The sequence below is a fragment of the Exiguobacterium sp. s36 genome (assembly GCF_018618345.1).
Lineage (GTDB): Bacteria > Bacillota > Bacilli > Exiguobacteriales > Exiguobacteriaceae > Exiguobacterium > Exiguobacterium chiriqhucha.
In genome coordinates this window covers 56,669-113,861 of sequence record NZ_JACSLW010000007.1, presented here as the reverse complement: position 1 = coordinate 113,861, position 57,193 = coordinate 56,669, and the positions used below count along the sequence as shown (strand labels likewise).

The following is a 57,193-nucleotide window of genomic DNA, read 5'->3' as shown; positions in this document are numbered from 1 at the left end:
CAAGGTAAAGGGATTGGGAAACGGGCACTACAATCAATCGAGGAGCTTCATCCGACTGTTCGAATTTGGGAGTTGGAGACATCCACAGCCCAACCTAACAACGTGGCATTTTATCGAGCAGCTGGTTACCAGTCCGTCTTCGAATCAGATCAGGAAGTTTGTTTCGTCAAACGAGTGAAGCAACGGACAGATCACATGATATTGCGCTATGAAGAGCTTTCCATTACAGGTGCTCAAGCGTATGGGATGGATGCGAGTCGTGTCTCCATCACGAATAGTAACGTCTCAGAGCTTCAGGCGCACAACTGTAATTTCACGAAGAGCCAATTTCGGAATATCAACTTCAGAGAGACGGAGTTTGATGATTTGAATCTATCTGGTTCTCAGTATCGTTTCGTCACCATGTACGAATCAGGGAGGCCGACGACGTTCTTCCATACAAACCTGACGAATACATTTTTTGAAAACTGTCGGCTCGATGGTGTCCAAATCAAGGACTCATCGATTGACGGCTTAACGATTGACGGGGTACACGTCAAAGACCTGTTAGAATATTATCGAAAAGAAACTGGAGGAATAAAACGTTATGAGTGATCTCTACCAAACCCAACACGACTTACAACAACAGATGGCAGAACGGGACCGACTCGCCCGTAAATTAAAAACACTCGACAAGCAAATTGCCGAACATGAAGCTGTGCGAAAGCAACTTCTCAATTCGTTTACGAAGGAACAGCGCGATGTCTATGACTTAGATTCATTCTCGCTCGTCAACGCATGGCGTAAGCTAAGGGGAACATTCAACGAACAAAAAACGATTGAATTAGAAGAGGCGGCCCGGGCCGAATTGAAGTTACGGGAACATGAGGCGATGGTGGATGAGTTAGCGCTTGAGCGTCGTGACTTATATGAAACATTTGAGACGTATCGTGGAATCGACGCGAAATGGGAGACCTTCCTAAAAGAGAAGGAAACTCATTTGAAGCAAGATTTTACTGTTAGGGAAGAATTATATCGACTCACGGATCAACAGGTAAAAATGAATGAGGTGCTTGTTGAATATAAAGAAGCCATCGTCGCTGGAAATTCAGCACGGACGGCCATCTCGAGAACACTTAAACATCTCGACAGTGCGAAAGGTTGGTCGACGTATGATACGTTCTTTGGAGGCGGCTTGATTGCGACAGCGATGAAACATGATGCCATCGATGCTTCGGAACGGAAGATGCATGAACTTCAAGCTGCGCTCGAGCGCTTCTCGCGGGAGTTGGCTGACGTGAAAGGAGTCGTCAGTGGCTTACAAATCGAACGCGGTTCGCTCATTCAATTCGCTGACTACTTCCTCGATGACATCTTTTCCGAGTGGACGATGCATGGACGAATCAATGATTCGCTAGACAAGGTAAAAGGACTCGATCGTGAAATCGCTCAACTGATTGAGAAAATGACGAGAGAAGTAGAACGTCTAGAACAACAACTCGAAGAAATAGAAACGAAACGAAAACAGCTCATCCTCACACGATGAGCTGTTTGGTTATTCTGGTCGTTTCAACCAATGGCGTAAACCTTTACCCGCGTGCGGTCCGTCGGCGTATCGAGGGATAACGTGCAGGTGGGCGTGAGGGACGGTCTGGTTTGACGCCGTTCCGACGTTCCAGCCAAGTGTATACCCATCAGGACCATACGTCTTCTCGAGGAAGGACTTTGCTTCGTGGAGTAACTCGTATGTATCGCGCCATTCCGAAGGCGTGAGATCGAACGTCGTCGCCCGATGTTGTTTTGGGACGATAACGCCAGAGCCGACGAGCAAGTCCTGCTCACGGTCGTGCATCAAGAAGTAGCATGTCTCATTCTCGGCGACGATCGTCTGAGACGGGTCAAGTTGAGGATGACAAAATGGACAAGTTGACATCGGGTTGGTACACTTCCTTTCTATATGAAGTGTACCAAAAGGGGGAGCATTATGAATGAATTGATTGATATGATGGTTGCCCAGGCCGAACGAGAGCAGCGCACGATTATCGCCATCTCGGGACACGGGGGTGCCGGGAAGACGATATTCGCAGACGCCCTACGCGAGCGCCTCGGAGACGTAAACTACATCAATACCGACCCATATATCACGGACTCAATGTTACGGAAGAGCGCTATGCTCGATTACACGGTCGACGGGCAGGAGCATCATTATAAGATGACGGCTTGTCATCCGTCCGCGCACCATCTACCTTCTCTAGAGCGTGACGTTCGCATGGTTCGTGAAGGCATCGGTTTTTTCACGATTGACGTTCCATACCTTGAACGCACTTGGATTGACCCGACAAAACGGATCACCATCATCGAAGGCATGAGCGTCGCGTTCCTCGCCGCCGATTCGTGGGATGTTTCGGCTTATCTATATACCGACAGTGATACTGAGTTTGCACGACGTTCCGTTAGAGATATCCAGCAACGGGGAATGGATCTCGCATATTTACAGGCTTCGCACGAAGAGCGTCGACTCCAATACGAGCTGTTCATGCATCCGCAGCGTGAAAAGTTCCAAACAATCGTCTCGACGAGTAACAATGTTTGGACAATTGAAAACCACCGCTTATGAAGAACGGTGGCTGCGTAACGTTTCTTGAATACCGAGTCCAAGTCGATCCTGTTCTCGTTCGAGTTGGTCCCACGTGAGCGAGCGATGGCGCATCGTGACGTCATTGGCGATTGACTCGAGTGTACGTTGCTTCTCGATATTGTCGAGCCAGTAATAGACGTCGACCCCGTCCTCGTCGACCCGCCAGAACGATTTGACGACTTCGAACTCGTCGGCCCAGTCACCGACCGGTTTGAATCCATACTTCTCGACGAAAGGATACGGTCGTTCTTCTCCGATCGGGTCGATGACGTTACGGACGAACATGAGCTCGAGCCCGGCATGTTCGGTCGCCTGTAACAAGCGTTTCAAGGCAGGGAGCGGTTCGACTTCGACTTTTTCGATGACATCGAACCAGACCCGTTTGCCGTCGGTGTCCCAGACGGTCGCTTCGACGCTGTATGGTGCTCCGGCTGTTGATGGGGCATACATCGTCAAATCGAACGTGAACGGGATGTGCTCTTCAGCACCCGGTTCAAGCTCGGCGGATAGGACGATTGGGACTTCTTGCAAGTCGGCCTCCCGATTAAACTCGTTGCCTTCGAGCGTGATATCTTTGAACGTCGTCAAAAAATTAAGCGTCAACTCTTGCAGGCGCACGACATGCGAAGTGGTGTTCAACACCCGCAGCGTTCCATGAACGGTCTCGTTCGGAATGAACGGGACAGTGTGAAAATAGACGGATGCGTCCAGTTCGGAAAAGAACCATTTTTTAAAGCGATTACCCCATTTCGACATGACGGTCGCGCTCCTTTTCTCTTATAGATTGCACTCTTTTAAATGTTCCCGATTCCAATTCTGAAAAAACATGAAGAAAAAGGTTGCATTATATAACTACTTCACTTATTATAGAGGATGTCGAAACAATTCAAACCATCGCGGGGTGGAGCAGTCTGGTAGCTCGTCGGGCTCATAACCCGAAGGTCGTCGGTTCAAATCCGGCCCCCGCAACCAATTTTTATTTAATTTCATATGTCGTCGCGGGGTGGAGCAGTCTGGTAGCTCGTCGGGCTCATAACCCGAAGGTCGTTGGTTCAAATCCAGCCCCCGCAACCAATTTTTTAAATGAGATAGCGAAACGATGACGTTTCGTGTTTTTTTTTGCGTAAAATTGAGTGTACAATGAGTACGTATCGCTAGAACCGACTAAAGGAGAAACATCATGTATACATTGATTACCCATTCTGCGGCTGAGACGCAGGCGGTGGCAGAGAAGTTGGCCACACTTGTCAAAGCCGGGACGGTCATAACGTTGAACGGCGACCTCGGTGCCGGTAAGACGACGTTCACCCAGGGCTTTGGTAAAGGCCTCGGTGTCACGCGCAACGTCAACAGCCCGACGTTTACCATCATGAAACAATACCAAGGGCGCTTGCCGCTCTACCATATGGACGTCTATCGTCTCGAAGACACGGGGGACGATATCGGCCTCGAAGAATACATCAACGGCGATGGTGTCGCCATCGTCGAATGGTCGAACTTGATCGAGTCATCGCTTCCGAAGGAACGGCTCGCCATCACAATCGAGCGAATCGGGGACGAGGAACGTCAACTGACGTTCGCGCCCGTCGGCGACGTCTATGATGCGCTGGTGAAGGAGGTGCTCGCATGAAGCAACTGATGATTGATACGGCGACGACACGTCTATCTGTCGCCCTCAGTGAACACGGACAGATTCAAGCCGAGGCGACGGTCATGGTCTCGAAAAACCATGCCGTCACGCTCATGCCGATGATTGAACAACTGATGAATGCGGTCAAATGGACACCGACCGAGCTCGAACGTATCGTCGTGACGACAGGTCCGGGATCTTATACGGGTATCCGCATCGGTGTCACGACCGCGAAGACGCTCGCCTACACGCTTCAAATCCCGCTCGTCGGGGTCTCGGCGCTCCATCTCATGGCGGCGGCCCCGAATACGGAGCTCCCGGTCGTCGCGCTCATCGATGCCCGTCGTGGCAATGCGTATATCGGTCACTATCAACAGAACGAGGCCGTGACACCCGACCGTCACGCCTCGGTCGCAGCTTGGCTTGAAGCCAACATCACAGGACCGTTTGTCGTTGTCGGTGATGTCGAACCGTTCCGTGAGGTACTCGCGTCTTACGACTATACCGAAGCACCGGCCGCGCATAGCTATGGCCGGGCAAGCGATCTCGTCGCGTTAGGTGACGTCACGGACGATGTCCACGCGTTTGAGCCTGAGTATCTGCGTCTCGCTGAAGCGGAAGCAAAATGGCTCGAGGGACAAAACAATGGCTGATATTAAAGTTCGGCGCATGAATTGGCTCGACGTCGAGGAAGTGACCAAAGTCGAAGAAGCGTCCTTCGCCATCCCATGGACGAAAGAAGCGTTCATGAACGAGATGCTCAAGAATGAGCAGGCCGTCTATTTTGTCGCCGTCCATGAACGTCGCGTCGTCGGGTTCGTCGGCGTCTGGCAAATCGTGGACGAAGGGCATATCACGAACATCGCCGTCTTACCGGAATATCGCGGACAAGGCATCGGCAATCTGCTGTTGACGCAACTCGTTGAATTCGCTCGCTCGAAGTCATTGGCGGCGCTCACGCTCGAAGTGCGCGTCTCGAATATCGGCGCCCAAAAGCTGTATGAACAGTTCGGTTTCGAAAATGCCGGACGTCGGAAACGATACTATCAAGACAATAATGAAGACGCCTATATTTATTGGGCGAAGTTAGGAAGTGAAACAGATGGACACATCGCTCATCCTCGCGATTGAATCGAGCTGTGATGAGACGTCCGTTGCGCTCGTGCGTGACGGCAAGACGCTCTTATCGAACGTCGTCTCGTCGCAGATTGAAAGCCATAAACGGTTCGGTGGGGTCGTGCCCGAGGTCGCCTCGCGTCACCACGTCGAACGAATCACGTACGTCATCGATGACGCCCTCAGTGAAGCCGGCGTGACGATGCAAGACGTCGACGCCGTCGCGGTCACGCAAGGACCAGGTCTCGTCGGGGCGCTGCTCGTCGGAATCAGTGCGGCCAAGGCGCTCGCTTTCGCCCATAGTAAACCGCTCATCGGTGTGCACCACATCGCCGGACATATTTACGCGAACGAACTCGTCGAGGAGATGGAGTTCCCACTCGTCTGTCTCGTCGTCTCGGGCGGACACACGGAGCTCGTCTATATGCCCGAGCACGGTGTGTTCGAAGTCATCGGTGAGACGCGTGACGATGCGGCCGGAGAAGCGTACGACAAAGTCGCTCGGACGCTCAGTCTGCCTTACCCGGGTGGTCCTGCCATCGACCGTCTCGCGGCCGATGGGGAAGACACGTATAAGTTCCCACGGGTTCGGCTCGAGGCAGGAAGTTTTGACTTCAGCTTCAGCGGGCTCAAGTCGTCAGTCATCAACGCCGTCCATAACGCCGAACAGCGTGGGGAGACGGTCATCCCTGAAAACTTGGCGGCCAGTTTCCAAGCGAGCGTCGTCGAAGTGCTCGTCGAAAAAGCGATTCGTGCCGTAAAAGAAAAAGGAGCGAAACAATTGCTCGTCGCAGGTGGCGTCGCAGCTAACCGTGGACTCCGTACTGCGCTTCAAGAAGCGACGGACCGCGAAGGCATCCGCCTCGTCATCCCACCACTTGATCTATGCGGAGATAATGCCGGTATGATCGGGGTGGCGGCACATCACGCGTATGTGCGCGGAAAGCGCGATACACTGGCGATGAATGCGGTTCCTGGGTTATCCTTAGAAGAGAGCATGACAGTCTAGGGGGAAATAGAGACATGACGAAACGCATCATCATTGGAGGTCTGGTCGTACTGCTCGTCGTCGCGACGTTTTTGCAAGTACGGGAGATTATCCGCGCCTATAATATCGCCTATCAAGAAGAAATCGTGCCGGAAGCGACACGCGTCCGTTCACTCACAGGAGCAGAATCGCTCGAAGGCATCGGCCGGGTCACGGGTGAGAACACGCTCGTCGAGACGTTGTACGGCTATAAGAGCCTAGACGATCAAAATATCGAGAGCGTCATCGTCGTCGACCGCAACCTCGGCGTTCAGCCGAAAGCGAGCGACGCGTATTACGAGATTGCGCCGGGACGAGAAGCGACCGAAGAAGAAGCGGCGAAGTTCGAGGATATCGTCAACGAGTTTGACGAAGAGCAATTGTTCGCGCAAGTGATCTCGACGCATGAGGCGAAGTATGTGACGAACCGTGAGGAGACACTCACGTTCTATAAAGTGTTCGTCCGTGACGTCGATACGAACGAGTACGTGTTCTTTATCACGGAAGACGGTCTCAAACTCGACTTCCATACACGCGGGTTCCAACCGCTACGTTACTTCTAACTATTAAAAGGGAAGCCGGTCTCCATGATGGAGATCGGCTTCCCTTTTTTATACGTCCGGATGATGTTTGTTCTGTTTGTACCACATATTCACCCAACTCACGATGAAGACGAGCAGGGCGAGCACCCACATGAGGAGCGTCGACTGATAGAAGTGTCCCCACACCGAGCCTGGGGTGTAAAAGCTGTGCACGGTCACATCGACCGGCCAGACGACGAGGCGGATGAACAGCGTGCTCATGAGCAGGCCGCTCAACAAGCTGATCACAATCCCGCTCCACGTCTGGATGATGAAGCCGATGACGACCGGCAAGAAATAAAACAGGAACGACGGGACGACCGTCGGCTCCCCGCGAATCAGTTCGGATACGAATTCCGTCCCCGTCGGCACGATATAGGCGAGACCGCTCAGGAAGGCGTGCATCCATTCGATTCGCATCGCACGGAATCGCATCATGAATGGAGCTCCTCCCATTCTGCGTACAGTGCCGTGATCGATTCTTTCGTCGCGTCGGACTCGGTCGACAGTTCCTGTGCCCGGGCGAAGTCGTTGAAGACGTCCGGTTCACACAACAGCTGCTCGATTTCCTCGAGACGCGCCTCGTGTTGTTCGATCGTGAGCTCGATTTCCTCGATCCGTTGTTTCATCCGGCGTTCCTCGCGTTGTTGTTCCTTGTCGGCGCGCTGTTTCTTGACGATGACTTGTTTCGTCTCTTCGCGGGCGAGTCGGGCCAGGTCTTCGAGTTCTTCTTTCTTCTCGACGTAATATGAATAATCGCCGAGATACTCGTCGATGCCGTTCGGCGTGATCTCTAAGACGCGCGTCGCGAGCCGGTCGATGAAGTAGCGGTCGTGCGACACGAACAGAATTGTGCCCGGATAGTCGACGAGGGCGTTCTCGAGAATCATCTTCGAATCGAGGTCCAAGTGGTTCGTCGGCTCATCCAAGATGAGCAAGTTCGGTTGCTCGAGCTTTAGTTTCGCGAGCGTCAAGCGGGCCCGTTCCCCACCCGACAATTCATGGACACGTTTCATGACGTCGTCACCGCTGAACAGGAACTGTCCAAGCAGGCTCCGGACTTCTTGTTCGCGCATGAGCGGCCAGTCGTTCCAAATCTCGTCGATGACACGGTTGGCGTCCGACAAGTTTTGTTGTTCCTGGTCGTAGTAGCCGATTTCGACGCCGGTGCCGTAGCGGATGTCACCGGTAAGGGGCGGCTGTTGTTTCGTCAACACTTTCAGGAGCGTCGATTTGCCGACTCCGTTCGGGCCAACGAGGGCGACCGATTCGCCGCGCTGCAATTGGAAGCGGAGCTGTTGGGCGATCGGTTCTTCATAGCCGATGGCAAGATCGCTCGCACTCAATACGTCGTTCCCGCTTTGACGTTTGATTGAGAACGAGAGGACGGCACTGCGCTCATCACCGTCCGGCGCTTCCATCCGGTCGACTTTCTCGAGACGTTTGCGGACGCTCTGGGCCCGCTTCGTCGTCGTCGCCCGGGCGATGTTACGCTGGATGAAGTCCTGCATCTTGGCGATCTCTTCTTGTTGCGACTCGAACTGCTTCTTCTCTTGCTCGTAAATGGCAGCCTTCTGTTCAAGGTACTTCGTGTAGTTGCCGACGAAGCGACGGCTGCGGTGGCGGGACAGCTCATAGACGACCGATACGACGCGGTCGAGGAAGTAGCGGTCGTGGGAGACGATGAGGACGGCGCCTTTATAGCCGCTCAAATACTTCTCGAGCCAGCCGAGTGTCTCGATGTCCAAGTGGTTCGTCGGCTCATCCAAGATGAGCAGGTCTGGACTTTGGAGCAGCATCTTCGCGAGAGCGAGACGTGTCCGCTGTCCGCCGGAGAGCGTATCGATGCGGCGTTCGAAGTCGTCCGGATAGAACCGCATCCCGTGAAGGACAGAGCGGATCGTCGCCTCATATTGATAGCCGCCACGGTCTTTGAACGTATGCTGTTCTTCATCGTAAGACGACAAGAGGCGCTCATAGGCGGCCGGGTCGTTCAAGATGCGCTCAGAACCCATGTCTTGCTCCATGCGGCGCAGCGTCTTTTCTTGTTCAATTAAATCGGTGAAGACAGTCAACATTTCGTTCCACATCGTCTCGTTCGACTCTAACCCTGAGTCTTGGGCGAGATAGCCGATGGTGACATCTTTAGGCTTCATGATGTCGCCCGAGTCATAGTTGTATTCCCCGGCGATGACTTTGAGCAGTGTCGACTTGCCGGCACCGTTACGGCCGACGAGCGCGACGCGTTCGCCTTCTTGAATTTCGAGTTTGACGTTCTCTAAAATCGGCTCGACGCCGAATGATTTCGATAAGTTATTGACTTGCAGTAGGATCAAGTGAAAAAACCCCTTTCTCTCTATTTAGTATACTTTATTTCTTCCCCTTTTCAGGTATATTCATTGAGTGGTCATGTGAATTCGTTTACAATCAAGGTGTATGAAATTAGATTCGTTTGAAACGCGTCGTAAAAAGGAGGCTCTTTCCGTTGAGTCAAAACGAACCAAAGATTCCGCAAGCGACAGCCAAACGGTTGCCACTATACTATCGGTTTATCCAAAGCCTACATTCATCAGGAAAACAGCGTGTCTCTTCTGCTGAACTGAGCGAGGCGGTCAAGGTCGATTCGGCCACAATCCGTCGCGATTTCTCGTACTTCGGTGCGCTCGGTAAAAAGGGATATGGCTATAACGTACAGTATCTGTTAGACTTTTTCCGTAAGACACTGAATCAGGACGAGATTACGAACGTCGCCTTAGTCGGGGTTGGTCATCTTGGGACAGCTTTCGTCAACTATAACTTCCTTAAAAACAATAACACACATATCGTCGTCGGGTTCGACGCAGACGAGACAAAAGTCGGCACGACGATGTCCGGTGTCCCGATTCATCACGTGGATGAGATGGAACAGATCATGAAACAAAACAAGATTGACGTCGCCATCTTAACGGTGCCGTCTACCTATGCGCAGCCTGTCGCGGATGACTTGGTCCGCTTCGGCATCAAAGGCATCTTGAACTTCACTCCGGCCAGGCTTACTGTGCCGGACACGGTCCGCGTCCATCATATCGACTTGTCGATCGAACTCCAGTCGCTCATTTACTTTATGCAACACTATCCATCTGCTGAGGGGGTCCATCAATAATGGAATTACTATCATCGTTGCTCGTCGTCGGTATTCCTGGGGGAGCGAGTATCTTCATTATCGCCATCGTCGCGCTTATCATCTTCGGGCCGAAGAAATTGCCTGAATTCGGACGCGCCGCCGGACAAACGCTCCGTGAGTTCAAAAATGCCACAAACGGCATGATGAACGAACATGACGAGAAAGATAAGAAAGAACTTGAGAAGAAAGAGCAGTAATCATGAATCATCAACCTGATCAAGAGCGGGCGCTGTCCGACCACTTGACAGAGCTGCGGAGACGACTGATGCTGTCGGCATTTGTCGTCTTTGCCTTCTTTCTGATCGCTTTGCCGAGTGTCAAATACGTGCTCGCCTATCTGCAGGCGGACCTTGTCGAACGAGGGCTCGAGCTGAACGCCTTTGGGGTCGCGGACCCGCTCATGATTTACTTGAACTTGGCGCTCGTCATCGGGCTCGTCGCGTCCGGTCCGTTTCTACTGTATCAACTGTGGGCGTTCGTCGCACCTGGTCTGCATCCGAACGAGCGGAAAGCGACGCTCGCCTATATCCCGATCATCTTCATCTTGTTCCTGATCGGTCTTGCGTTCGCCTACTATTGGTTGTTCCCGCTCGTCCTCGATATCTCGACGGACCTCGGGCAAGACCTCGGTCTGACGCAAATCATCGGGGCGTCGAACTACTTCACGTTCTTGCTGCAACTGACCATTCCATTCGGACTGTTATTCCAGTTGCCGGTCGTGACGATGTTCTTGACGCGCATCGGTGTCGTGACACCGTACTTCCTGTCATCGATTCGGAAATATGCGTACTTCGCCTTGTTCGTCGTCGCAGCCTTCATCACGCCGCCGGATTTGACGTCGCACCTCATGGTGTCACTGCCGCTCTTCTTCTTGTATGAGATCAGTTTATCGATTTCACGCATCACGTACCGGGGTGTGCTCCGACGTGAGAAAGAGGCGATGGTGAAAGAACAGATGGATTTGATGAAACAAATGAATGAGAAGTAGACACCATGTCATGCGACGTGGTGTTTTTTATAATTTTAGGGCTATTCAATTTTGAAAAAACAACTTAAAATTAGGAGGGTTAAATCAAAAATGGATTATTTTTGAAAGTTGTGCATTCATAAACAGAAATGAGGAGACTGATGAATAAGTGGTTATGGAGCATGCTTGTGGTGCTCGTCATGATGGTAGCACCAGGAGTAGAAGTCCGAGCAGAGGACTATGTCAAGCCGGTAACTATTCCGACAGGGGAAGTCGTAGGAAACAGTGAATATGTGTGGCGTTCAGGGGATCCTGAGAAGCTTGTTCACATTCAGACCGGTGAAGAATATACGTTACCGATTCGTGTGTCTGTTCTTCATAACATTCACGCAATCGGAGACGGTCGATTCATTTTGGAGGGTTGGCAAGAATGGATGGTCTGGAATCCTCAAACCGGTTCAAAGACGGTCTTTCCAATTGAGGCAGGGAGCGGACTTCATGCGGTCGTAGATATTAATCTGGCAGCAGAAACGGTATTGTGGACTGATGACAAAAAATATGTCACCACGTCAATCTCAGGGGACATCCTCGGCTCAATCCCGGTGGCAAGTATGTATGAAGCATACGGACTGCTCGACGATGGGAACGTCCTCGCATTCGTGGACGGTCAAGTGACGAAACGGACGCCGTCGGGTGAGGTGTTGGAGACGCTTAGTACATATTCAGGGCGAGTGAGTGGTGCTTCTTTCATCGAGGAAGCGAACCAGTGGGTCGTTGCGAATGATGACTCTGATACTCTTCTCATTTTTGATATGACGACGAAACAATGGATTGAAAAGGAAGCACCGAGCGCGCGATACCTCATATGGAAAGATGGCGTCTATTACTTCACGATTCGGAAGATGTATACGACGTTTTATGTCAGTTATAACGTCGCTACGAACGAGTGGCGAGAGTCACCGATTGATGACGTCTTCGTTCAAAGACGTGGATCGTGGTATGTCTTTTCTGAGAACCGATCAGCAGGCTATACACCCGAATCATTTTGGAAAGCGCCATGGCAACTGCAAGTAAACGTGCCGAAAACGACGACACGTTATGAGGTAGGTCGTACCTACGATGTGAATGGGACGGTCACACTCGTTGACGGGACAGTGTTACCTGTTCAAGAGGATGCGTTGACTGTGAGTTTAGATCGTCAAGAAGAACCCTTCCTATGGGAGCAAGGTAAACTGACGCTGCAGGCGAATGAGTCGTATAACACGATTTTTAAGTGGAACGACTTAGAACGTCGCTTAGATTTATGGGCATCAAACTACGTGCCGCTCACGCTTGACCCGCCAACGGGTGTCTTGGGCCCGATCAGCGGGAAGACGGCTCCAAATACCCTTGTTTTTGTGAGCGTGACGAAAAGTGGTTATCAATATTCTGACCCGATAGATTCATTAGTGAACTATCAATCGAAGACGGTTCAATCAGATGAAACGGGACGCTTCATATGGCAACCGACGCGCTGGTTCGCACCGGGCTCGCGCGTGAACGTAAGAATTGGGAGTGCGTCAAGTGTATATGCCGATCCGATTGAACGCGTGACGGTAAAAGAGAGTGGAGATACTTCTCAGAACGGCATCACCCTCGTAACCAACTCGGTAAAATCCGGCGTGACGTTACAGACAACACCACATGCTGCTGTCGAAATCGTTGCTCGGAGCGAATGGGGTTATGAGACTTGGAGTGAACAAGCGGATGAGAATGGAATCCTTAACATAAAATCGTTTTCTCATATATGGTTTGGCGTCGGAACAAAAATTTACTACAAACTAAAGGAGTCTCCCGCCTCGCAGTTCCGTCTAGCAGAAGTGAAGACGACGTATGACCCACCTGTCTTCACATGGACTCGGACGCCGTTGATGTATGACAAATCCATCAAAGTCACATCGAGTATCGATCAGGCCTATCGCATTTATCGAAACGGAGTACATGTTGCGACAACCCGCGCGATGCCGTACACGTTCGACTCCCCACTGAAAGAAGGGGAGGTCATCCTCGTCACACGCTCGAGCGGCGAGGCGACGTATGAACTCACGAAGACGGTCCGTGCGTTCACGCCGACGCTCAGTGTGACGGACACGCTGATAACGAAGACGCAAGCGACACTCTCAATCAAAAAAACGAGTACGGCGACAGTGCGCTTCTATGTAAATGACAAACTCGTCTCGGCCAAACGCCTATCGACGACACGTTACACGGTTCCCGCCAAACCGGGGGATCGCGTTCGCGTCAAAGCATCGGTCGGTTCGAAGTCACGTGAGGTCTCACTGACCTTGCCGAAAACGTCGTTGTCGACGCTCTCGATTAACGATGAGAAGTCACTCTGGGTCGGGTACGTGATTCCGAATAGCACGGTCACATTGAAAAAAGGCTCAACGGTACTCGCTACAGCGAAAGCGAGCAGTACCGGACGTGTGACGCTCCGCTTTAGCCGTCAACCGGTCAATACGACGCTCTCGTTGACGAGCCAAAACGGGACGTTCCGACATGTGCAGTCGGTGAAGGTGACGACTGGACCGACACCTACGCTCGTGACGACGATTCCATCAAGTGCATCGAAGACATTGAAGGCGACATCGAACGTCGCGTACGGCACATTGACGCTCACGCGAGGATCGACTCTCCTCGCGAAGAAGACGGTGACCGCCACGTCGACAACGCTCAGCTTTACCCCACAAAAGAAAGGAACAAAATTGACGCTCCGTCTCGTGACGCCGAAAGGCCGTAGCGTGACGAAGACAATCTATGTTCGATAAGAAGAAAGCCATTCGCTGAAGCGGTGGCTTTTTCTTTTAGATGAGGAACAACGATAGGACGTGACACAAGGAAATCGTTCCGGCTGCGGAGCGGTTTTTTGTTGTCACATCAGCCGTTCAAACTTTAGACATAATTACGTGAAAAAGTGAGCAAAGGGATTGTCAAACCTTCTTGTGAAATAGTACACTAAGTTCAGAAAGTAAATGTGATATTTATCACAAACGCTAACTTGCCTAACACTCAAAGGAGAGACAACCATATGAAAATCGCAGTCATCGGATGTACACACGCAGGAACAGCAGCAGTCAAAGGATTACTCGCCAAGCACGACAATCTCGACATCACGGTGTATGAGCGGAACGACAACGTCAGCTTCCTCTCATGTGGGATCGCCCTCCACGTCGGCGGTGTCGTCAAACGTGCGGAAGAGCTCTTTTACGCGTCACCGACCGAGCTCGAAGAACTCGGCGCGACGATGCGCATGAAGCACGACGTGTTGAACATCGATACGGAAGCGAAGACGGTCCATGCGAAAAACCTCGACACGGGAGAAGACGTCTATGACACGTTCGACCGTTTGATCGTCACGACTGGTTCATGGCCGATCGTCCCGACGCTTCCTGGCATCGAGATGACTGGGATTGAGCTCTGCAAAAACTATGGCCACGCCCAACGCATCATCGAGCGGGCAAAAGACGCGACGAACATCGCCGTCATCGGTGCCGGCTATATCGGTGTCGAGCTCGTCGAGGCGTTCGAAGTGTACGGCAAACACGTCACGTTCATCGATAGTGCCGACCGCATCTTGAACAAGTATCTCGACAAGTCGTTCACAGACCAACTCGAGGCAGACATGACGTCACGCGGCATCGACCTCGAACTCGGCCAAACGGTCGAAGCGTTCCGTGGGACAGATGGAAACGTCACGCACGTCGTGACCGATAAAGGTGAGTTCGAGGCCGACCTCGTCATCCTCTGTGTCGGCTTCCGCCCAAACACGGGACTCCTTCAAGGCCAAGTCGACATGCTCGGCAACGGCGCCATTATCGTCGACGAATATATGCGCACGAGCAACCCGGACGTCTTCGCGGCTGGTGACAGCTGTGCTGTCTATTACAACCCGGCGCGCACACATGCCTACATCCCGCTCGCGACGAACGCCGTCCGCATGGGAACGCTCGTCGCTGAGAACTTGATCGCACCGCGTGTCCGTTATCAAGGGACGCAAGGAACGTCAGGTCTTCGCCTGTATGATTGGAACATCGCCTCATCAGGTCTCACGGAAGAAGCAGCTGGACTGTTCGGCCTCGACGTTGAGAGTGTTGTGATTGAAGACGCGTACCGTCCGGAGTTCATGCCGACGGCTGAACCGGTTCAGTTCAAACTCGTCTATGAAGTCGGCACGCATCGCGTCGTCGGTGGACAAGTCCTCTCAAAAGCGGACATGACGCAAGCGGTCAACACGTTGTCGCTCGCGATCCAAAACGAGATGACGGTCGAAGAGCTCGCCTATGTCGACTTCTTCTTCCAACCGCACTACAACAAGCCATGGCACTTCATCAACAGTGGGGCGCTCGCGGCGATGAAAGATAAAGTCAACGCATAAAAAAACTCGGGAGCCGCGGCTTCCGAGTTTTTTATAGATAGCGTGGGGCGTCCTTCATCGAGTTGGCGAGAATCATATAGATGAGGACGTTCCCCGGCACAATCAAGAAGAGCAGACGTACACCGAGGGGCGACAAGTCGAAGTATTCAGCGATGCCGCCGCAGACACCAAAGAGAGAGCGGTTCGTGGCGGATTTACGAAGCGGACGTTTCATAAGCGTGGCTCCTATCTCAACTATGATATGAAAATTTTACCATATAAATTGGTGGCAAGCGTACAATGCACACAGGTTTTTCTTCGTCTGAAGCCGGGGAAGGGGTAAGAGAAAGGCTACGGCACGCAGACGAAGAACTGTGAAGGGGAGTCGGACTATATGAAGATTGGTATTTTAGGAGCAGGGAAAGTCGGACGGACGCTCGGGCGCAAGTTCGAGGACGTCGGCTATGAAGTGTTGTATGGGACACGTTCAGAACGGGAAGGGACGATGTCGCTCCAAGAAGTGGCGTCAAATGCGCAAATCCTCTTATTGACGACACCGTTCGCGGCGGCCGTCGATTTGATTCAATCGCTCCGGGACTTGGACGATAAGATCGTCATCGACGTGACGAATCCAATCGCCAAAGAGTTTGACGCGATTGAGCGACCGGAAGGGAAATCGGGGGCCGAGCATCTGCAGGAACTTGCGCCGCACGTTCGCATCGTCAAGGCGTTCAACCAGACCGGCGTCGAGAACTTGGAGAACCCGAACATGTCGATGATGTTCATCGCCGGAGACGAGCAAGAGTCGGTCCGAGCCGTTCAAGACCTTGCCTCGAAAATTGGTTTCGACGCCCATACGCTGCGTCACTTGAAACTGGCGCGAGAACTCGAGTCGCTCGCTTGGTTATGGATTCATTACGCGACGAAAGAACGGAAGCACCGGAACTTTGCGTTCTACTTGAAAGAGAATAGCTTCTAACAGAAAAGACGGTCACGCGTTGGCGTGACCGTCTGGTCGTTAAAAGGCAGCTTGACGCTCAGAGCGTGTTTTCAACGACTCAATCGTCTCGCGCTCGATTGCTTCGACTTCGCGTTGTTGCCAGCCTGGCATGAGGAACGCGTCGACGAGCGCCCAAATGCCTGTGATGATAGCACCGAAACCAATCGTCAAAACGACCATCAAGAGCATGGCGATGCCCGTCCCTGTTTTCTTGAAATAGAAGCGGTGTGCGCCTAACGCGCCGAGGAAGAACCAAAGCAAGTACGCGACGACGAGACTGCGTTTCTTTTTCTCGACTTCGCTGTTGACGAGGAGCATTTCCTCTGTCGATAAATCGGTACGTGAATAATTCATGATGTGATGTGCCTTCTTTCCAAAAATTGATATAATGAATGCAGTCTTTATTGTACCGGGAAACGGATGAATTCCCATGATTTTCTATTATTTATTTTTGGAAGCGAGGAACAACCGAATGGGTTTTGCGATTGTGACGTTCATCGTCGCGTTTATTCACGTGATCGCCGGAGCGGTCGTCTTACATAAGTATCCGCAATATAAATCGATCGCCATCAGTGTGATCGTGCTCGGTTTCGTATATGGTCTATTGACGGTGGGGTTCATCGTCCTATGAACAAGTTCTTGAAACCTCGAGTGAGCTATACAAATGAAGATGCATTGAAACTCGGGATGTTCATTATGCTCGGGCTCACCATCATGGATGTCTTAGGTGGTAACGTGCCAGATATGACTTTGGCGCTGGCTGCGACTCTGTTTTATGCGTGGCGCCGTGACATCGCGGCGACACTTGGTGAGGAAGCATCTCGTGCTATCGGACGTGAATCAAGTGAACTGACATTACGAGGTGTCGTCGTCGCCTTGATGATTGGACTCTTCGTCTCGTTCTTCATGGATACGTTGACCTACTCGCTTGAAGCCCTCATGTATTACGGATTGGCGTTTGTGTTCGGATTAAAAGGGATGGGACTCTGGTTCTTTATGCCGGAAACAACGGTCGAGACCGAACTGAATTAATATGAAGAACGATGTGGCACACGCCGCATCGTTTTTTCTTATGGTTGATGTCGGACGAAAACGTGAATAGGACAAAGAGTGCTGTTATTGTCTGCATTGGATCGGAAGGAGTTTTGTTATGTGTACAGCAATCACGTACGCTCCGCACGCCCACTACTTCGGCAGAAACTTAGACCTGAACGTGTCCTATCACGAACAAGTGACGATCACGCCCCGACACTATCCATTCAACTTCAGGCGGATGGGCGAGAACGCGAACCATTACGCGATGATCGGAATGGCGACCGTCGTGGAAGACTACCCGCTCTATTACGAGGCGACGAATGAAAAAGGGCTTAGCATGGCCGGGCTGAACTTCCCAGGGAATGCCGTATTCAAGCCGGAAGTCGACGGAAGAGACAACATCTCTCCGTTCGAATTCATTCCGTGGATCCTCGGACAATGCGCGACGATTGAGGAAGTGAAAGAGCGACTGGCGACGATTCATCTGATCAATCTCAACTTCAGTGACGCGCTCCCGCTTCACCCGCTGCACTGGATCATCGCCGACAGTGATACCTCGATTGTCGTCGAGCCGATGGCGGACGGGTTGCGTGTGTACGACAATCCAGTCGGCGTCTTGACGAACAATCCGTCGTTCGAGTATCAGCTGTTCAATCTGAATGATTATCGGCACGTCTCGACGAAACTGCCGGCCAATACGTTCGCGCCGACATTGAATCTCGATGCCTATTGTCTCGGTTTAGGCGGACAAGGCTTGCCGGGTGACTTATCGTCGACGTCGCGTTTCGTCCGGGCAACGTTCGCTACCTTCAACTCGGTCTGCGAACCGACCGAGGCGTCCGCGGTCGGGCAATTTTTCAAACTGTTGGATACGGTAATGCAAACGCGTGGCCTGAACGAGGCTGGGGACGGGACGTACGAGTATACGATCTATTCCTCATGTTGTAACGTCGACGACGGCATCTATTATTACCGGACGTATGACAATAATCAAATCACGGCTGTGTCGCTGTTCCATGAACCGTTAGACAGCGAGCAATTGATCACGTATCGCCTACAACACCAACAACAAATTCATTATGAGAATTGAGAACAGCCCTCTTCGCGCGAAGGGGGCTGTGTGTTACAATGTGTCGTTATAGAGCGGGGCCTCATCGTTCGTGCTGATGACTTTCAGGTGACGCTCGTCTTTTACATAGACGCTCTTATAAGCGACGCGTTCACCTTCATAAAATAAGATGACGCGGTTGCCGTCGTTGTCCGTCTCGACTTTCGGTTCATACTGCGCAATTTCAATCGTCTCTTCGAGCACGCCATACTCTTCGTATGTAGACAAGTCGTCTTCGTTTGAGCAGGCGACGAGAAACAGGGAGGCGAACATTGCGAGAAGTGCTTTCTTCATCGTATCTCTCCTTATTTGATAGTTTACCTATCAAATATAACGTAGATTGATATCTTTTTCAAAAGAGAGCCAGGATGAGTCAGAGAGGGTGGTCATGCACCGATGACTAACACGACACGTCCTTCTTCTAACGCAAGTGATTTGATATTTCCGACTTTCACTTTTTGGAGCGGTCCGATCGCACTCAAGTCGAGCGTCAGCGTTCGGGCATCGTAAGCGATATAAGGGGAGTGGTTTAAAAACTTGTCGTTGAAGATTTCTTTATCCGTAGGCTCGACCTTCACGACAGTGAACACAATTTTCCGCCCGTGAGTCTCTTTTGGCACCAATGTCAGTTTCATCCGAACATCTTTCGAGAAGAAAGCGACCCCGACTTTCTTTGTCCCTGCTAAAATCAATTGTCCGTTGGTGATCTCGACGGTCACATCAGACAGCTCGGGGATTTTTGGACTTATGAACGATTGAAGTTTGGACGCCTCGAGTGGGACTGTGACCGCTACGTTATTCATCATCTTCTTAAACATACCTCCAGCTCCCTTTACCATTTTTATACTACTACAAATTAATTATACCTTTATTTTACAATCTTGAACCCTTTGTTTTAGAGAAAGTGATCCATAAGAAAAGACCAAGCTGCGCGCTTGGTCTTTTCTTTATGCCGATTTATCGGTCTTTTCTTTTTTCGCTTTTCGAGCGAGCGTCAAAATCTGATACACCTTGAAGAAGTCATACGCGGCTACGGCGATGATGAAGTACGTCCAGAAGCTGAAGCCGTACTCTTGTACCGAGTAGTAGGCGAGGACGGTGAACAGAATCCCGAATGAGAGACTGAACAAAAACATAACTTTTAAGTGTCGCGGCATCAATGCCACCTCATTTCTACATTAAGAATAATACGACCATGACGAGCGCGTTGTTAAACGCGTGAATCGCGATCGGTACGATCAAGCGACGCGTCTTGGCGTAAGCGACCGTGAAGGCGAAGCTCATCGCCACGTAAACGAGAATCTTGTTGTCACCGTGGATGAGCGCGAACAAGAGCGAGCTGACCGCAAACGCGATCCAGAACCCGAAACGGGCGCTCAAGTTACCGAACAAGATATGACGGAACAGAATCTCTTCCATGATTGGTCCGAGCAAGACGACCGAGAGCGTCATGACCGGGACGAGCCGGACGATATCCGCGATTTGCTCGGTGTTCTGTGACCCCATGACGTCACCTGAGATCGCTGTCTCAATCAAGTTGGCGACGATGACGAGCCCGTACTGCATGAGGATCCCGAGCCCGATCCATTTGACCGTATCGTTCAAGTTCGACTGGATGCCTTGCTGCTTATATAGCTTCAAGTCGGGCCACAGCAAGAAAATCGAGATGACGATCGTCAAACTGAACCCGATAGCGAACCAAAGTCCAGTTGCCGTCGGCGTGATCCATTCCGGACGCACTCCGCTAATCAATACCGGAAAGAATTGAACAAACGCATACAGCAAAATCGGGATGATATGCCGGAGCCGAATGTTAGGCGCCATCGAAAAACGGGTATTTATCGATTGGTTTGAGTTTAGTGTAGCCAATTGAACACGTCCTTATTCCTAAGAGTCAACGTTCCTTTTAACCATTGTAACAAATAAGGTCTCTTGACCGCGAGTGGGAGCATTTTTTCGATGTTCCCGCTTGCATTTTCAGGCGTCTCATACTACACTAATCAATGTTAGCACTCCTTTTTGACGAGTGCTAAAACTTACGATTCAACGATACATCATTCATATTCGGAGGAGGTTTTTTCTATGTTAAAACCACTAGGCGATCGCGTCATCATCGAAGTCGTGGAGAAAGAAGAAAAGACGATCGGAGGCATCGTGCTTCCTGACACGGCGAAAGAAAAGCCGCAACAAGGACGCGTCCTTGCAGTCGGTACAGGCCGCGTCACGGACCAAGGTGAGCGAATCGCGCTCGACGTCAAAGAAAATGATTTGGTCATCTACTCGAAGTACGCGGGTACCGAAGTGAAGCATGAAGGCAAAGAATACTTAATCGTTCGAGAGAGCGACATTCTCGCAATCGTAGGCTAAGACTCACCATTTTTCAAAAACTTTTTTAGGGGGAAATGAACAATGGCAAAAGAAATCAAATTCTCAGAAGACGCACGTCACGCGATGCTTCGCGGTGTCGACGCACTCGCTGACGCGGTAAAAGTCACAATCGGACCGAAAGGACGCAACGTCGTCCTCGAGAAGAAGTTCGGCTCACCGCTCATCACGAATGACGGCGTGACAATCGCGAAAGAAATCGAACTCGAAGACCACTTCGAAAACATGGGCGCGAAGCTCGTTGCTGAAGTCGCGTCGAAGACGAACGAAGTCGCAGGGGACGGTACGACAACGGCGACAGTCCTCGCTCAAGCGATGATTCGTGAAGGTCTCAAAAACGTGACAGCCGGCGCGAACCCGATGATTCTCCGTAAAGGAATCGACAAAGCGGTTCGTCGTTCACTCGAAGAGCTCAAGCTCATCTCGAAACCGATCGAGTCGAAAGAAGCAATCGCCCAAGTCGCGGCCATCTCGGCAGCGGACGAAGAAGTCGGCGAGTTGATCGCTGAAGCGATGGAACGCGTCGGTAACGACGGCGTCATCACAATCGAAGAGTCACGCGGTTTCACGACAGAACTCGACGTCGTCGAAGGCATGCAGTTCGACCGTGGTTACTTGTCACCATACATGATCTCAGATTCAGACAAGATGGAAGCGGTGCTCGACAACCCGTTCATCTTGATCACAGATAAGAAAATCTCGAACATCCAAGAAATCATCCCAGTGCTCGAGCAAGTCGTGCAACAAGGGAAACCAATTTTGATTGTCGCAGAAGACATCGAAGGCGATGCGCTCGCGACACTCGTCTTGAACAAGCTCCGTGGTACGTTCAACGCGGTCGCGGTCAAGGCACCAGGGTTCGGCGATCGTCGTAAAGCGATGCTCGAAGACCTCGCGACGCTCACAGGCGGCCAAGTCATAACCGAAGACCTTGGCCTCGAGCTCAAGTCGGCAACGCTTCAACAGCTCGGACGTGCATCGAAAGTCGTCGTCACGAAAGACACGACAACGATCGTCGAAGGTGCTGGAGACGAAGCAACGATCAAAGCACGCGTTCAAACGATTCGCAACCAAATCGAAGAGACATCATCTGACTTCGATCGTGAGAAACTCCAAGAGCGTCTCGCGAAACTCGCAGGCGGCGTAGCCGTCGTCAAAGTCGGCGCAGCGACAGAGACAGAGCTCAAAGAACGTAAGCTCCGCATCGAAGACGCGCTCAACGCGACACGCGCAGCCGTCGAAGAAGGTATCGTCGCCGGTGGTGGTACGGCGTTCATCAACGTCATCCCAGCCGTTCGTGCGTTGCTTGCAGAAGTGACAGCGGATGAAGCGACAGGTGTGAAACTCGTCCTTCGTGCCCTCGAAGCACCGGTCCGTCAAATCGCGGAAAACGCGGGTGAAGAAGGTTCGGTCATCGTCGAGAAGCTCAAGAACGAATCAGTCGGCATCGGCTACAACGCCGCAACTGGCGAGTATGTCGACATGATTGCACACGGTATCGTCGATCCGGCGAAAGTGACGCGCTCAGCGCTTCAAAACGCAGCATCCGTCTCAGCTATGTTCCTCACAACGGAAGCGGTCATCGCAGACAAGCCAGAACCAGCAGGCGCTGGCGGCGGCATGCCTGACATGGGCGGCATGGGTGGAATGGGCGGCATGATGTGATTCATACGCTCTAACGAAAACCATTCATCAGCGAAAGCTGATGGGTGGTTTTTTTGGTGTTTTTAGTGATGATTAACGATTAGAAAAGTCAGTTAAGAATTCTTCTTCACTATCAATTGTATGCTTTAAGTAATCTTCATGTTATATAATGGAATTAATAAAATGAAAAAGTAATATAATGTATTTTATAATTCTATGTTGATAAGGGGGAATTGATTTTGCAAGAAGCGTTATATGAAGGAAAAAACATAACTCTATCCGTTTTATTAGATGGGAAGAAAGAAATTCGGGAACTGAAAAAAAGTTCGGATAAAGGAGCATTTAGCTGCCCATATTGTAATGAAACACTGATTTTAAAGTCTGGAAATAATCGAATACAACACTTCTCTCATCGGCATTCCGAGTCATGTGAACTCTCCATTGAAAGCGAAAGATATCATAAACAGGTTGAAAGGGAGTCAAAGCAGCATTCGGTTATAAAAAACTTTATTTACGATGAATTGAAAATGCAACAGAAATTGAAGAAAGAACTCGAAGTTGAATATGGGTACTTGGCAAAAGGGGCAGAAAAGTGGAGTTTTTATCCTGACATTATCGTAAAAAATATAGATAAAGAAATAGCGATTACGGTGCTTACAAACGTTACACAAAACCGCGATGAAAAATTGACAAATCAAATTATTAAGCGAAATACATACTTTAAAGAAAAACGACTTATACCGATTTGGTTCATTGAAAATACAGAACAGTCACTTGATTTAAATCGTCATGTGATCCATCTTTGGGAAGCTGAGTTAAGTCTTGCGATGGAGACTCCTGAAGATTTAATGTGGGAGAAATTGTTGAATGAAATGACAGTTGATCAATCCTTATTTGAACTATTTGATTACCATCATCAAAATACGCCAGGTTCTTATAAGGTTCGAAGCCTTTACTATATTCAATCTAAAGAAGATAGTATTCAAGTCTCTGTGCAACGCTTTATTGAAGATGAAAAGACAAGTCCATTCCGAGCATTCATTTTAAATAAAGGGTACGAAATTAGCCTTTCTACTGCGCTGTTAACTACCCAAACTTTACAGCTAAGCGATCCGAAAATCGAAATACAGCTAAGAGATTCCTTTTTACAAGAATTGCAGCAGAAGGAAAAAGAACACATAGCGAAACAAAAAGAAATCGAAGACGCACGTAGAACTGAATTATTAAACAAGGGTCACGATTCATCAAAACGTCAAGAAAGCTCGAAGGATTTGCTAACAAAAAGCTATTTTCGAACTGAAATTTTAGAATATATCAAAACCTGCAGTGCAAGATTGATTAATTCTGACGATGTAACAGGATATTTAGTGTTTAATGGAGCTTCAAATGAGCGTTACAATACAGGCCGTTACAAAATTTACACAGACGTTTGTGCTTGTCTCGATCAATTAGCCGAAGAAGGTGTAGTGGAACTTTTCGAAAAGGGTGGGCAACGGGATAGAACGTATGCTGTAAAAAATATATAAAAGCATAAAACACTCGGGTCGTTTAATTTAACAATACTTTAAAGTACGTCCATGGGATTCGGATGACCTGATTAAGGCATTGCTCCAAGTAAATGATGAATTAGACGAAGACATGCAGGCTTCCTTGCCTCTGAAACGAGCGTGGGTCACTGTCTCAGCGGAATGATGTACTAAAAGGAGAAACAGAATTTGAGACGAAGAATATCTATAATTATGATAGCAACTGTGTTCTTGTTAAGTGGTTGCGATGGAGTTGATAAATTTGGAGCCAATGCGGATTACGTTGCTGAAGAATCAGAGCGTGGGATGGAAGGACGAGCGGCAGCATCGGAGTATGAGGAAGAGCAATATCAAGTATATTTAGCGATTGTCGAAGAATTGGAGGATCTTCGAGAGAGAAACGAAGAGTTGGAAGAAGAAATTTTTAACTTAACAGAGTATAGAGATAGTCGTGAAGACGCATATGAATACTTCTGTGAGTATGGGTACGATGAGATTAGTGAATCGACGTACAACGAGTTATGTAATTAAAAAAATCACTCTTAAAGTCTCTGCTTTTGTCTAGCAGAGACTTTTTTGACCCTGTATAAAATCTTACTCACTTTATAAGCTTCAATTATATAAAATTAGTCCGTAATCTCAAAATCCTTACACAAATCTTTCCAAATAAGATTGTACCCTTAACCAGCTATCGTTAGAATAAGAATAGAGTAAGAAAAAAATAATGTTGGAGTGAGCTTATGAAACTTAGGCTATTTTATCGCACCCAGCGAGATGTCGCCAAAGCTCTGAATGGACTGATTGATTCATATTGGAATTGTGACATTGATGAAGATTATTTGCTTCAAGGTGTTCATAACCTCTATGAACACAACGGAGACAAAATGATTAAAAATCGTCAATTCACAACGGTTTTAATACAACAGAGTGGAAAGCGAAGATTAGCTATCGTCAAAAGAATTCTAACTGATCACATTGATTAAATGGTTTTGGGAAGGAAAGGATATATGAATCATTCACTTGAGTATTCATCTAGCTTAAATGGAGCATCATTTTTACTTTTTGAATTAAAAAAAGCAGCCGAACTACAAGAACAAGGTTTAAGTGAGAACGAAATACGTTTAAAAGTCATGAATGACAACTATTTTCAGTTTGAAAATAAAGGACGTATTAATCGCACACTACCTACCATCATGCGCAGATTAAAAGTGCTTGATGAGACACTACGTCATTTTCTTTTGCATGGTTCTTTGGAAGATGCGAAGGTCGTCAATTTATACTCGGTTATGAAGACAGATCGTCTCTTTTACGAATTTATGAGTGAAGTAGTAGGAGATAAATTTTCCTCAAACAATCCTTCAATTGAAAAGAGAGACTTGAATTTATTTTTTGCTACGAAGGCGGAAAGTAGTACTGTAGTTGCAGGATGGAGTGTAATCAATGCTCAAAAATTAAAGCGAGCAATGATGCAAGTATTATTTGAGAGTGGATTGTTAAAAACAAGACAAGGTACAGAATTGAATCCGCTTTGGGTAGAGCCGAGTCTGAAATCACACCTCATCGCAATCGGAGACAAAGAATATTTACGAGCAATAGGAGAAAGTATATGAAATCAATTGATGCAAGACTAGGAGAAATTATTCCGAAGATGAAGGAATCAAAATTCATTGAAGGAAGAGGCTTAGGAAATGAAATTAGTTTTTACGTTTTTGATTACGAGCCTGAATATGAATTAAAAGTACGTGATTACGTAAGAGTGATAAAAAAAACATTTAACTACGACGGGACAGATCGTCAAATACTCGAGTTTGATTTATATGACATGTTAATCGATATCACGAAAGAGAAAAAAATCTTCGACCGAATATTTGAGATGGAAGAAAAACAAGGTCCAGATGCCTTGTTCAAAGCGATGATAACATTTGCGAAGCCTGATATTTTCTTAAACAAAGTTAAAGAACGATTAGAAACTGAATCTATGAACAATCCGGTCATTTTTCTAACGGGTATTGGAAAAGTCTATCCATTTGTTCGCTCCCATACTATTTTAAATAACTTACAAGAAGTTTTAGATAAAACGCCTGTCATTATGTTTTTCCCTGGTACGTATGATGGCCAGTCATTACGTCTGTTTGGGAAATTTAAAGATGATAACTACTATCGAGCTTTTCGATTAGTCGACTAAATCAATAAAGGAGTAATGATATATGCAACTCAAGCAGATGTTTTTAAAAGATATTGAACGCGATATTCGTGGAGTCATTAAAGTCGCACAAACGAATGATTCAGATGTTTATCAAGAATTGGACGAATACGTTGTCACGCAAGAATTACATAAACATTTTTCCAAGTTCTACACTAACTATCAAAAAGGAATAGACGGAAAGACGGACAAGATGGGTGTATGGATTAGTGGTTTCTTTGGATCTGGTAAATCACACTTTCTGAAAATTTTATCGTATTTATTGGAGAATAAACCTGTCCAAGGAAAGTTACCGGTTGATTTTTTTGAACGGAAAATCAATGATCCACTTGTTTATGCCAATATGAAACGCACTGCAAATGTAAAGACTGAAACAGTACTTTTTAATATTGATTCAAAAAGTGGATTGGATAATAAATCGAATAAAGATGCTATACTGCGAGTATTTGTAAATGTGTTTAACGAACATCGCGGCTATGCAGACACACCAGGTGTAGCGGAGATGGAAAAATATCTTGATAAACAGGGCGTCTATGAAAAGTTTAAAGAAGAGTTTGAACGCGTAGCTGGCGAACTATGGACAGAGCGTCGTAATAGCGTTTACTTTGATGGGGATTATATCATCGAAGCGTTAATTAAGTCGGCAGATATGTCAGAGGATACGGCACGGAGTTGGTTTGAAAAATATTTAGATCAAGTTGAAATCAATATTGAGAAATTTGCAAAAGAAGTAAAGCAGTACGTGGATAGTAAAGAATCTAACTTTCATCTTGTATTTTTAGTAGATGAGATTGGACAGTATATCGGAGATAGCAGAGGCCTGATGTTAAATTTGCAAACTGTAGTAGAAGATATCGGAACATATACAGAAGGAAAAGTGTGGATCATCGTTACATCTCAAGAAAGCATCGATTCTATTATAAAAGTGAAAGGAGACGATTTTTCTAGAATTCAAGGACGTACTGATACGCGTCTTTCTTTATCTTCAATTTCAGTCGATGAAGTCATCAAAAAACGGATTCTAGAAAAGCAGCCCTATGTGATTGATCAACTACGTGCTGATTACCCAAACAAGAGTGCCATCTTAAAAAACTTGATTAGCTTCCGGGAAAGTACGGCCGACTTACGTGGTTATCGAGATGACGTAGAGTTTGCAGAAGTTTATCCGTTCGTTCCTTATCAATTTAAACTACTTCAAAATGTATTCGAACAAGTCCGTCGTCATGGTTCTTCTGGGAAACACTTATCAGAAGGAGAACGATCGATGTTGTCTGCGTTCAAAGAAGCAGCTCTTCGTTACAAAGACAGCGAGGATGGATCGCTAATTCCGTTTTATGCTTTTTACGACACGATTAATGAGTTTTTAAATCCGTCTATTTCACGTGTGATTGAAGGAGCACGTCAAAATCCAGCATTAATGGATGACGAATTTAACGTCGATTTGTTGAAAGTTCTATTCATGGTCAAATACGTGAAAGAGCTCCCAGCAAACTTAGACAATATTTCTACGTTAATGGTGACACGTATTGATGAAGACAAACTTGAATTAAAAGAGAAGATTAAAGCTTCACTTCTTAGACTGAGATCACAAACGTTGATTGGTAAAAACGGTGATGACTACATTTTCCTTACTGACGATGAACAAGATATTAACCGCGATATCAAACAACTTCAGATAGATGAGACGCTCATTAAAAGAGAATTGGCGCAATATGTTTTTAGTGAATTATATGACGATAAGCGGTTTGCATATTCGAAAGAATACTCGTTTCCTTTTAATCAAATGATGGATGAAAGACCGCATGGAAATCAAACGGATACGATTGGTGTCAATATTTTGTCTCCGTTGTCAGATTACTATATGAGTGCAGAGCAAGTACTGATGATGTTATCTTCAAGTGCTGATCAATTGATTTTGAAACTTGGCGGCAATGAGTCATATGTAGAAGAAATGGAAGAGGTCTTGCGAATAGAGGAATATCGTAAGAAAAAAAATATTACACAATTACCAGAGAACATTCAAAATATCTTGAATAATAAGCAAGCTGAGGCTCGTGAGCGCCGTCAGCGAGTGAAAACGATGCTCGAAGATGCGATTAAGTCAGGGACTTATTATGTTAACGGAGACAAAATTGAGGTTAAAGGATCTTCGGTTAAAGAAAAAATGAATGTCGCACTGAAACAACTAGTCGATAGTGTTTATACAAAATTGGGATACGTAAAACAGCATGTAGAGAATGAAAAAGAGCTGCATTTTTTACTGACTGACACGACTCAACAAATTTCGCTTGGAGATACGATTCAAGTACATCCAAATGATTTGGCACAACGTGAAGTCACTCAATATATTGATATGCAAAATAATTTAGATAAACAGATTCGGATCAAACTGATTTATGATCGCTTTATGGGTAAGCCAAATGGATGGAAGCAATTAGACATTGCATCTATACTGGTGCAAGCGTTAAAAGAACAACGAATCCGTATTCGCTATAACTCTGAATATTTAGAGCCAGAGAGAGACGTTAATCAGTTGATGACAGTATTCACGAATGTAAAAGAAGCTGATAAATCACTTGTGCTCAAACGAGTTAAAGTAGACGAGGCACTATTACGTGCAGCGCGAAGAATCTGTAAAGAAGTATTCCAAAAACCAGACATAGCTGATGATGAAGATGGCTTGGTAAAAGATATTCGAGGAATCATCGAGGAACAGAGTGAAGAGATTGCAGTATTGAAGGCAAACTATAATGTGAATAAGTATCCAGGTTTTCCTTTGCTACAAAAGGGATTGGAATATTTTAATCAATTTACAAAACAGCTTGATAACGCATCGTTCCTACAAAAACTAAAAGAATTAGAAGAACCATTAGCTGACTGGGAAGAAGATATGACTTACGTGAAGAGTTTCTTTGGGTCGAGTCAACGAGAGATCTTTGATAAAGGATTAAACGGGCTGATGAAATTCAAAGAAAATAAGGCATACCTCATGACTGAAGAAGTAGACCATGCGATGCGTCAATTAGAATTGATTATCAATAACTCAAGCCCTTATAAACAGATTAAAGAGATTCCTGGATTGGTGAACGTACTTCGTCAAGAATTGGAAGCCATTCTGAAAGAGAAAAAAGAAATAGTCATAGAAATACTAGTAGCTGACTTAGAAGAATTAAAGTTGCATTCTGCACAATACGGAGTTTTGCCAGAAACGGGACATCAGATTGAATCGCATTATCTTCAACAAATCAAAGAAGTAGAACAGTACACGGATATCTTTAAAGTTGATGCAGCAAGTGCAAGAAGTCATACGTTTAAAGAACAGAAACTTCAACAAATGAAACGGGAGATTTTAGAATCGCAAGAGCGAGAAAAACGACTTATTAAGGGTAAGGGACAAACTTTCGATCCCCCTGTTCAGCCGTTTACTAAGGTAGAAAAAGTGAGAGTTCAAGAGTTAGTATCCATTAAAACGTTATCATCTGAACAAGATGTAGAGACTTATGTAAATACGTTGTCACGAAAATTAAAAGAGATCATTAGAGCAAATAAACAAATTGAATTTACAGAGTGAAGGTGACTGAGATGAATAAAGGTGCGTTAAAAAAACTCGCAACTGAGGCTCGAAGAGAACTGTTGGAGCGTGTCGAATTGCAGGCACGCAAAATTGGAATCACAAAAGATTTGATTCAAACTGCGAACGTAGAAAGTTCGGATGCCGTTTTTATTGACGGTATCCATCTTTCTCATATTGAAAGAAAACAGCGAAACAAATTGATTGCACGGATTGATGAAATTGGCTTCGAACGTGTGGTGGATGAGACTGCGTATACGTGGTTTAACCGATTCGTTGCGTTGCGTTTTATGGAAGTGAATGAGTACCTTCCGACAAAAGTTCGTGTCCTATCTTCTTCGAATGAAGAGAGTGTAGAACCGGATATGATGATAGAAGCACTCTCACTTGATCTAGAGATGGATAAAGAACGCATCTATGAATTAAAAATGAACAATGACACTGATGGACTTTTCAAATACTTAATTAAAGTACATTGTAATGATTTAAATCGATATATGCCGTTCATGTTTGAGTCGATTGAGGACTATAAGGAAATTTTATTCCCCGAAGGACTACTAGGAAGCGATGCGTTAATTAGTCGTTTAATAAACGTAGAGTTAATCCCTGAAGATGATTGGACAAATATTGAAATAATCGGTTGGCTCTATCAGTATTATATCGCTGAAGAGAAAGATCGCGTGTTTAAAGCAAAAGCGAAATATAAAGCAGAAGAAATTCCATATGCGACGCAACTGTTCACGCCGGATTGGATTGTTCAATATATGGTTCAGAATTCCCTTGGACGTTATTGGACGGAAGCACACCCAGAGCATGAAGATTTGATTAACGATTGGAAATATTTTATTCGTCACGAAGAGGATGATTTTCAAGAAAAAATTGCTCCCTATGTCAATAAAGAATTGAACGTCGAAAGTATTAAATGTTTCGATCCTGCGATGGGAAGCGGACATATTCTTGTTTATATGTTTGACGTGCTTTACGAAATTTATACAAAATGTGGATATATGGAAAGAGAGATTCCTCGTTTAATTATTGAAAATAATTTATATGGACTCGATATCGATGACCGTGCAAATCAGTTGGCAAGTTTTTCTGTTGTAATGAAAGCTTTACAATACAATCGCAGATTTCTCCGAAGTATTGAACGAGAGGGATTGGTACTTAATTTAGCTTCTGTCCAAGAAACAAATGGCTGGACCGAGGAATTGTGTGTTTATTTAGCTGGTGACGAGAGTGGCTCTAATTATGATTCAGTGAAATTATTCATAGAACAATACCAGAATGGAAAAACCTTTGGATCGTTAATTCGTTTATCAGAGACAAATACATTATTCTTTGAAAAAAGACTTAGTGAATTAAAAGAGACTCCAGTCACTAATTTATTTGAAGAACATCATAGAAAGCAAGTTCTAGAAGTACTTCCACTACTAATTCATCAAACTAAGATTATGAGACAACAATATGATGTTGTCGTAATGAATCCACCCTACATGGGATTGGGAAGTATGAACAAGAATCTTTCTGATTTTCTCAAAAAAAAATATCCTGATTCAAAAGCTGATTTATTTGCTGCGTTTATGGAGGTTGATTATTACTTAAAAGAAGATAGTTTTTATGCTGCAATCAATCAACATTCTTGGATGTTTATATCTAGTTTTGAAGAATTAAGAAAAAAAACAATCAAAACTAAACAAATTGATTCTCTTTTACATTTAGGTCCGAGAGCGTTTGAAGAGATTTCTGGAGAAGTAGTCCAATCTTGTACATTTGTGTTAAGAAATCAACGTAATTTGAATATTAATGGAGTTTATTTAAAACTTACAGACGAAAAGAGCTCATTAGAAAAAAGAAATAAAATGCTAGAAATAATTAATAACTATTGTTCTCGATTTTATTTCTCTATCAATCAGTTAGAATTTAAAAAGATTAAAGGTAATCCGATTGCATTTTGGGCTAATGATAAGCATTATGCGGTTTATGAGAAGGCAAAACTACTCAATGAAGTCTCTGATATAAAAAAAGGTTTAGCAACAGGTAATACAAATTTATTTATAAAGTATTGGTTTGAAGTTCCTTATTATAAAATAAGTTTGGAGAAAGAACTTAACAAATGGTACCCATGTCATAAAGGAGGAGGATTTAGGAGGTGGTATGGAAATTTAGAAAAGGTAATAAATTGGTCTGATAATGGCTTCGAAATTAAAAACTATAAAGATAGCAATGGGAAATTAAAATCAAGGCCTCAGAATCTTGAATACATGCTCCAAAAGGGTATTATTTTTTCAAAAATCACTTCGTCTGGCTCGAGTTGTCGCTTAATGTTAGGAAATGAATTTTTCGATGATGCTGTGCAAGGTATTTTTGTAAAAAATAAAGAAATAGATGTAAAATATTTATTAGCCGTATTAAATTCAGCTGTTGTTTCCGAATTTTTAAAAATACTAAACCCTACTTTAAATAAACAAATTTATGATTTGGAAAGAATACCAATACTTATTTCTGACAATTATGACAAAGTGATTGATTTAGCTGATGCTGCGATTAACTTATCTAAGGAGGAATGGGGTGGTAAAGAAACATCATGGGGATTTAAAAGTTTCTTTGAAAAGGATTATACAAGAGAAAAGATTGAAGAGTACTTTGAACGAGTATATAATCAAACTCAAAAAAGAAATATAGAATTACTTGAAATTGAAAAAGAAATTAATAGAATTTTGTTAGATACTTATAAAATTAATATTGAAGAGACAAGTGTTTCTAATAACATAATAAAGAATGAAAAGAAAAAAGAGTTTGCCTTTGAATTAATTTCTTATTTTATAGGTATAGTATTTGGGCGTTATTCACTCGATGAAGAAGGAATAATTTATGCGGGTGGAGAATTTGATTTTTCTCGTTATATTATCTTTCCTCCCGACGAAGATAATATTTTGCCGATTTTACCAGACGCATACTTTGAGGATGATATTGTTGCAAAATTTGTTGAATTTGTTCGAATCACGTTCAGTGAAAAAACTTTAGAAGAAAATTTGAATTTTATTGCAGAAGCACTTGGACGTAAAGTGAATGATACGTCAAGAGAGACGCTAAGACGCTACTTCCTACATGAATTTTATAAAGATCATGTACAAACTTATAAAAGAATTCCGATTTATTGGCTATTCACATCTGGAAAAGAGAAAGCATTCAACTGTCTCGTATATATACATCGTTATGATAAAACCACTCTTTCGAGAATTCGTACTGATTATCTTCATGATGTACAAAATCGCATGGATACAGAGAAAAAAGATTTCCTTGCAATAATTGAAGGAAATCACCCAACCAAAGAAGTTAGCAATGCGAAGAAAATGCTAAAATCTCTCGATAAGAAAATTGATGAGTTGAAGGATTATGATGAATTACTACATCACCTAGCAGACCAACAACTTGAAATTGATTTGGATGACGGGGTAAAAGTAAACTATGAGCAATTTAAAGGATTAGTGGCGAAAATTTAATGTGAAAGTAAAGAAAAAGTGTCTGTGTATTTTACACAGGCACTTTATATTCGTTTAGACTTGAAGAATACAAGACAATAGGTAAACGAAGGAACATACAAAGAGGCTAATAAATTTATAGCTTTTAATCGATAAATTAATTATGAAAGTACAAGGTGAGTAATATGAATTTAACTCAAATCGTCTCTACCTTAAATGAATTATTTCAAGAACCATTAAAAGATGGAGAGACGCGAAAAATAATATTTTGGATTGATAAAGACCAAGAGTTTCTAGAAGACATTAACCAACTTCATATCGATGATGTGCAAGTGCATGTATTAACAGAAAATAATCAGTTTTATTCGAAATATTTGCTCGAGAAAGAACAACCAAATACTTCGTATTTAATTTATACCTCACTTGAACTTGGGACAGAGAACAATTGGTTAGCAGATACGATGTATTATGCGAAAGCATTTTACGCTGATCGTGTCTCGCTTATTTTAAGTGAGCTCAAAATCGACTCATCTTTCCGAGGTGTTGTCAAAAAACATGAACGCTTCTTCCTCAACAAAGAACGCTATCGTAAGTTTCAAGCACTTGGGATTGAGACTTACGATGAAGAATTGATTGAGTTGGCAGTTATGAGTGTTCTATGTAACGTTAAAATCCCTAATGTTGAAGAAGTGTTAAAAGCCGTTCTACTCGATACATTAGAAGATAATGAAAATAAATATTTGCTGCAACTCGACAAATTTTTTAATACGGATATTTTCTGGGAATACGTCTCTAAACAGTATGGATACGAACGTGAGACGCCGTCGCTTAAAACGTTATTTATCCATTTAGCAGTGACTGCATTTAGTCATTCAATTAATGAGCAGTATTTAACAAACATCGATGCATTTATAGCAAAACGCAATCGCACGAATTGTTTAGTATTCATCGACCATTGGATGCATCATCGAACTGATAATGTAGTGTTCGAACGGTATATCAAAACGGTGGAAGATGAAATTCAATTAACTCAATTATTACAACACATGCCAATCGATGAATTTAAAAAGGCTGATACGTTCCCGTCTATCGACCAAGCTATCATTCTTTATATCGCGAACGGTCTTTTGGAAAAACGCGAGGATTATGATGCTTATATTAAATTGATTCAGTTAAGACGAGCTAAACATTATTATCTTCAATTTAAAAATGTGTATGAAGGGCTCTTCTATGCAGTCAAGATGAAAGAATTTTATAAGACGCATCAACAGGCACTTTCGATTAAACCAGCAATTGATTTGTTTAAAGAATATCAAACAATCTACTATCAAATGGATACCTACTATCGCAAATTCTATGTAGTATTTGACGCGAAGAGTAATGATGAAATCCTCATGAAATTAAAAGAAATGGTAGAGCATCTCTACACACATTGGTTCATGGGAGATTTGAATGTCCACTGGTCTCAAGCTGTGAGAGCAGAGTTGACTGAACAATGGTCGTTACCGGGTGTGATGAATCAACAACAATTTTATTCATCAATGGTTGCCCCTTCTATTCGAAAAGGAGATCGCGTCTTCGTGATTATTTCTGACGCGTTTCGATATGAGATTGGGGTTGAACTTGCAGAGAGATTGAATAGTGAGACGTTAGGGACATGTGAAATACAATCCATGTTAGGAGTTGTCCCGTCTGTCACCAAACTAGGCATGGCATCTTTACTCCCACACCACACACTGGATATGAATCCAAAAGGTCAGGTTTACGTGAACGGGCAAAATGCTTCAGGATTAGAAAACCGAAGAGCCATTCTTGAGTCGACAGTAACCGATAGTATGGCAATTCATTATCAAAAGATGATGAATATGAATAAGGCAAGTCGTCGTGAGACATTTAAAGGTAAAAAGTTGATTTATATTTATCACGACAGTATTGATGCGATGGGAGATAAAGCATCAACTGAGATGTACACATTTGAAGCAGTGGAAAAAGCGTTAAATGAATTGTCTGCTTTGATCAAGATGATTCGTGATGATTTGTCAGGGACGAATATTTTAATTACTGCCGACCATGGATTCTTGTACCAGCGCCAACCTTTAGAACAAAGTGACAAGATCGAGAAAATACAAGTTGACATGATTGAAACAAAACATCGTTATGCGTTGTCTACTGTGAAAACAGAAGTCGCAGGTCAAATCACAATTGATTTGAATTCGGTTATTAAAAATGAAAACAGTCTCATCGCATACGTACCAAACGGGTCACTTCGAAACCGAATGCAAGGATCTGGAGTGAATTTCAACCATGGTGGGGTAAGTCTTCAAGAAGTCATGGTGCCTTTGTTGTCATACAAAAACAAACGGAGCGGTCAAAAAGATACGAAACAAATCACGAAAGTTGATATTAAACTGACGAGTACAGCTAATAAAATCACGAACAGTATCTTTACGTTGAATTTCTTCCAAACGGAAAAAGTTGAAGAGAAAACAAAGTCACGTACTGTTGTCATTTATATGGCCGATCAGGAAGGTAACGTGCTTTCGAACGAAGAAACAGTCATTGGGGACCGTGTATCAAGTGATCCAATGGAACGAACATTTAAACTTCAATTTGTTTTGAAAGGCAAAACGTACGATCGGAATCAATCGTATAACTTGATCATTAAAGATACAGAAACAGGGGTAGTGACAGAACGAGTTCCGTTTACAATTAATTTAGGAATTGTCAGTGACTTTGATTTTTAATGTGCGAGGAGGGAGGAGATGGAAGAAACGATGTCAGTGAATCTTGATCAGAAATTAAATGAGGCGTTTGCCGGTCGAGTTGTTCGGAAAGATTTAACGAAATTGATCAAAGAAGGAGCCAACGTTCCTGTTTATGTACTAGAGTATTTACTTGGGATGTACTGTGCGACGGACGATGAAGCAAGTATTCGGGATGGTATTGAACGAGTAAAGAAAATTCTTTCGGACAATTTTGTGAGACCAGATGAGGCAGAGAAAGTGAAGTCACGGATTCGAGAGATTGGTCAATATTCAATCATCGATAAAGTAACCGTCGCGTTGAATCCAAAACTTGATGTGTATGAAGCCGAGTTCTCCAATTTAGGATTAAAGGGTGTACCTGTCCCGTCATCCTTTGTAAAAGAGTTCGATAAGCTGCTAGTCGGTGGGATTTGGTGCATGATTAAAATTGACTATTTTTACGATGAAGAAGCACGCAATAAGAGTCCGTTCAGTGTGAGCAACTTGCAGCCGATTCAAATGCCGAATATGGATATTAATGAAGTGTTTGAAGGGAGAGAGAAGTTCACAAAAACTGAATGGATTGATGTCTTGATCCGTTCGACTGGTATGGAGCCAACGCAACTTGAGGAACGAGTGAAGTGGCATTTGTTGCTTCGTCTCGTCCCACTCGTGGAGAACAACTATAACTTATGTGAGCTTGGACCTCGTGGCACTGGGAAGTCTCATGTATATAAGGAAATCTCACCAAACTCGATTTTGGTATCAGGTGGGCAGTCAACAGTCGCCAACCTATTTTACAATATGTCGAGTCGGAAAATTGGGCTCGTCGGAATGTGGGACTGTGTCGCGTTTGATGAAGTTGCGGGGATTCGATTTAAAGACAAAGATGGCATTCAAATTATGAAAGACTATATGGCATCTGGCTCGTTCGCTCGAGGGAAAGAAGAGAAAAATGCTAGTGCGTCGATGGTATTCGTCGGGAATATCAATCAGAGTGTCGACGTCTTGTTGAAGACGTCTCACTTATTCGCGCCGTTCCCCGAGGAAATGGCGAATGATACGGCTTTCTTCGATCGGATGCATTATTACTTACCTGGATGGGAAATTCCTAAAATGCGACCAGATTTCTTCACGAATAAATACGGATTCATCGTGGATTATATTGCTGAGTTTTTCCGAGAAATGCGAAAGCGTTCGTTTGCAGATAGTATTGACTTGTACTATCGCCTCGGTAATAACTTAAATCAGCGTGACACGATTGCGGTTCGTAAAACAGTTTCGGGATTAATGAAGTTGATTTATCCCCATGGCGAATATACGAGAGCTGATGTCGAAGAAGTTCTGAAATATGCGCTTGAGGGGCGTCGCCGTGTTAAAGAGCAGTTGAAGAAAATTGGAGGCATGGAGTTTTACGATGTCATGTTCTCCTATCTCGACAAAGAGACAATGGCGGAAGAGTACGTATCCGTACCTGAACAAGGAGGCGGCAAGCTTATTCCAGAAGGGATGGGAAAACCAGGTCACGTTTATGTCGTCGGACAAAGTGATTCTGGTATGATTGGCATCTATAAATTAGAGAACCAAGTCGTAAGCGGCACAGGTAAGTTTGATAAGTCTGGTGTCGGGGCACATCGCGGAGCGCGTGAAAGCCTAGATACAGCGTTTCGTTACTTTACATCAAACAGTAAGACGATTAGTAATACCATTAGCACGAAAACGAGAGATTATTTGATGCATATTAGCGACCTACAGGGAATCGGTCTGACAAGTGAGCTGGCGATTGCTGAGTTGATTGGGCTCTGCTCTGGGGCACTCGAGAAACCAGTGCAAGAATCGACCGTGATCATTGGCAATATGACAGTCGGAGGCACTATCGCAAAAGTATCGGAATTCGCAAACGTACTGCAGGTTTGTGTAGATGCGGGTGCGAAAAAAGTGTTAATTCCAGCAGCGTCTGTGATGGACTTACAAACCGTCCCGCCTGATTTGTTAGTTAAAGTGCAACCAGTGTTTTACTCTGATCCGACCGATGCAGTGTTTAAGGCGTTAGGGGTACATTAATTTTCCCAAGCTATGACGAAATGTCGTAGCTTTTTTGTATACAAAAGATTTATTTGTAATTTAAAGGGTGTATAATTTCAATAATAACAAAATGTTCAATTATTTAATTAATATTGGAGGTATTGATTATGGAGATAACGAAAGAGGAAAAAGACTTGGCCGAAAAATTGAAATTTTGGGAAGAACAAGATCAAATTAATCAGGCATTAATTCCAAGAGTAATTAAAAATCATGAAATGATTACAGATTTGACAAAGCAACTCGATCAAAATTTTAAAGCGGTTGTTCTTCTTGAAGAAAAAATTGAAGAGTTGAATAAAAAAATAGACGTAAATCAGAATAATGGTAATGAAGACAACAATGAGAAGAAATTTGATTTACTTTCTTTCATCGGAGTAATTATTGCAATCACTATATCGCTAGTTGGCATATTTGTGTGATCTCATATGGAATCCATTAAATTATTAAATGAATTAGAGCGTTTACCTAAAACAGAAACGATTAGTGGTGATGACTTTAAATTTCAGGCATTTAATACTCTAGAAAGTTTAAAAAATAGAGATGTGATGCTCGAGGCAGGTATTCAATCAGGCTTGGCGGGATATCAGTTATTAGAGTTAAGAAATGTTCCAGACGGGTTAAGCAAATCATTTGAGCTGCAATACCCCAGACTTTTTGAAAATGGTACTTCACTATATAGTAAATACGTAGAATTGGAGAATTCGGGAGAGCAATCGGTACAAGGGTTAATCAATGGTCTAAAAGGTAAATATTTTGAGCAACATGTACATGAGCAGTTATCAGGTCAATATCCGGAATATAAATTTCAAATAGCTGAACTTAGTAATCAGCCTATTTGGGACATAAGAGGAATACACAACGACACAGGTGAAGAACTCTTTATTCAAGTCAAAATGATGAATTCAAAACGTGTTCACGATTTAAAAGAGATTATGAAAGAAAACCCAGATATATATTATGCAACTAGTACGGAAATTAGAGAAAAAATTTTGGAACATAGCCCGGAGTTGATGGAACAATTTATACCCATTGATATATCAGAATATACTTTCACTCAAGAAGTCGAAGAAGGACTTGCATTGTTAGCTGGTAACTACGGATTGGATTTACCTGATAAAGTATTTGAATTAGTCGATTTTGCACCAGAAATAATGTTAGGTGTCCGCACGTTATTCGACATTGCTCAAGTTCAAAGAGATTTTGGGCAAGTTAAAACAACAGATAAAAGTAGATTAGCTGCAGCGAAAGTTCTTATTCTAATTTCAAAATTTGGAGTAAACGTATTTTTTGTAAAGATTGGTTCATTAGCAGGCTTTGCTGTTCATCCAGTTGCGGGAGTAGCTGGAGGATTTACTGGGTATATTGTTGCCAGAAAAATTAATAAAGAGATCGCACCACACTCGTTAAAATTGGCGTATCAATTATTACAATTATCCGAAACAGATATATTCTATTTCAAAAATTTTGAAAGGATAAATCGACTTTTGCTCGAGTACTATGCACTAAAAAGTCAATCTAATTTAATAGCAAAAGACCACTGACGCTTTTATGAAGAAATGTCAGTGGTCTAATAGTAATTATTCGGAATACAACCGTATCGGCTCAATCCCCATTTCCTCAAGCAACGTCCATAACGGCTCCATCGCTTGATCCGCATCGCGGTAGAAATGGCGACCGCGGACGCGCCAGAACGTCCAACCGGCCCGTTCCAGTACTTTTTGACGGAACATATCTTGCTCGTATACGTCAGGACCGTGCCAACGCTCGCCGTCACATTCAACAGCTAGGCGGTTCGATTCACCTTCGACGACGAGGTCGATGCGATAACCGTTCACTTGAACTTGCGGGCGGACGAGGTAACCTCGGTTCGTCAAACGTTTATACACTTCTTCTTCAAATGGAGAGTCGAACAAGGGTTGGACTGCTTCGAATGACTCTTGATCACCGAGCGGATTCTGGCAGTAGTTGACCAGTTTATAGCGCATACAGTTCTGATTGCCGATGTCTTGCAGTGTCACGGAATGGAACAAAATCATTTGATCCCGAGCTCGACTCGCCGCGACGTTGAAGCGCTGGCTGTCGGTCTCTTTCGTGAGTGCCGCAAAACGACGGTTTGGTGCGACGACGAGTGACAGCAACATGACGTCACGCTCATCACCTTGGAACGTATAGGCGTCACCGAATCGGACGTTGTGCTCAATCAGCTTGTCGATGCCAATCAAGTCGGTCGCCATCCGTTCGATTTGATCCGTCTGTGCTTTTCCAAGGAGTGAAATCACCCCGAACGTCCGCTTCGCGTAGCGTGGATCGTCAATCAACTGCTTCAAGTGAGCGACGAGCGCTTTCGCTTCCGGAACGTTGAACTTGTCTTTCGTCGTTTCAGCGACGTTCCCGTCCTCGACAAAGACGCTCTGCACCGCCGGCGTCAACCGTTCAGCACGTTGCGGGAGTCGGAGTGGGACGATGCGGCCTTCATACACATGGGCGTTGCTGAAGCCGATGATTTCCGGTACGCAACGGAAGTGTTCACGAAGCCCGACCGTCGCACTGAACTTGACCGAGGCAAGGTCGTATAGACTCGATGAGCCATCGAACAACGTCATCGTCGTATCATTCCCGAAGTATGTCTTCTTCTTCTCTTGGATCGCATTTTGGTCTTGGAACGTCGTCGGACTGATTTGACGATCATCTCCGACGATAATGGCTTTTCGAGCACGCGACAGGAGTGAAATCGCGTCCATCGTACTTTGTGAGCTCTCGTCAAAGATGATGACATCGAACAGCTCGTCGATTTCTTTGAACGATTCGAGAACGCGGTTCACCGGCATGATCCAAACTGGGATCGCGTCTTGGGCCGCAGCCATTTGACGGGCGGCTTCCCGCTTATGACGAGCCGCATGTTTCCCAGTGCCTTTCCCGATTTGGCGAATCAACTTCGCCCAACTGTTCAAACGTTCTTGTTTCGACGGTGTCATCCGCGTCAGCTGCTCTTTCCACGCATATGTCGCACACAAGTCCGCCGTTGCTTTTCCTTCCTCTTTCTCCAATCGTTTCATCTTCTCCCGATAATCGTCGTCACTTAGTGCTTCAAGTAACGTCAAGACACGTGCTACTTTCCAATCGAGTTCGAACGTCTGAAGTTGAAGCGTCGGAGCAGTCCCGTCGTAAAACGCGTTCAACCAACCTGGCGCGACTTGTTTGAAGCGCTCTGTTAGTTCTTTTAGGCGTGTCGCTTTCGTGTTTTGTTGTTCGAGTAATGCCAACTCTTCAATGGACTGTGTGTAACGTCCGGCATCCCAAGTTTGCACCGCTTGCTTGAGACGTAACGCCGCAGGATGGATGTGCGTGTCATGGATGAGTGAAAGATAAGACGTCTGGATTGTCTGTAGCTCCTTCATCTCATCGAGCGCCAGCGAGGCATCTAGCTCTTGTTTAGCTTGCGCCAACCAAGCTTTCTCATAGCGGAACCGTTCGTTGTACAGACGGAAAGTCGGAGCCAATGACTCGTTGTACGTCACAAAGACAGCTTTCCATTCACGGAGCGCATAAAGCGCCGTCCGATAAGACGAAAATTCAGGCGTCTCTAACTCGAGCTCAAAGTGTTCACACGCGTATTTGAAACGACGTGATAATGTCGTCAACGATGACTTCAATTCATTAAATTGTTTCAACAGTTGAAGGTCGGCACTCGATTGCGGAGCCTTCCCGTCAATTTTGGTTTCATCGAGTAAGACGGCATATTTTTTACGTTTCGTCAGTTTGAAGAAAAAGCCGTCGGTCTTTCCTTCGTCTAAAACCGGACCGAGTTCGTCAGCGAGCGTCCATACATCATTCGGTAAAGTAGATGGCAATTCGATGTCGTGGACGGCGAGTTTACGCTCCAACGACTCGAGTGCTTTGACGTCGCGTTCAAACGTCTGACAGTCTTCTTCACATTGCACTTCATCGCTTCGATGGGTGGCCCAGTAGCTGTACCGTTCACGTAGCCACTCGGGTTGACGATCAAATGACTCGAGCAACGTCTGAATATGGTCTCGTGTCTGTTGACGAAGTGACGTCGATTTTTCCTGTAACCATGACGCAGCGGCCTGCGTCTGTTCGAGAGCGGCGAGTTGTTCGTAACGACCGCTTTCGGCTAAGAACGTTTCAAGGGACGGAAGCGTTGTCGTCGCTGGATAGGTCGTCACATTCGGTCCTTGGTTGAGCATTTCCCGTTCTGCCATGAGTTGATAGAAGTCCGCCAATTCATCAGCCGTCAGCGGACAAGTGTCTGTCAATATGGGGAGCGGAAGCTGCATCGTGACTTTTTGTTCGCTCGTCCATTTCGCCCAATCGGTCGGTGAACGCGTCTCATCGAGATATGGAATCACTGTATGCTCGCTAGCGGCTTGCTCAATCATTTTCCGACGCAGACGGGCAATCTCTTCACGTGTCTCATACAACTTTTGTTGCTTTTGTGTTCCTGTCTTCTCTAATTCCGAAGCGGTCGTGCGATTCAAGTACGAGGCAATCTCTTGGAGTGAACTTTCCGTCTGCTTTGTCGTCTTTGAATCTGATCCAAGGACGGATACCGCGAGCTGGCGAATTTGGGCCGGGAGTTTATCACGTAAGACGTTCAACGCATGTTCCTTTTCACTGGTGACGAGGACGCGTTTTCCGTGTGCAAGTAAATGCGAAATCAAGTTTGAAATCGTGTGACTCTTCCCGGTGCCAGGGGGGCCTTGTACGACGACACCGGCATGGTTACTCAATTGACTTAAAATGCGTTTTTGTTCTTCATTATATGGAAGCGGGAAGAGAATCTCTTCACCGACCGGCTTCCACGTGTCACGATCAAGCGCGTCAAGCGCGTGGATTTCTTCGTCGTTCGACGTCAAAAACTGTTGCAAGGCAGGTGAAGGTGATAGACCGTTTTCGATCAACGTGGCCAAGTTCTCATGTTCTTCGACCCACGCATGGGCAGACTTCTTGCGAACGTATAAGCGCATGCCGGGCATTGCATAGACGGTTGCGATTTCGCCATAGGCGTGGTCGTCATTCAACAGCTTCAATACACGCTCGGACTGCTCTTTTAATTCAGTTTCGACCCATGGTTTGAAGTCGAAAGTGAGCTCTTCTTTAAAATCGACTTCGTATCGGGATAGTTCAGATGACATCCAAACATGGTCACGGTCGAGCATATCAAGTTCGAGTTTCGTCGGTATGGCTGACGCTTCGATGCGGAACAGACTCTTCTCTTGATCGAACTCGAGTACGGCTGCTCGTGTGAACAACGGCCGTTCGACTTTGTCATTCGGCCAGTGCAACATCCCGAATGAATAGACAAGTTCATATGTATCGCTCTCAGTCGAGAGAAGTTGCATCGTCCGATACATCGTGTCGTATAATTTTCGAGCAGACTCGTGTGCTTTTTTCTCTTGTTCCCAAGTTTCAATCGAGGTTAAAAAGTCATTGAACGTCGCGTCGAATTTTTCAGGAAACAATTCTGTCCGTTTATACGTTTCGCCTTCTTGGAGAACGTAGGCGTACAACTCTCGCGGAAGACTTGGTCGCTTCTCTGCGAATGGTGCGAGAAAATGAATTTCAATAGAGAGCTCCTCTTCTTGGGTGACGCGAACGTTCGGATACGTTGACGCCTCGGGAGATAAAAGGAGTTCATAACTTTTTGTATTGGTTTCAGTGCGAATATCCATCCGTTTGACAGCTGCTAAAAACTTAAATAAATCAGCTGTCTTTTGTTGGGTTGTTGCGTTCATGGTTAAATCCTTCTTTCTTCAAAAACGATGATGTGACAGTCGTCTCATTCCAAACATAGGGAATGTTTCCCGTCTATTTAGGAATCAATTAACATTATAACGCCCGTTTCAAAAGAAAGGGAGATAAAAATTATACTAGGTGGTAGTTGTTTCTAATTTTGATTCAAGAATTTACCTCGTTCGTTAAAATAGCGCAATCTATAGACTATACGATTTGGTAAAATGAGGATATCAAATGATGTAGGGGTGCAAGGCATGAAGGCAGTTTTAAAAAATGAACAGCAACGACTTGATCATTTTTGTATGGTAATCGAGTCTCATCTAACTGGGAAGACAGCAGGAGACAAACCGGGTCTTGAGTCAAGCGACTATGAAATGATTGACATGCGGGGGCATTCACGTCAATCAGAAAGTGCGCAGGAACGACAACGGTACAAAGACGCGCTAAAAGAGTTGTATTCATTCACATTCGTGATTGAGGACGAAGGTGAAGAAGAGATTTATCCGGTCGGAAAGTTTGGAGTGGCGCACCCTCGGTCACCTGAAATTCCGCTCGTCTTAGATTGGCGGAGTGAGATGGCAATGCGTGCGTCCATGTTTAACGGGGAGACGATTGAGACGCCAGGTGGTGACATCATCGGGATGACACAGCTCGAGCTTGATCGAAGACAACGACGTGTCGTTCAGGCAAATCATCGTCGTGCCCCTAAACGACAACCGAGCTCATTGACGAAACGGTTTACCGAGCAAATCAAATCGACATTCAAAAAGCCGGAGACGGTGCCTGCCGTCCCACAAGAGAGTTTTATGGAGCAAGAGTTGACGAAGAAACAAAAAGATCGCTCTATCGACGGATTCATCGCGACGCGGCAAGCCGAACAGAACCATATCATCCAGGCACCAGTGAATACATATATGATTGTCCAAGGGGCGGCTGGGACCGGAAAATCGTTGACGGCGCTGCACCGCATGTCTTATTTGCAGTATCAAGACGAACGTCGTAAGATGCTTTATTTGGCTCCGAACGAGGCGACGATTCATCAACTGTTGAAGGACGCGGAGCATTTACAAATTCAATCGGTGTCGACGATGGCGTTTGATGAGTGGTTAAAGACAGGGTCGTCTAAAGACTTCTCCGCGAGTGTCGTTCAAGAACTCCTTCCGTTATATCAAGGCCACGATCTATTCGAATGGGCGGATGCGGCAATTGAGGAGTGGTATAACGACGTTGCTGTGTTGCTTCGACGATATGAGCCGATTAAAGCGCTGGAGGATTTACACGAGCGGGCGTTAGCCATTTGGTTTGGACAAGAACGGCCAGGTCCCGCACAAACAGAACGCATTTTACAGATGATGCGTAGTGAGGCTGAACGAACAGCTATCTTGAACAAAGAAAAGTATGAGAACGAGTTAATCACGGATATGCAGAGATGGAGCGGAGATTTAGATTCGACGAAAGCTCGCACGCTTGAACAGATTATGCAAGAAAATATGAAACGCCAACTGGCCCGTGAAAAACGAGAGCATCTTCAATTAATCGACTTTTGGAAGAAGACGACCAAGCTGGAGGCTGCGACGATTTGGTCGATTATGAAGCAACCAGGCCGTCTAGTTTATCTCAAAAAGACGCAGTCAGAAGAACTGTTAGAGATGTGGCACAAGTTGAAACGTCCGACTGAGCTCGACCGTTTCTTCTGGATGTATCTTCATTACGAGACGAATGGATATCCGGACAAGTGGAGTCATCTTTTTGTCGATGAGGGACAGACGCTTCGACCACTCGACATTTTCGTACTCGAGAAGTTGTGTCACGGGATGACGGTGTTTGGTGATACGCTCCAAAGTTATCGTTCGCTCGAAATGACGTCATGGGGACCTATTGAAACGCATGGAGAATCGAACTGGACGATTGAGTACTTAACAAAAACGTTCCGTACGGCGAAGCCGATTGTAAAAGTAGCGAAAGAAATTTTACATGATGCAGGACACGACACATCGTGGATTGATCCATTTGATCGGACAGGAAAACCTGTCACTTATTTACGTACGAAAAAGAGTAACGAATTAAAGAGTCTACTTAGGCAATGGCAGAATGAAGGGTTTTCAATTTGCATTATTACACCGACGATGGAAAGGGCTTCATTCTTTCATTCTAAATTACAGCTCGAGACTCAATTGATTCGTTCGGAGACAACAAAGGTCAACGATCAAATCATTATCTCAACGATTGACTATCTTCGTGGAATGGAATTTGATGCGGTACTATTACTAGATATGAACGAAAGTAACTACCCGGAAGAATCTAAAGAAGCTAGACGATTATACGTTTCGTTAACTCGTGCATTGCATGAAGTGATTATTCATACGACGAATGAATTTTCACCATTGTTAAGTGATCAACGACACCGTCTTGTTATTAATCGTTGATAAAGTGAGACAGAAGAGCTAAGGAAAGAAGGAAGCCAAATGAACGAAGTACAACAATTGATGGACAAAGTAATTGGATTCCGTGACGAACGCGATTGGGCGTTCCACCACAACCCGAAAGACTTGGCATTATCGTTATCGCTCGAGGCGAGCGAGCTGTTGGAGTTGTTCCAATGGGTGTCGAGCGAAGAAGCGCTCGAGACGAAACACGTCGAGATGAAAGAAGAACTTGCGGATGTCCTCATTTACGCGCTGACGTTCGCCCATGCAGCAGGGATCGATGTGTCGCAGGCGATTGAAGAGAAGCTCGAGAAGAACGCGGTGAAGTATCCGAGTCCGAACGCTTAAGTTGCAGTCGACCGATTAACCCTGACCATTATTTTCACTACTTCTTGATGTGAAATCGGATAAAGTGGTGAAAGAATAAGTCTGGAGAGGGTTAATGAATATGGGCATCTATTATACGTATCAGCATGAAGACGCTTGGAAAGTAGCATTGGAGCGAGGGTATCTCCAAGGTGATCCTCACTACGCCTTGTTCAATGACGAAGGATTCGATTTTTTTAAACCGGCCTATGACTGGATGGTCGAACAGTACGAGCAGCGAATTGGGATTTCGCTGAACGGGAACTATCCGGTCTGGTGTTGGGACGAGTTTCCTGACTTAAGTATCGGTGGACATATTGGACAAGGAAACAAAGGTGTGGTGTTGACGGTGGAATTACCCGACGACGACGTGTTGCCTTCAGAGCTCTCGTACTGGCATTTGGTACTAGGGCAATCTGCAATCTATGACACTATTGAAGCGTATGACACCGAGGAAGAAGCGGAGCCGGCATATACGCGAAAGTCTTGGGAGAAAATCTTTGACCAAGAGTGGTGCGAGGTAATGGCTGCAAATCAAACAATAGCGGCACCGAGCTATCAATACGTGATTCATCGCATCGAGCTGCATCACGTCCGGGCCGTCATGCCGTTTCAAGACTTGAGTGACAGTTGGGTGGACAGGATTCGAGGATCTGTGTGGCGTCTCGGCTATCGACTTGGTTTGAAGAAGTCGATACCGTTCCAGTGGCGAGACAAAACTGGGTTGAAGGAAATTAGTTGAACAAAAGGAGTCTGGTTTCATGACGCAGCGCGAGCGGTTCAATCATTTGTATGAGAGCGGCAAGCGCTCGACCCGTCAGGCAATCATTCTGTTTGCACTGATTACAGGAATCAGTGTGACCTTGATGATGATTGGCGAACGTCGTCTCGCTGAATTCATCTGGTTCCTTCTAGTGTTTCCATCTGTCGGTCTCGTGAAAATAGGGGCTCGGACGAACACATTGCTTCGCTTCAACCAGTCCGCCGAGTATAAGCGGCTTGTGCGTCTCGAATGGTGGACGGCATTTGGACTGATTGGAGCATATGTTGTACTGATTTTGACGCTACTGCTCAATCCGGAACAAATCAGTGTGACGGTTGTCGCAACCGGTATGTATGGAATCGGAATCATTCTGTCGTCTCGTCTCGATCAAAGACTCGGCAAAGTTGACCCGGAGCACGTGACGCACAAAGTGTACGCCAGAGGAAAAGTCGGTTACTTCAACTCATAAAAGCTGGAAAAAGGGAGTAGCGCGCGCTACTCCCTTTCGTTTACCCGATCGACCAATTGTTTCGCTTCAAGCAACGACAGGTCATATGTCTCACGCAAGAATTTAACGGTCGGAATCATGCCAATCGTATCGATTTTTTCTTTAATCGACGCATGAAACTCAGCATCTTGCACGATTGGTTCTGTATGGAGTTGTTTTCGTTTCAATGCACTCATATCCTTTGCTTGTTGCGCAATGATATTGAGCAAGAAGGCGTTCAATATCAATGAGGCAGTTAACATAATCGTGATCCAATCCATTCAAACACTCCTTTCGGATTAACGGCGAGTCTCTAACGTCTCTTCAATTCGATCTAGTCGGTCGATTAACGCATTCATCTGTTCTTGTTGATGCAAGGCGGTTAGTTTCTCAAATTCGATTTGTGCGTTAGCGCGTTGCTCATAACGATTCATGAATCGTACGATTGTCACAATAAACAAAATGATGATAAGCAACGGTAGCAGTGCCATAACTCCCTCGAGAAATGAGAATAATACTTCCTCCATGTGGTTTCCTCCTTGTGTGACTCTTAGATATTACGATTTCAAATACGATTTGGTTTCATCGAGCGGAACGTATCCAGGCTTGGTCCGCCTTCGTCTGACGTCCGAGTCAAAATAATGAAATGGTGTGTACATTCCTAGTGGGACATAGTACGAAACAAATGTTTTCAAGTAAAATGGCAGTGGAATTACATCAGCTAATATCATGACCGTCACTGGGGTCACCATGACAAATAATGCAACTGTCATCATCACTTCTGTTTTGATGAACCGATGCAATATGCACATCAACCAAATGAACGGGAAATAGAAATAATAAAAGAATCGATTCACATCATAACGTCCTTTACTGAGCGGTTCGCCCAAATTATGTATATTCGTCTTTTTCAGTATAATAGGAGCACCACATACAAAGAAGGAGCATTTTTATGAATCCATCAATTGCGATTATCGGGGCCGGCGTGAGCGGCTTGTATGCCGCGTCGCTCCTCACTGTGAAAGGCTATGACGTCACCGTCTTCGAGGCGCGCGATCGCGTCGGGGGACGGGTGTTGAGCCATGACGGCTTCGACCTCGGTCCGACCTGGTATTGGCCCGAGACGGAGACGACAATCACGCAACTCATCGAACGGCTCGGCCTCCCGACGTTCTCTCAACACACGACCGGAGATTTGATGCTGGAGCGGCAGTTCGGTGTCATCGAACGTCATACGCTCCCACCAGGTCAGATGGTCCCATCGATGCGACTCGTCGGAGGCATGGCCAGTTTGACAACGGCGCTGGCGGCAACCTTGCCTGCCGGAACGATTCAACTCGAGTCGACCGTCACCTCGATTCAACAGACCGAAGACGAGGTCTCTATCGAACTCGAAACAGGACGGTCCCAAACGTTCAAGCACGCCATCCTAGCCATCCCGCCGCGACTCGTCTCACGCATCTCGTTTCAACCGGAACTGTCTGAAACGACGAAGTCAAAGCTGGAAAACACGCCAACCTGGATGGCGGGACAGGCGAAAGTACTCGCCGTCTATGACCGCCCGTTTTGGCGAGATAATGACCTATCTGGTCAAGGCATGAGCTGGGCCGGGGTGTTGCAGGAGATTCATGACGCCTCGCAGCCGGGCGGACTGGCCGCGTTATTCGGCTTCTTCCGGTTGTCTGCTGCCGAACGTTCGGTATTCGATCAAGACGAGCTGAATCGTCGCGTCATCGATCAACTCGTGCGACTGTTCGGGGAAGAGGCGCGGCAGCCACGTGATGTCTTGTATATGGATTGGTCGAGTGATCGTGACACGGCAAGCCCGCGAGATGCCCAGTCGTTGACCGAATTCCCGGTCTATCAGCCGATCGCGCTCGACCCAGCCTGGGAAGGAAGGCTCTCACTCGCCGGGACGGAGACGGACTCCTTGTTCGGTGGTCATATCGAAGGCGCACTCCGTTCAGCAGAACGTGTCGTCGAGCAACTCTAACCAAAAATGCGTATCCTCCCAAGTCGGGACGATACGCATTTTTCATTTGAACTTTTTAATCATCAGCGCGAGTGAGCGATTGATCATCGTCATCTCGTCATCTTCAAGCACGGAGAACATCTCTTCGGCGAGCCGTTCCTCGATGGCATCGATTTGTTTCGAATACTCCATACCGATCGGGCCGAGACGGATGAAGCTCTCGCGCAAGTTGTCCGGGTTCTTCTCTTTTTTGACAAACTGACGATGTTCGAGCACTTTGAGCACTTGGCTGACCGCACTTTTCGAGATATTCATCTTCGTGGCAATCTCGGTCGTCGTCCAGGTGTCTTGGCGTTTGAACAGGAGTAACATCTGTTCTTGCTGGTAACTGAGTTCGAATTCGTTCAACTCGGTAAAGTATTTGGTGAACAACAAGTCGAGCTCGTCGATTTGACGGTACATCTCGATGACTTGCTGTTTGCGTGTGTCATTCAATCGTCGTTCTCCTTTCATCGCGTGTCACGGAACGTCTGGCTCCGCACGTATAACACACTACTCAATACTAATCCGATTATACCAAACGAGATGAGTAACGTTTGAATCGGTACGGCCAAGGCGACCAGAATCGACAGGACGGCGAACGCGATGGGCTCTAACCCGGATGCGGCGAGCGCCATGATGCTCATGACCCGTCCAATCTTGTCGTGGTCGCTATGTTCTTGCATGAGCGTGACCGTCGGCAAATAGACGAGCATCAACATAAATCCGCTCGCAGCTGCAGCTAAGGCAAGGAGTGTGATCGACTGCGCCTGCGTATAGAGGAAGAAGGCCCCAATCGTCAAAAACAGGACGCGGAAGACGAAGCGTCCACGGTGGACCGAGCGGAACAACAGAACGAGAAAACTCGCGACGAACGTCCCGACAGCAAGTCCACCTTCAATCAGACTCAAGTCAAACGCATTGCCGCCTCGTTCACCGACGAGAATCGGGATGCTCATGATGAGCGGTCCCATGACGAATAAGTTGACGATGGCAATCGACAACGTCCCGCTCCGTAAAATCGGTGTGCTCGAGACGTAACGGATGCCCTCTTTCAAGTCAAAAATGACATGACTGAGCGACATGGCACGTGCGAGGGGAATCGAGTCACGAATCAAGCGTGGCATAATCAAGATAGCTGCGATGAAAATCAAGACAGCCGCCGTCCCAAAGCTAAGCCCGAAGCCGCCCCATGTGAGTAACGCCCCGGCGAGAAAAGGTCCGAACACGAACATGAGTTCAAGCGTCCCTTGGAAGAGTGAGTTGGCACGCTGCAGCTCTTCTTGTTTGACGAGCGACGGGATCAGGGAAGACAACGCCGGATAAGACATGCCGTCGAGGAGACCGAACACGATGGAAATCATGATCAAGGCGAACACCGAATACGCGTCTGCGAGATGGAGCGCCACGACCGCGACCATAAGAAGACCTTGCCCGAGGTTCGTCAAAAACAAGAGCCGACTCTTTTGGAATCGGTCGGCGAACACGCCGCCGAACACCATCATTACGACACGTGGCAATGAGACGGCGGTCATGATAATCCCGAGGAGGGCCGGTTGTTTCAGCACATCGATCGTGAGCCACGACACGCTCAAGAAGAAAATCGAGAAGCCGAGCGTGAGCGTCATGCCGGATAACCAGGTGAACACGAAGCGTGGATTTTGTAGCAAATTCATAAAGAAAACCTCAGTCTTTCTACCTTTTAATATAGTTAAGTTAACTAAACAATAAAGTGAAGTGACTTTTTCGTCAAGCGAGTAGATTGCTATAAGGAAATTGTAAAAAAACGGAACTTTTTTTCTGATAGAATCGTATAGTGAGATAAGAGGTGAACAAGATGAACAAACATCAGCGTTTAAAAGAAATGATTACAGGCAACCGAAAATCGCTTCTCATACGACTTGGTTTTGCGATTCCGATTGGTGTATTGCTCTTCTTCTTTCTACAAACCGAGACACAATCGCTCATATACGGAAGTTTGATTATAGTGTCGCTGTTAGCATACGGTGTGATGATCATGCGGGAAAGTCGATTCATGAGCAGTTTCACAGACCACATTCGAGCGAAGCGGGTCATCCACATTCAATATGTGTTCAACTACATGATGGTTGTCTTCATCTGTTTGTTTTTCCCGTTACTCATGAAGATAGAAACAATCAGCTGGGTCCCATTCTTCATCTTCTCCCTAACGGCATTGGCGCTGGTGATTGTGGAACGGTTGCTTGATGAGAAAGTAAAGCTGATTGATCCTGAGCAACCGACACGTCGCGACATCAAACGAGAAAGTTTTTAAGGGGGAATTCGATGACTAAACAAGAGCGCATCAATGTGATTTATAAAAAGATTCAAAGGTTGGCGTGGGCTCGCAGTTTCTTGGTGCTTGTGATGTTGTTTTGTGTGTTCTCTATTAAAAGAAACGACTGGTACATCGTTGGTGTGGTTAGTAGTCTCCTGTTGATTAGCGCCGTGCTTAGTCATGAAAGCCGCTTTATGAAAAATTTGACGAGAGAGCATAAGGCGAAACAAATTATCACGAAGCAATACATATACGATTTTGCTGTGATTCTATTCATTGTTTTAACGTATCTTTTGACTGGGCAATTAGGGGTGACGTGGTTATTACCTGTTTTAGTAATCGGCGTTGTTCTCGCAAATAACCAAATTCAACGCAAACTCGACAATCGATTGACGCGTGAAGACCCGGAACACCCAATCCGTCGCGACATCAAACTTAGTAACGTCAAGGACTGAGGAGGTATTTAGTTGAACAGAGAAGCCCGGATTGAAGCGTTGCCTCAACGGAATCAATGATTAGAAAAGGAATGGAATCGTATGAAGAAACAACAACGGATTGACGAAATGAATCGATATCGTCAACAAAGGAAGCGGCGGCGAGACATGATGTTCGCCCCTGTCCCTGGACTATTATTTGTCACGTTGCTCGCGGATCACATTTGGTGGGTTGGCTTAGGATTGATAGGTTTGTTCGCCAGCGGTTCAATCGTATATTTGCTGAAAGAAGGAGAGACGTTCGCTCGTCTATCGGATGAAAACGGCGCTCGAATGGCGACGCGGAATGTCTATCGGATTTTAAGCGGATGGTACGTCATTATCGTCGGTAGCGTGGCGAGTTATAAACTGGTGGCCCCTTGGTGGACATGGGTTCTCGTCATTGGGATTGCCGTCCTGCTATCCCTTCTGTATAAACGCTTCAATGAAACTGTCCAAAGCGCAGATGCAGCCCAACCGGTCCGCTCTGAATTGGCAACGGCGAATGGGTTGATATGAACATGCTGACGAAACAACAACGAATCGAGCGATTATTCGCGCATGAGGATGCGACGTGGCACTGGCGCTACTGGGGACTTTTCTTCAGCCTGATCGCTGTCGCATTCATCTCGTATCAGACGTCGATTTATTTACCGCTCATCCTGTTTGCAGTGTATTTGCCCCAATTGTGTGTCGCGTGGTGCAAGACGAAAGTGTTGCTGACATTTAATCCGGATCCTCGCTATCGACGTTGGATTTACAGTGATTTCATCGTCGAATGGTTCATTTTTTTGCTGTTTATCTGTCTGCTCGCTGCACATCACACCGACCTTCTCACGGTTTGGCCACTCCTGGTCATGTTGGTGACTGGTACGATTGGCGGGTTACTGTTTTCATACATGGTCAACCGAGTCGTTCTGACGTTTGATGCACATCACGTCACGAATCGGATGTTCAACGAAGCGAAAACTGAGCGCCATACACACCAAAAAACGAGTTCCTGATAGTCGGAACTCGTCTTTTTTCACATTTCAGGACATCGGTCCTTTATGCTAAAGTGTGTGGGGAGTAAGCTTAACACGTACACAGTATATAGAGAGAATCGAGGAAGAGACTATGTTAGCCATTGTAATTGGACTCGTCATCGGGATTTTGTTACCGGTGCAGACGAGCGTGAACTCGCGTCTGCGCACCATCGTCGGGTCACCGTTTGTCGCGTCGTTCCTGTCGTTCGCAATCGGGACGACGTTTTTAACACTTACGTTACTGCTCACCGGGCAGTCGTTCGGGATTGAATCATCCATTTTCCAAGGAGAACCGCTTTGGATGTGGTCGGGTGGTTTGTTAGGGGTAATCTTTTTAACGGGGAACATCCTCTTGTTCCCGAGACTCGGGAGTGTCCAGACCGTCATCATGCCAATCTTCGGACAGATTTTGATGGGGCTCTTGATTGACCACTTCGGCTGGTTCAATTCAACCGTCAATGTCCTCACACCGTGGCGCGTGTTCGGGGCCATGCTCGTCTTGCTCGGCGTAGTCGGGACGGTCGCACTGACGGACTGGATCAACCGTCGCCGTGGTAAACTGGTCGCTTCATCGCAGACGGGAACCGGCAATTTGAACGCCTGGCGCCTCGTCGGAATCGGGACCGGGATGATGAGCGCAACACAGACGGCCATCAACGGCTATTTGGGAACGGTGCTCGAATCGGCCTTGAAAGGGGCGCTTGTCTCGTTCGTTGTCGGGACGGTCACATTACTGCTCATCTTGCTCGTCTTGCGGCCGAGCGTCGAATGGCGCGGGTTACGTGGTCAGCCGTGGTGGATTTGGCTCGGCGGTATCATCGGGGCACTGTTCATCGGCGGGAACGTCTTAATCGTGCCGATGGTCGGGACCGGCATCGCCGTCGTCATCGTCATTGTCGGCTTGCTGTGCGGAAGTCTGCTCATCGACCGTTTCGGTTGGTTCGGGGCCGCCAAGAACCCGGTCACCGGGATTCAACTCGTCAGTTTACTCGTCATGGTCATCGGGATCATGCTGATTCGTTTATCGTAAGGAGGAAAGATATCATGCGCGGAGTACTGTTCGCCATCAGTGGAGGTTTCTTTTTGACACTGCAGAGCGTCGCCAACGCACGCATCAGTTCAAGTATCGGGACGTGGCAGGCAGCGACGTTGACGCAATTGACGGGTTTCGTCGTTGCGCTCATAATCATGCTTCTCGTCCGCGACCGGACGTACGTCCACATGCGTCGCGTCGAGCCGCTTTATTTGTCAGGGGGCGCGTTCGCTGCGTTCATCTTGTTCAGCAATATGACAGCCGTGCATGAGCTCGGTGTCACACTCACCATCTCGTTGTTCTTGATTGCCCAGCTTGCCCTCGCGCTCGTCATCGACTGGCGCGGATGGTTCGGGATGTTGCGCCGTGACTTAAACCGGACGCAACTGCTCGGGGTCGTCATGATGATTGTCGGGATTCTCGTATTGAAAGGATGACGTGCGATGGAACAGATTGACCGTTACATGAAGCGATATGGGCTGGATGAGGTACTCCCATCAGCTGTACGTCCTCAACTTAAGCTCGTCCGTTATGCGACGGGAGAGGCGATTTGCACCCAAGGCGCTAAGGCCGAGCAGCTCCACTTTCTCGTCAGTGGAAAGATTCGGGTGGCCCACACGTCAGCGGCTGGAAAGCGGCTCGTCTTGTCGTTCAAATATCCACTCGACTTGATTGGAGACATCGAATACGTCCGCCGCACGCCGTTCTTGAACACGGTCGAGGCAGTCACGCCGGTCGAGATGATTGTCGTCCGCTTCGACGATCTCGCGCCTAATGCCAAGGATGATGTGAAATGGCTCCACTATTTGCTGGCAGGCATCACGAAAAAGTTCGAGATGAAGTCGCAGTCGATGAGTTTCAACTTGTTTTACCCGGTCGATGTGCGGCTCGCGAGCTATCTGTTGTCGATGACACCGGAAGAGACGACGCTCGGGTCGACCGTCGATGAGTTGACCGATATCGCCGATTTGATTGGGACGAGCTATCGCCACGTCAACCGGACGCTCAAGCGTTTCGTCGAGCAGGGATTGATTGAACGGGATCGTCGATCGATTGCAATCATTGATCGCGCCGGATTGCTTGCTGTTGCCGGAGAGAGTATTTATGAATGAGGAGGACATATCATGGCACTTGGAATGATGCTCGCGGTCATGGGCGGCATGCTCGTCTGTGTGCAGAATACGTTCAACGCCAAAGTGAAAGAACAGGTCGGGGCGTGGGCGACGACAACGCTCGTGCTCGCACTTGGCTTCTTGGCATCACTGCTCGTCGGATTGATCAGTGAAGGATTTGGTCTGTTCGCCGTCACGGGGATGGAGACGTGGTACTGGTTCAGCGGCATCATCGGGGTCGGCGTCGTCATGAGTGTGACGCAAGGCGTCCAACAGCTCGGGCCGAGCCACGCCATCTCGATCGTCATGGTATCACAAATCCTATTCGCGCTCTTATGGGACACACTCGGCTGGTTCGGGCTCGAAGCCATCCCGTTCACGTGGAAGACAGCGCTTGGCATCGTGCTAATCGTTGGTGGGGTTCTGTTGTTCCAGTTGAGTGGGAATAAAGAGACGGCCCACCAAAAAGCAAAGCAGATTAGTTAAAAGGATTTTCGACAAGTTGAACAAGTTTGCCCGTGTTCCTGCCGTTTGATGACGGCTTGGCAATGCGGGCATTTTGTTGTGAGCGAGGCGCGTGGTTGAACGGGTGAACGGTCGCCGAACGATGACGGATAGATGGTATAAGAACGGGTTACGATGAATCCGGCGATACCGAGCAGGACGACTAAAATGAGAATATCCATCGAAATACCTCCTAATTATTGGTATGCTACTCCTATGTACGGTAAACGGTCCGAATTGGTTTCAAGGAGGAACAAATTATGATGTCGCGAGAAGAACGAATCGAACAGTTACAGAAACGCCCGAAAAAAGGTGCATTTAACTTGTTATGGGCCGCCGCAGCTGGACTAGGAGTGGGATGGTGGATTTACGCCAATGCGTCGTTGCAACTACTTGCAGTCTTCTCCTTTTTGATCATGACGGCTGTCCCGTTTAGTGTTGTCACGTGGCAGAAGACACGTACACTTTTGACATTCAATGAACATCGCTCTTACCAACGATTGATTCGGGCGAAGGGCGTCATCGTGATTGCGATGTTATGGGGTATGCTCGGTCTGATGTTTGGACACGTATCCGGATTCTTTGCATTGTCCGTGTTCAGCGGACTGTCGGCAACGTTGATTGTAGGTATGTTAGTGGTTGAGACATGGCTTGATTATCGCT

59 protein-coding genes, 2 tRNA genes and 1 pseudogene (2 of these 62 cut by a window edge) are annotated in these 57,193 nt (G+C 46.3%); 46 read left to right on the top strand and 16 right to left on the bottom strand.

Annotated elements, in window-relative coordinates; translation table 11 throughout:
- Together KNP95_RS13580 and KNP95_RS13575 are read left to right on the top strand one after the other, a co-directional pair.
- Positions 1–594, top strand: partial view of a GNAT family N-acetyltransferase gene (locus KNP95_RS13580; protein ID WP_214837791.1) — the 3' portion only. It extends 276 nt beyond the left edge of the window; 594 of the gene's 870 nt are visible here — the last part of the coding sequence; the start codon falls outside the window, past its left edge; its stop codon occupies positions 592–594.
- The gene (locus KNP95_RS13575) at positions 587–1,525 is read left to right on the top strand and encodes a coiled-coil domain-containing protein (protein ID WP_131472760.1); all 939 of its coding nucleotides are present in this window, start codon (positions 587–589) and stop codon (positions 1,523–1,525) included. The genes KNP95_RS13580 and KNP95_RS13575 overlap by 8 nt, the downstream gene beginning before the upstream one ends.
- 9 nt (positions 1,526–1,534) lie before the next feature.
- On the opposite strand, the gene KNP95_RS13570 is transcribed toward KNP95_RS13575, so the two are convergent.
- Positions 1,535–1,912 (bottom strand): HIT family protein, encoded by a 378-nt coding sequence (locus KNP95_RS13570; protein WP_029596217.1) that lies wholly within the window; start codon positions 1,910–1,912, stop codon positions 1,535–1,537.
- A gap of 51 nt (positions 1,913–1,963) precedes the next feature.
- Here KNP95_RS13570 and KNP95_RS13565 point away from each other — a divergent pair, with 51 nt between their 5' ends.
- Complete coding sequence (locus KNP95_RS13565) at positions 1,964–2,596, top strand: uridine kinase family protein (protein WP_214837788.1); 633 nt, start codon at positions 1,964–1,966, stop codon at positions 2,594–2,596.
- Here KNP95_RS13565 and KNP95_RS13560 read toward each other — a convergent pair.
- Positions 2,591–3,373 (bottom strand): sporulation protein, encoded by a 783-nt coding sequence (locus KNP95_RS13560; RefSeq protein ID WP_021065391.1) that lies wholly within the window; start codon positions 3,371–3,373, stop codon positions 2,591–2,593. The two genes, KNP95_RS13565 and KNP95_RS13560, sit on opposite strands and share 6 nt — an antisense overlap.
- 139 nt (positions 3,374–3,512) lie before the next feature.
- Between KNP95_RS13560 and KNP95_RS13555 the strand changes: the two genes are divergently transcribed.
- From KNP95_RS13555 to KNP95_RS13525, 7 genes are all read left to right on the top strand, one after another.
- Positions 3,513–3,589 (top strand) — tRNA-Met (locus KNP95_RS13555).
- 25 nt (positions 3,590–3,614) lie between these two features.
- Positions 3,615–3,691 (top strand) — tRNA-Met (locus KNP95_RS13550).
- Between the two features lie 106 nt (positions 3,692–3,797).
- Positions 3,798–4,247: a tRNA (adenosine(37)-N6)-threonylcarbamoyltransferase complex ATPase subunit type 1 TsaE gene (gene tsaE / locus KNP95_RS13545; RefSeq protein WP_214837785.1), complete on the top strand. Its 450-nt coding sequence runs from the start codon at positions 3,798–3,800 to the stop codon at positions 4,245–4,247.
- Positions 4,244–4,900, top strand: a complete 657-nt coding sequence (gene tsaB, locus KNP95_RS13540) for a tRNA (adenosine(37)-N6)-threonylcarbamoyltransferase complex dimerization subunit type 1 TsaB (RefSeq protein WP_214837782.1) — start codon at positions 4,244–4,246, stop codon at positions 4,898–4,900. The genes tsaE and tsaB overlap by 4 nt, the downstream gene beginning before the upstream one ends.
- Positions 4,893–5,378 (top strand): ribosomal protein S18-alanine N-acetyltransferase, encoded by a 486-nt coding sequence (rimI, locus tag KNP95_RS13535; protein ID WP_214756769.1) that lies wholly within the window; start codon positions 4,893–4,895, stop codon positions 5,376–5,378. Before tsaB ends, rimI begins: the two co-directional genes overlap by 8 nt.
- Positions 5,350–6,372 carry a tRNA (adenosine(37)-N6)-threonylcarbamoyltransferase complex transferase subunit TsaD gene (gene tsaD / locus KNP95_RS13530; protein ID WP_214837779.1) on the top strand — a complete coding sequence of 341 codons (1,023 nt, stop codon included), beginning with the start codon at positions 5,350–5,352 and terminating at the stop codon, positions 6,370–6,372. Before rimI ends, tsaD begins: the two co-directional genes overlap by 29 nt.
- A 14-nt stretch (positions 6,373–6,386) precedes the next feature.
- Complete coding sequence (locus tag KNP95_RS13525; protein ID WP_021065386.1) at positions 6,387–6,953, top strand: hypothetical protein; 567 nt, start codon at positions 6,387–6,389, stop codon at positions 6,951–6,953.
- A gap of 48 nt (positions 6,954–7,001) precedes the next feature.
- Here the strand turns inward: KNP95_RS13525 and KNP95_RS13520 are convergent, their stop codons facing one another.
- Complete coding sequence (locus KNP95_RS13520) at positions 7,002–7,409, bottom strand: hypothetical protein (protein WP_214837776.1); 408 nt, start codon at positions 7,407–7,409, stop codon at positions 7,002–7,004.
- The gene (locus tag KNP95_RS13515) at positions 7,406–9,307 is read right to left on the bottom strand and encodes an ABC-F family ATP-binding cassette domain-containing protein (RefSeq protein ID WP_214754774.1); all 1,902 of its coding nucleotides are present in this window, start codon (positions 9,305–9,307) and stop codon (positions 7,406–7,408) included. The genes KNP95_RS13520 and KNP95_RS13515 overlap by 4 nt, the downstream gene beginning before the upstream one ends.
- Before the next feature lie 149 nt (positions 9,308–9,456).
- Between KNP95_RS13515 and KNP95_RS13510 the strand changes: the two genes are divergently transcribed.
- The 5 genes from KNP95_RS13510 to KNP95_RS13490 all read left to right on the top strand — a co-directional run bounded on the left by KNP95_RS13510 (position 9,457) and on the right by KNP95_RS13490 (position 15,515).
- Positions 9,457–10,113, top strand: coding sequence for a redox-sensing transcriptional repressor Rex (locus tag KNP95_RS13510; protein ID WP_021065383.1), 657 nt, complete (start codon positions 9,457–9,459; stop codon positions 10,111–10,113).
- Positions 10,113–10,331, top strand: a complete 219-nt coding sequence (locus KNP95_RS13505; RefSeq protein WP_021065382.1) for a twin-arginine translocase TatA/TatE family subunit — start codon at positions 10,113–10,115, stop codon at positions 10,329–10,331. The genes KNP95_RS13510 and KNP95_RS13505 overlap by 1 nt, the downstream gene beginning before the upstream one ends.
- Before the next feature lie 2 nt (positions 10,332–10,333).
- Positions 10,334–11,122 (top strand): twin-arginine translocase subunit TatC, encoded by a 789-nt coding sequence (gene tatC / locus KNP95_RS13500; protein ID WP_214837773.1) that lies wholly within the window; start codon positions 10,334–10,336, stop codon positions 11,120–11,122.
- Positions 11,123–11,262: 140 nt separating this feature from the next.
- Positions 11,263–13,908, top strand: a complete 2,646-nt coding sequence (locus tag KNP95_RS13495; protein WP_214837771.1) for a hypothetical protein — start codon at positions 11,263–11,265, stop codon at positions 13,906–13,908.
- Between the two features lie 260 nt (positions 13,909–14,168).
- A complete protein-coding gene (locus KNP95_RS13490) occupies positions 14,169–15,515 on the top strand; it encodes an FAD-dependent oxidoreductase (RefSeq protein ID WP_058765575.1) in 1,347 nt (448 codons plus the stop codon).
- A gap of 31 nt (positions 15,516–15,546) precedes the next feature.
- On the opposite strand, the gene KNP95_RS13485 is transcribed toward KNP95_RS13490, so the two are convergent.
- The gene (locus KNP95_RS13485; RefSeq protein ID WP_214803638.1) at positions 15,547–15,729 is read right to left on the bottom strand and encodes a PspC domain-containing protein; all 183 of its coding nucleotides are present in this window, start codon (positions 15,727–15,729) and stop codon (positions 15,547–15,549) included.
- 156 nt (positions 15,730–15,885) lie between these two features.
- On the opposite strand from KNP95_RS13485, the pseudogene KNP95_RS13480 reads away from it, so the two are divergent.
- Positions 15,886–16,473, top strand: a pseudogene (locus KNP95_RS13480) (NADPH-dependent F420 reductase); the annotation flags it as partial.
- 39 nt (positions 16,474–16,512) lie between these two features.
- Here the strand turns inward: KNP95_RS13480 and KNP95_RS13475 are convergent.
- Positions 16,513–16,848, bottom strand: a complete 336-nt coding sequence (locus tag KNP95_RS13475; protein WP_214799892.1) for a TM2 domain-containing protein — start codon at positions 16,846–16,848, stop codon at positions 16,513–16,515.
- Positions 16,849–16,966: 118 nt separating this feature from the next.
- On the opposite strand from KNP95_RS13475, the gene KNP95_RS13470 reads away from it, so the two are divergent.
- The 3 genes from KNP95_RS13470 (at position 16,967) to bsh (ending at position 18,619) form a co-directional block, all read left to right on the top strand.
- Positions 16,967–17,125: a hypothetical protein gene (locus KNP95_RS13470; RefSeq protein WP_021065374.1), complete on the top strand. Its 159-nt coding sequence runs from the start codon at positions 16,967–16,969 to the stop codon at positions 17,123–17,125.
- On the top strand, positions 17,122–17,526 hold the full coding sequence (locus KNP95_RS13465; protein ID WP_214803635.1) for a hypothetical protein: 405 nt from the start codon (positions 17,122–17,124) through the stop codon (positions 17,524–17,526). Before KNP95_RS13470 ends, KNP95_RS13465 begins: the two co-directional genes overlap by 4 nt.
- Before the next feature lie 118 nt (positions 17,527–17,644).
- On the top strand, positions 17,645–18,619 hold the full coding sequence (gene bsh, locus KNP95_RS13460) for a choloylglycine hydrolase (protein ID WP_214837768.1): 975 nt from the start codon (positions 17,645–17,647) through the stop codon (positions 18,617–18,619).
- A gap of 33 nt (positions 18,620–18,652) precedes the next feature.
- On the opposite strand, the gene KNP95_RS13455 is transcribed toward bsh, so the two are convergent.
- The 4 genes from KNP95_RS13455 to KNP95_RS13440 all read right to left on the bottom strand — a co-directional run bounded on the left by KNP95_RS13455 (position 18,653) and on the right by KNP95_RS13440 (position 20,506).
- Positions 18,653–18,931 (bottom strand): hypothetical protein, encoded by a 279-nt coding sequence (locus tag KNP95_RS13455; RefSeq protein WP_214837766.1) that lies wholly within the window; start codon positions 18,929–18,931, stop codon positions 18,653–18,655.
- Positions 18,932–19,023: 92 nt separating this feature from the next.
- The gene (locus KNP95_RS13450; RefSeq protein WP_214837763.1) at positions 19,024–19,443 is read right to left on the bottom strand and encodes a hypothetical protein; all 420 of its coding nucleotides are present in this window, start codon (positions 19,441–19,443) and stop codon (positions 19,024–19,026) included.
- A 141-nt stretch (positions 19,444–19,584) separates the two neighbouring features.
- Positions 19,585–19,794, bottom strand: a complete 210-nt coding sequence (locus KNP95_RS13445) for a YdiK family protein (RefSeq protein WP_021065367.1) — start codon at positions 19,792–19,794, stop codon at positions 19,585–19,587.
- A 16-nt stretch (positions 19,795–19,810) separates the two neighbouring features.
- The gene (locus KNP95_RS13440) at positions 19,811–20,506 is read right to left on the bottom strand and encodes a CPBP family intramembrane glutamic endopeptidase (RefSeq protein WP_251138565.1); all 696 of its coding nucleotides are present in this window, start codon (positions 20,504–20,506) and stop codon (positions 19,811–19,813) included.
- Positions 20,507–20,719: 213 nt separating this feature from the next.
- On the opposite strand from KNP95_RS13440, the gene groES reads away from it, so the two are divergent.
- The 13 genes from groES (at position 20,720) to KNP95_RS13375 (ending at position 39,818) form a co-directional block, all read left to right on the top strand.
- Positions 20,720–21,004, top strand: a complete 285-nt coding sequence (groES, locus tag KNP95_RS13435; RefSeq protein WP_021065365.1) for a co-chaperone GroES — start codon at positions 20,720–20,722, stop codon at positions 21,002–21,004.
- A 42-nt stretch (positions 21,005–21,046) separates the two neighbouring features.
- The gene (gene groL / locus KNP95_RS13430; protein WP_058765593.1) at positions 21,047–22,687 is read left to right on the top strand and encodes a chaperonin GroEL; all 1,641 of its coding nucleotides are present in this window, start codon (positions 21,047–21,049) and stop codon (positions 22,685–22,687) included.
- A 218-nt stretch (positions 22,688–22,905) separates the two neighbouring features.
- Positions 22,906–24,192, top strand: coding sequence for a competence protein CoiA family protein (locus KNP95_RS13425; RefSeq protein ID WP_214837760.1), 1,287 nt, complete (start codon positions 22,906–22,908; stop codon positions 24,190–24,192).
- A gap of 189 nt (positions 24,193–24,381) precedes the next feature.
- Positions 24,382–24,723 carry a hypothetical protein gene (locus tag KNP95_RS13420; RefSeq protein ID WP_214837758.1) on the top strand — a complete coding sequence of 114 codons (342 nt, stop codon included), beginning with the start codon at positions 24,382–24,384 and terminating at the stop codon, positions 24,721–24,723.
- A 209-nt stretch (positions 24,724–24,932) separates the two neighbouring features.
- Entirely contained in the window at positions 24,933–25,175 is a 243-nt protein-coding gene (locus KNP95_RS13415) for a TIGR04540 family protein (RefSeq protein WP_214837755.1), read from the top strand.
- A gap of 24 nt (positions 25,176–25,199) precedes the next feature.
- Positions 25,200–25,802: a DUF1819 family protein gene (locus KNP95_RS13410; protein WP_214837752.1), complete on the top strand. Its 603-nt coding sequence runs from the start codon at positions 25,200–25,202 to the stop codon at positions 25,800–25,802.
- Positions 25,799–26,377 carry a DUF1788 domain-containing protein gene (locus KNP95_RS13405; protein WP_214837749.1) on the top strand — a complete coding sequence of 193 codons (579 nt, stop codon included), beginning with the start codon at positions 25,799–25,801 and terminating at the stop codon, positions 26,375–26,377. The genes KNP95_RS13410 and KNP95_RS13405 overlap by 4 nt, the downstream gene beginning before the upstream one ends.
- A gap of 22 nt (positions 26,378–26,399) precedes the next feature.
- On the top strand, positions 26,400–29,966 hold the full coding sequence (gene brxC / locus KNP95_RS13400) for a BREX system P-loop protein BrxC (protein WP_214837746.1): 3,567 nt from the start codon (positions 26,400–26,402) through the stop codon (positions 29,964–29,966).
- A gap of 11 nt (positions 29,967–29,977) precedes the next feature.
- The gene (gene pglX / locus KNP95_RS13395; RefSeq protein WP_214837743.1) at positions 29,978–33,469 is read left to right on the top strand and encodes a BREX-1 system adenine-specific DNA-methyltransferase PglX; all 3,492 of its coding nucleotides are present in this window, start codon (positions 29,978–29,980) and stop codon (positions 33,467–33,469) included.
- Between the two features lie 164 nt (positions 33,470–33,633).
- Positions 33,634–36,192 (top strand): BREX-1 system phosphatase PglZ type A, encoded by a 2,559-nt coding sequence (pglZ, locus tag KNP95_RS13390; protein ID WP_214837740.1) that lies wholly within the window; start codon positions 33,634–33,636, stop codon positions 36,190–36,192.
- An 18-nt stretch (positions 36,193–36,210) separates the two neighbouring features.
- The gene (gene brxL, locus KNP95_RS13385; RefSeq protein ID WP_214837737.1) at positions 36,211–38,256 is read left to right on the top strand and encodes a protease Lon-related BREX system protein BrxL; all 2,046 of its coding nucleotides are present in this window, start codon (positions 36,211–36,213) and stop codon (positions 38,254–38,256) included.
- Positions 38,257–38,384: 128 nt separating this feature from the next.
- Positions 38,385–38,696 carry a hypothetical protein gene (locus tag KNP95_RS13380; protein WP_214786065.1) on the top strand — a complete coding sequence of 104 codons (312 nt, stop codon included), beginning with the start codon at positions 38,385–38,387 and terminating at the stop codon, positions 38,694–38,696.
- A 6-nt stretch (positions 38,697–38,702) separates the two neighbouring features.
- On the top strand, positions 38,703–39,818 hold the full coding sequence (locus KNP95_RS13375) for a DUF456 domain-containing protein (protein WP_214837734.1): 1,116 nt from the start codon (positions 38,703–38,705) through the stop codon (positions 39,816–39,818).
- 36 nt (positions 39,819–39,854) lie between these two features.
- On the opposite strand, the gene KNP95_RS13370 is transcribed toward KNP95_RS13375, so the two are convergent.
- On the bottom strand, positions 39,855–44,033 hold the full coding sequence (locus KNP95_RS13370; RefSeq protein ID WP_214837731.1) for an AAA domain-containing protein: 4,179 nt from the start codon (positions 44,031–44,033) through the stop codon (positions 39,855–39,857).
- A 255-nt stretch (positions 44,034–44,288) separates the two neighbouring features.
- Between KNP95_RS13370 and KNP95_RS13365 the strand changes: the two genes are divergently transcribed.
- The 4 genes from KNP95_RS13365 to KNP95_RS13350 all read left to right on the top strand — a co-directional run bounded on the left by KNP95_RS13365 (position 44,289) and on the right by KNP95_RS13350 (position 48,058).
- Entirely contained in the window at positions 44,289–46,460 is a 2,172-nt protein-coding gene (locus KNP95_RS13365; RefSeq protein WP_214837728.1) for a 3'-5' exonuclease, read from the top strand.
- 39 nt (positions 46,461–46,499) lie between these two features.
- A complete protein-coding gene (locus KNP95_RS13360; protein WP_214837725.1) occupies positions 46,500–46,808 on the top strand; it encodes a nucleotide pyrophosphohydrolase in 309 nt (102 codons plus the stop codon).
- Between the two features lie 94 nt (positions 46,809–46,902).
- Complete coding sequence (locus KNP95_RS13355) at positions 46,903–47,568, top strand: DUF3841 domain-containing protein (RefSeq protein ID WP_214837722.1); 666 nt, start codon at positions 46,903–46,905, stop codon at positions 47,566–47,568.
- Positions 47,569–47,587: 19 nt separating this feature from the next.
- On the top strand, positions 47,588–48,058 hold the full coding sequence (locus KNP95_RS13350; protein WP_058765606.1) for a hypothetical protein: 471 nt from the start codon (positions 47,588–47,590) through the stop codon (positions 48,056–48,058).
- A gap of 26 nt (positions 48,059–48,084) precedes the next feature.
- On the opposite strand, the gene KNP95_RS13345 is transcribed toward KNP95_RS13350, so the two are convergent.
- Together KNP95_RS13345 and KNP95_RS13340 are read right to left on the bottom strand one after the other, a co-directional pair.
- Positions 48,085–48,357, bottom strand: a complete 273-nt coding sequence (locus KNP95_RS13345) for a hypothetical protein (RefSeq protein ID WP_214837719.1) — start codon at positions 48,355–48,357, stop codon at positions 48,085–48,087.
- Between the two features lie 18 nt (positions 48,358–48,375).
- Entirely contained in the window at positions 48,376–48,603 is a 228-nt protein-coding gene (locus KNP95_RS13340) for a hypothetical protein (protein WP_214716067.1), read from the bottom strand.
- A 425-nt stretch (positions 48,604–49,028) separates the two neighbouring features.
- On the opposite strand from KNP95_RS13340, the gene KNP95_RS13335 reads away from it, so the two are divergent.
- Positions 49,029–50,069 carry a flavin monoamine oxidase family protein gene (locus KNP95_RS13335; protein WP_214837716.1) on the top strand — a complete coding sequence of 347 codons (1,041 nt, stop codon included), beginning with the start codon at positions 49,029–49,031 and terminating at the stop codon, positions 50,067–50,069.
- A gap of 42 nt (positions 50,070–50,111) precedes the next feature.
- Here the strand turns inward: KNP95_RS13335 and KNP95_RS13330 are convergent, their stop codons facing one another.
- Positions 50,112–50,543 carry a MarR family winged helix-turn-helix transcriptional regulator gene (locus tag KNP95_RS13330; RefSeq protein WP_251138564.1) on the bottom strand — a complete coding sequence of 144 codons (432 nt, stop codon included), beginning with the start codon at positions 50,541–50,543 and terminating at the stop codon, positions 50,112–50,114.
- 14 nt (positions 50,544–50,557) lie between these two features.
- The gene (locus KNP95_RS13325; protein WP_214837710.1) at positions 50,558–51,763 is read right to left on the bottom strand and encodes an MFS transporter; all 1,206 of its coding nucleotides are present in this window, start codon (positions 51,761–51,763) and stop codon (positions 50,558–50,560) included.
- 161 nt (positions 51,764–51,924) lie between these two features.
- Between KNP95_RS13325 and KNP95_RS13320 the strand changes: the two genes are divergently transcribed.
- The 8 genes from KNP95_RS13320 (at position 51,925) to KNP95_RS13285 (ending at position 56,512) form a co-directional block, all read left to right on the top strand.
- On the top strand, positions 51,925–52,380 hold the full coding sequence (locus tag KNP95_RS13320; RefSeq protein ID WP_214837707.1) for a hypothetical protein: 456 nt from the start codon (positions 51,925–51,927) through the stop codon (positions 52,378–52,380).
- An 11-nt stretch (positions 52,381–52,391) separates the two neighbouring features.
- Entirely contained in the window at positions 52,392–52,838 is a 447-nt protein-coding gene (locus tag KNP95_RS13315; RefSeq protein ID WP_214837704.1) for a hypothetical protein, read from the top strand.
- Positions 52,839–52,919: 81 nt separating this feature from the next.
- Entirely contained in the window at positions 52,920–53,375 is a 456-nt protein-coding gene (locus KNP95_RS13310; protein ID WP_214837702.1) for a hypothetical protein, read from the top strand.
- Positions 53,376–53,377: 2 nt separating this feature from the next.
- Positions 53,378–53,860 (top strand): hypothetical protein, encoded by a 483-nt coding sequence (locus KNP95_RS13305; protein WP_214837700.1) that lies wholly within the window; start codon positions 53,378–53,380, stop codon positions 53,858–53,860.
- A gap of 112 nt (positions 53,861–53,972) precedes the next feature.
- Entirely contained in the window at positions 53,973–54,911 is a 939-nt protein-coding gene (locus KNP95_RS13300; RefSeq protein ID WP_214837696.1) for a DMT family transporter, read from the top strand.
- 14 nt (positions 54,912–54,925) lie between these two features.
- Positions 54,926–55,351 (top strand): DMT family transporter, encoded by a 426-nt coding sequence (locus KNP95_RS13295; RefSeq protein ID WP_131472838.1) that lies wholly within the window; start codon positions 54,926–54,928, stop codon positions 55,349–55,351.
- A gap of 6 nt (positions 55,352–55,357) precedes the next feature.
- Positions 55,358–56,026: a Crp/Fnr family transcriptional regulator gene (locus KNP95_RS13290; RefSeq protein WP_214837694.1), complete on the top strand. Its 669-nt coding sequence runs from the start codon at positions 55,358–55,360 to the stop codon at positions 56,024–56,026.
- A gap of 12 nt (positions 56,027–56,038) precedes the next feature.
- On the top strand, positions 56,039–56,512 hold the full coding sequence (locus tag KNP95_RS13285; protein WP_214837692.1) for a DMT family transporter: 474 nt from the start codon (positions 56,039–56,041) through the stop codon (positions 56,510–56,512).
- Here the strand turns inward: KNP95_RS13285 and KNP95_RS13280 are convergent.
- Positions 56,509–56,712: a hypothetical protein gene (locus KNP95_RS13280; protein ID WP_214837690.1), complete on the bottom strand. Its 204-nt coding sequence runs from the start codon at positions 56,710–56,712 to the stop codon at positions 56,509–56,511. The two genes, KNP95_RS13285 and KNP95_RS13280, sit on opposite strands and share 4 nt — an antisense overlap.
- A 78-nt stretch (positions 56,713–56,790) precedes the next feature.
- Here KNP95_RS13280 and KNP95_RS13275 point away from each other — a divergent pair, with 78 nt between their 5' ends.
- Positions 56,791–57,193, top strand: partial view of a hypothetical protein gene (locus KNP95_RS13275; RefSeq protein ID WP_214837688.1) — the 5' portion only. 98 nt of this gene lie beyond the right edge of the window; only the first 403 of its 501 coding nucleotides appear in the window; its start codon is at positions 56,791–56,793; its stop codon lies beyond the right edge, outside the window.

Excerpts from the sequence above, each read along its gene's own strand:
- KNP95_RS13575 (WP_131472760.1), top strand. The coding sequence starts at position 587 with ATGAGTGATCTCTACCAAACCCAACACGACTTACAACAACAGATGGCA.
- KNP95_RS13570 (WP_029596217.1), bottom strand. The coding sequence starts at position 1,912 with ATGTCAACTTGTCCATTTTGTCATCCTCAACTTGACCCGTCTCAGACG.
- KNP95_RS13565 (WP_214837788.1), top strand. The coding sequence starts at position 1,964 with ATGAATGAATTGATTGATATGATGGTTGCCCAGGCCGAACGAGAGCAG.
- KNP95_RS13560 (WP_021065391.1), bottom strand. The coding sequence starts at position 3,373 with ATGTCGAAATGGGGTAATCGCTTTAAAAAATGGTTCTTTTCCGAACTG.
- tsaE (WP_214837785.1), top strand. The coding sequence starts at position 3,798 with ATGTATACATTGATTACCCATTCTGCGGCTGAGACGCAGGCGGTGGCA.
- tsaB (WP_214837782.1), top strand. The coding sequence starts at position 4,244 with ATGAAGCAACTGATGATTGATACGGCGACGACACGTCTATCTGTCGCC.
- rimI (WP_214756769.1), top strand. The coding sequence starts at position 4,893 with ATGGCTGATATTAAAGTTCGGCGCATGAATTGGCTCGACGTCGAGGAA.
- tsaD (WP_214837779.1), top strand. The coding sequence starts at position 5,350 with ATGGACACATCGCTCATCCTCGCGATTGAATCGAGCTGTGATGAGACG.
- KNP95_RS13525 (WP_021065386.1), top strand. The coding sequence starts at position 6,387 with ATGACGAAACGCATCATCATTGGAGGTCTGGTCGTACTGCTCGTCGTC.
- KNP95_RS13520 (WP_214837776.1), bottom strand. The coding sequence starts at position 7,409 with ATGATGCGATTCCGTGCGATGCGAATCGAATGGATGCACGCCTTCCTG.
- KNP95_RS13505 (WP_021065382.1), top strand. The coding sequence starts at position 10,113 with ATGGAATTACTATCATCGTTGCTCGTCGTCGGTATTCCTGGGGGAGCG.
- tatC (WP_214837773.1), top strand. The coding sequence starts at position 10,334 with ATGAATCATCAACCTGATCAAGAGCGGGCGCTGTCCGACCACTTGACA.
- KNP95_RS13495 (WP_214837771.1), top strand. The coding sequence starts at position 11,263 with ATGAATAAGTGGTTATGGAGCATGCTTGTGGTGCTCGTCATGATGGTA.
- KNP95_RS13490 (WP_058765575.1), top strand. The coding sequence starts at position 14,169 with ATGAAAATCGCAGTCATCGGATGTACACACGCAGGAACAGCAGCAGTC.
- KNP95_RS13485 (WP_214803638.1), bottom strand. The coding sequence starts at position 15,729 with ATGAAACGTCCGCTTCGTAAATCCGCCACGAACCGCTCTCTCTTTGGT.
- KNP95_RS13475 (WP_214799892.1), bottom strand. The coding sequence starts at position 16,848 with ATGAATTATTCACGTACCGATTTATCGACAGAGGAAATGCTCCTCGTC.
- KNP95_RS13470 (WP_021065374.1), top strand. The coding sequence starts at position 16,967 with ATGGGTTTTGCGATTGTGACGTTCATCGTCGCGTTTATTCACGTGATC.
- KNP95_RS13465 (WP_214803635.1), top strand. The coding sequence starts at position 17,122 with ATGAACAAGTTCTTGAAACCTCGAGTGAGCTATACAAATGAAGATGCA.
- bsh (WP_214837768.1), top strand. The coding sequence starts at position 17,645 with ATGTGTACAGCAATCACGTACGCTCCGCACGCCCACTACTTCGGCAGA.
- KNP95_RS13455 (WP_214837766.1), bottom strand. The coding sequence starts at position 18,931 with ATGAAGAAAGCACTTCTCGCAATGTTCGCCTCCCTGTTTCTCGTCGCC.
- KNP95_RS13450 (WP_214837763.1), bottom strand. The coding sequence starts at position 19,443 with ATGATGAATAACGTAGCGGTCACAGTCCCACTCGAGGCGTCCAAACTT.
- KNP95_RS13445 (WP_021065367.1), bottom strand. The coding sequence starts at position 19,794 with ATGCCGCGACACTTAAAAGTTATGTTTTTGTTCAGTCTCTCATTCGGG.
- groES (WP_021065365.1), top strand. The coding sequence starts at position 20,720 with ATGTTAAAACCACTAGGCGATCGCGTCATCATCGAAGTCGTGGAGAAA.
- groL (WP_058765593.1), top strand. The coding sequence starts at position 21,047 with ATGGCAAAAGAAATCAAATTCTCAGAAGACGCACGTCACGCGATGCTT.
- KNP95_RS13415 (WP_214837755.1), top strand. The coding sequence starts at position 24,933 with ATGAAACTTAGGCTATTTTATCGCACCCAGCGAGATGTCGCCAAAGCT.
- KNP95_RS13410 (WP_214837752.1), top strand. The coding sequence starts at position 25,200 with ATGAATCATTCACTTGAGTATTCATCTAGCTTAAATGGAGCATCATTT.
- KNP95_RS13405 (WP_214837749.1), top strand. The coding sequence starts at position 25,799 with ATGAAATCAATTGATGCAAGACTAGGAGAAATTATTCCGAAGATGAAG.
- brxC (WP_214837746.1), top strand. The coding sequence starts at position 26,400 with ATGCAACTCAAGCAGATGTTTTTAAAAGATATTGAACGCGATATTCGT.
- pglX (WP_214837743.1), top strand. The coding sequence starts at position 29,978 with ATGAATAAAGGTGCGTTAAAAAAACTCGCAACTGAGGCTCGAAGAGAA.
- pglZ (WP_214837740.1), top strand. The coding sequence starts at position 33,634 with ATGAATTTAACTCAAATCGTCTCTACCTTAAATGAATTATTTCAAGAA.
- brxL (WP_214837737.1), top strand. The coding sequence starts at position 36,211 with ATGGAAGAAACGATGTCAGTGAATCTTGATCAGAAATTAAATGAGGCG.
- KNP95_RS13380 (WP_214786065.1), top strand. The coding sequence starts at position 38,385 with ATGGAGATAACGAAAGAGGAAAAAGACTTGGCCGAAAAATTGAAATTT.
- KNP95_RS13375 (WP_214837734.1), top strand. The coding sequence starts at position 38,703 with ATGGAATCCATTAAATTATTAAATGAATTAGAGCGTTTACCTAAAACA.
- KNP95_RS13370 (WP_214837731.1), bottom strand. The coding sequence starts at position 44,033 with ATGAACGCAACAACCCAACAAAAGACAGCTGATTTATTTAAGTTTTTA.
- KNP95_RS13365 (WP_214837728.1), top strand. The coding sequence starts at position 44,289 with ATGAAGGCAGTTTTAAAAAATGAACAGCAACGACTTGATCATTTTTGT.
- KNP95_RS13360 (WP_214837725.1), top strand. The coding sequence starts at position 46,500 with ATGAACGAAGTACAACAATTGATGGACAAAGTAATTGGATTCCGTGAC.
- KNP95_RS13355 (WP_214837722.1), top strand. The coding sequence starts at position 46,903 with ATGAATATGGGCATCTATTATACGTATCAGCATGAAGACGCTTGGAAA.
- KNP95_RS13350 (WP_058765606.1), top strand. The coding sequence starts at position 47,588 with ATGACGCAGCGCGAGCGGTTCAATCATTTGTATGAGAGCGGCAAGCGC.
- KNP95_RS13345 (WP_214837719.1), bottom strand. The coding sequence starts at position 48,357 with ATGGATTGGATCACGATTATGTTAACTGCCTCATTGATATTGAACGCC.
- KNP95_RS13340 (WP_214716067.1), bottom strand. The coding sequence starts at position 48,603 with ATGGAGGAAGTATTATTCTCATTTCTCGAGGGAGTTATGGCACTGCTA.
- KNP95_RS13335 (WP_214837716.1), top strand. The coding sequence starts at position 49,029 with ATGAATCCATCAATTGCGATTATCGGGGCCGGCGTGAGCGGCTTGTAT.
- KNP95_RS13325 (WP_214837710.1), bottom strand. The coding sequence starts at position 51,763 with ATGAATTTGCTACAAAATCCACGCTTCGTGTTCACCTGGTTATCCGGC.
- KNP95_RS13320 (WP_214837707.1), top strand. The coding sequence starts at position 51,925 with ATGAACAAACATCAGCGTTTAAAAGAAATGATTACAGGCAACCGAAAA.
- KNP95_RS13315 (WP_214837704.1), top strand. The coding sequence starts at position 52,392 with ATGACTAAACAAGAGCGCATCAATGTGATTTATAAAAAGATTCAAAGG.
- KNP95_RS13310 (WP_214837702.1), top strand. The coding sequence starts at position 52,920 with ATGAAGAAACAACAACGGATTGACGAAATGAATCGATATCGTCAACAA.
- KNP95_RS13305 (WP_214837700.1), top strand. The coding sequence starts at position 53,378 with ATGCTGACGAAACAACAACGAATCGAGCGATTATTCGCGCATGAGGAT.
- KNP95_RS13300 (WP_214837696.1), top strand. The coding sequence starts at position 53,973 with ATGTTAGCCATTGTAATTGGACTCGTCATCGGGATTTTGTTACCGGTG.
- KNP95_RS13295 (WP_131472838.1), top strand. The coding sequence starts at position 54,926 with ATGCGCGGAGTACTGTTCGCCATCAGTGGAGGTTTCTTTTTGACACTG.
- KNP95_RS13290 (WP_214837694.1), top strand. The coding sequence starts at position 55,358 with ATGGAACAGATTGACCGTTACATGAAGCGATATGGGCTGGATGAGGTA.
- KNP95_RS13285 (WP_214837692.1), top strand. The coding sequence starts at position 56,039 with ATGGCACTTGGAATGATGCTCGCGGTCATGGGCGGCATGCTCGTCTGT.
- KNP95_RS13280 (WP_214837690.1), bottom strand. The coding sequence starts at position 56,712 with ATGGATATTCTCATTTTAGTCGTCCTGCTCGGTATCGCCGGATTCATC.